At 39.4% G+C, this 57,671-nt stretch carries 44 protein-coding genes and 5 tRNA genes (1 of these 49 running past the window's edge); 43 read left to right on the top strand and 6 right to left on the bottom strand.

Features of this window, described 5'->3' with window-relative positions; translation table 11 throughout:
• Positions 1 to 860, top strand: the end of a protein-coding gene (locus QWZ01_RS15460; protein ID WP_290324737.1) for a TonB-dependent receptor. The gene continues 2,404 nt to the left of window position 1, outside the view; the window shows 860 of its 3,264 coding nt (coding positions 2,405-3,264); its start codon lies off the left edge, out of view; the stop codon is at positions 858 to 860.
• Positions 861 to 941: 81 nt separating this feature from the next.
• On the opposite strand, the gene QWZ01_RS15455 is transcribed toward QWZ01_RS15460, so the two are convergent.
• Entirely contained in the window at positions 942 to 2,375 is a 1,434-nt protein-coding gene (locus tag QWZ01_RS15455; RefSeq protein WP_290324735.1) for an APC family permease, read from the bottom strand.
• A 153-nt stretch (positions 2,376 to 2,528) separates the two neighbouring features.
• Here QWZ01_RS15455 and QWZ01_RS15450 point away from each other — a divergent pair, with 153 nt between their 5' ends.
• A complete protein-coding gene (locus QWZ01_RS15450; RefSeq protein WP_290325770.1) occupies positions 2,529 to 4,163 on the top strand; it encodes an ABC-F family ATP-binding cassette domain-containing protein in 1,635 nt (544 codons plus the stop codon).
• A 109-nt stretch (positions 4,164 to 4,272) separates the two neighbouring features.
• Here the strand turns inward: QWZ01_RS15450 and QWZ01_RS15445 are convergent, their stop codons facing one another.
• Positions 4,273 to 6,027: a bifunctional lysophospholipid acyltransferase family protein/GNAT family N-acetyltransferase gene (locus QWZ01_RS15445; protein WP_290324733.1), complete on the bottom strand. Its 1,755-nt coding sequence runs from the start codon at positions 6,025 to 6,027 to the stop codon at positions 4,273 to 4,275.
• Positions 6,028 to 6,104: 77 nt separating this feature from the next.
• On the opposite strand from QWZ01_RS15445, the gene QWZ01_RS15440 reads away from it, so the two are divergent.
• The 3 genes from QWZ01_RS15440 to QWZ01_RS15430 are packed head-to-tail and all read left to right on the top strand — an operon-like array spanning position 6,105 to position 7,969.
• Entirely contained in the window at positions 6,105 to 6,962 is an 858-nt protein-coding gene (locus tag QWZ01_RS15440) for a ComEA family DNA-binding protein (RefSeq protein ID WP_290324732.1), read from the top strand.
• Entirely contained in the window at positions 6,959 to 7,486 is a 528-nt protein-coding gene (locus QWZ01_RS15435) for an adenine phosphoribosyltransferase (RefSeq protein WP_290324731.1), read from the top strand. Before QWZ01_RS15440 ends, QWZ01_RS15435 begins: the two co-directional genes overlap by 4 nt.
• Positions 7,487 to 7,507: 21 nt before the next feature.
• Positions 7,508 to 7,969 (top strand): hypothetical protein, encoded by a 462-nt coding sequence (locus QWZ01_RS15430; RefSeq protein ID WP_290324730.1) that lies wholly within the window; start codon positions 7,508 to 7,510, stop codon positions 7,967 to 7,969.
• 140 nt (positions 7,970 to 8,109) lie between these two features.
• Here the strand turns inward: QWZ01_RS15430 and QWZ01_RS15425 are convergent, their stop codons facing one another.
• On the bottom strand, positions 8,110 to 9,210 hold the full coding sequence (locus QWZ01_RS15425) for a PAS domain-containing sensor histidine kinase (protein WP_290324728.1): 1,101 nt from the start codon (positions 9,208 to 9,210) through the stop codon (positions 8,110 to 8,112).
• Positions 9,211 to 9,457: 247 nt separating this feature from the next.
• Between QWZ01_RS15425 and QWZ01_RS15420 the strand changes: the two genes are divergently transcribed.
• The 22 genes from QWZ01_RS15420 (at position 9,458) to rpoC (ending at position 33,898) form a co-directional block, all read left to right on the top strand.
• Positions 9,458 to 10,894, top strand: coding sequence for an MBOAT family O-acyltransferase (locus tag QWZ01_RS15420; RefSeq protein ID WP_290324726.1), 1,437 nt, complete (start codon positions 9,458 to 9,460; stop codon positions 10,892 to 10,894).
• A gap of 2 nt (positions 10,895 to 10,896) precedes the next feature.
• Positions 10,897 to 11,859 (top strand): hypothetical protein, encoded by a 963-nt coding sequence (locus tag QWZ01_RS15415; protein ID WP_290324725.1) that lies wholly within the window; start codon positions 10,897 to 10,899, stop codon positions 11,857 to 11,859.
• A 173-nt stretch (positions 11,860 to 12,032) separates the two neighbouring features.
• Positions 12,033 to 13,208, top strand: a complete 1,176-nt coding sequence (locus tag QWZ01_RS15410) for an acyl-CoA dehydrogenase (protein ID WP_290324723.1) — start codon at positions 12,033 to 12,035, stop codon at positions 13,206 to 13,208.
• A 556-nt stretch (positions 13,209 to 13,764) separates the two neighbouring features.
• Positions 13,765 to 16,950, top strand: coding sequence for a SusC/RagA family TonB-linked outer membrane protein (locus tag QWZ01_RS15405; protein ID WP_290324721.1), 3,186 nt, complete (start codon positions 13,765 to 13,767; stop codon positions 16,948 to 16,950).
• 19 nt (positions 16,951 to 16,969) lie between these two features.
• A complete protein-coding gene (locus tag QWZ01_RS15400; RefSeq protein ID WP_290324720.1) occupies positions 16,970 to 18,466 on the top strand; it encodes a SusD/RagB family nutrient-binding outer membrane lipoprotein in 1,497 nt (498 codons plus the stop codon).
• 171 nt (positions 18,467 to 18,637) lie between these two features.
• A complete protein-coding gene (rpsU, locus tag QWZ01_RS15395; protein ID WP_183568293.1) occupies positions 18,638 to 18,829 on the top strand; it encodes a 30S ribosomal protein S21 in 192 nt (63 codons plus the stop codon).
• Positions 18,830 to 18,915: 86 nt separating this feature from the next.
• Positions 18,916 to 19,827 (top strand): tyrosine-type recombinase/integrase, encoded by a 912-nt coding sequence (locus QWZ01_RS15390; RefSeq protein ID WP_290324713.1) that lies wholly within the window; start codon positions 18,916 to 18,918, stop codon positions 19,825 to 19,827.
• Between the two features lie 14 nt (positions 19,828 to 19,841).
• The gene (hpf, locus tag QWZ01_RS15385; protein WP_290324711.1) at positions 19,842 to 20,189 is read left to right on the top strand and encodes a ribosome hibernation-promoting factor, HPF/YfiA family; all 348 of its coding nucleotides are present in this window, start codon (positions 19,842 to 19,844) and stop codon (positions 20,187 to 20,189) included.
• A 253-nt stretch (positions 20,190 to 20,442) separates the two neighbouring features.
• Positions 20,443 to 20,515 (top strand) — tRNA-Thr (locus QWZ01_RS15380).
• A gap of 65 nt (positions 20,516 to 20,580) precedes the next feature.
• Positions 20,581 to 20,661 (top strand) — tRNA-Tyr (locus tag QWZ01_RS15375).
• Between the two features lie 82 nt (positions 20,662 to 20,743).
• A tRNA-Gly gene (locus QWZ01_RS15370) sits at positions 20,744 to 20,816 on the top strand.
• Between the two features lie 81 nt (positions 20,817 to 20,897).
• A tRNA-Thr gene (locus QWZ01_RS15365) sits at positions 20,898 to 20,969 on the top strand.
• 61 nt (positions 20,970 to 21,030) lie between these two features.
• A complete protein-coding gene (gene tuf, locus QWZ01_RS15360) occupies positions 21,031 to 22,218 on the top strand; it encodes an elongation factor Tu (RefSeq protein ID WP_290324709.1) in 1,188 nt (395 codons plus the stop codon).
• Between the two features lie 70 nt (positions 22,219 to 22,288).
• A tRNA-Trp gene (locus tag QWZ01_RS15355) sits at positions 22,289 to 22,359 on the top strand.
• 19 nt (positions 22,360 to 22,378) lie between these two features.
• Positions 22,379 to 22,573, top strand: a complete 195-nt coding sequence (gene secE, locus QWZ01_RS15350; RefSeq protein ID WP_290324707.1) for a preprotein translocase subunit SecE — start codon at positions 22,379 to 22,381, stop codon at positions 22,571 to 22,573.
• A 15-nt stretch (positions 22,574 to 22,588) separates the two neighbouring features.
• Positions 22,589 to 23,131, top strand: coding sequence for a transcription termination/antitermination protein NusG (gene nusG, locus QWZ01_RS15345; RefSeq protein ID WP_290324705.1), 543 nt, complete (start codon positions 22,589 to 22,591; stop codon positions 23,129 to 23,131).
• Between the two features lie 202 nt (positions 23,132 to 23,333).
• Entirely contained in the window at positions 23,334 to 23,777 is a 444-nt protein-coding gene (gene rplK, locus QWZ01_RS15340; RefSeq protein ID WP_290324702.1) for a 50S ribosomal protein L11, read from the top strand.
• 25 nt (positions 23,778 to 23,802) lie between these two features.
• On the top strand, positions 23,803 to 24,501 hold the full coding sequence (gene rplA, locus QWZ01_RS15335; RefSeq protein ID WP_290324700.1) for a 50S ribosomal protein L1: 699 nt from the start codon (positions 23,803 to 23,805) through the stop codon (positions 24,499 to 24,501).
• Positions 24,502 to 24,503: 2 nt separating this feature from the next.
• Positions 24,504 to 25,022, top strand: coding sequence for a 50S ribosomal protein L10 (gene rplJ, locus QWZ01_RS15330; protein WP_290324698.1), 519 nt, complete (start codon positions 24,504 to 24,506; stop codon positions 25,020 to 25,022).
• Between the two features lie 63 nt (positions 25,023 to 25,085).
• Positions 25,086 to 25,469 (top strand): 50S ribosomal protein L7/L12, encoded by a 384-nt coding sequence (gene rplL / locus QWZ01_RS15325; RefSeq protein ID WP_076374902.1) that lies wholly within the window; start codon positions 25,086 to 25,088, stop codon positions 25,467 to 25,469.
• 232 nt (positions 25,470 to 25,701) lie between these two features.
• Positions 25,702 to 29,505, top strand: coding sequence for a DNA-directed RNA polymerase subunit beta (gene rpoB, locus QWZ01_RS15320; RefSeq protein ID WP_290324695.1), 3,804 nt, complete (start codon positions 25,702 to 25,704; stop codon positions 29,503 to 29,505).
• A 106-nt stretch (positions 29,506 to 29,611) separates the two neighbouring features.
• Positions 29,612 to 33,898: a DNA-directed RNA polymerase subunit beta' gene (gene rpoC, locus QWZ01_RS15315; RefSeq protein WP_290324693.1), complete on the top strand. Its 4,287-nt coding sequence runs from the start codon at positions 29,612 to 29,614 to the stop codon at positions 33,896 to 33,898.
• Positions 33,899 to 34,163: 265 nt separating this feature from the next.
• On the opposite strand, the gene QWZ01_RS15310 is transcribed toward rpoC, so the two are convergent.
• Positions 34,164 to 34,349 (bottom strand): SHOCT domain-containing protein, encoded by a 186-nt coding sequence (locus QWZ01_RS15310; RefSeq protein ID WP_290324691.1) that lies wholly within the window; start codon positions 34,347 to 34,349, stop codon positions 34,164 to 34,166.
• Between the two features lie 477 nt (positions 34,350 to 34,826).
• On the opposite strand from QWZ01_RS15310, the gene QWZ01_RS15305 reads away from it, so the two are divergent.
• The 16 genes from QWZ01_RS15305 (at position 34,827) to QWZ01_RS15230 (ending at position 54,806) form a co-directional block, all read left to right on the top strand.
• Positions 34,827 to 35,138, top strand: a complete 312-nt coding sequence (locus QWZ01_RS15305) for a DUF3467 domain-containing protein (RefSeq protein ID WP_290324689.1) — start codon at positions 34,827 to 34,829, stop codon at positions 35,136 to 35,138.
• A 161-nt stretch (positions 35,139 to 35,299) separates the two neighbouring features.
• Complete coding sequence (locus tag QWZ01_RS15300) at positions 35,300 to 36,118, top strand: polysaccharide biosynthesis/export family protein (protein ID WP_290324687.1); 819 nt, start codon at positions 35,300 to 35,302, stop codon at positions 36,116 to 36,118.
• A 114-nt stretch (positions 36,119 to 36,232) separates the two neighbouring features.
• A complete protein-coding gene (locus QWZ01_RS15295; RefSeq protein WP_290324685.1) occupies positions 36,233 to 38,641 on the top strand; it encodes a GumC family protein in 2,409 nt (802 codons plus the stop codon).
• Between the two features lie 26 nt (positions 38,642 to 38,667).
• A complete protein-coding gene (locus QWZ01_RS15290) occupies positions 38,668 to 39,666 on the top strand; it encodes a beta-galactosidase (protein WP_290324683.1) in 999 nt (332 codons plus the stop codon).
• Between the two features lie 2 nt (positions 39,667 to 39,668).
• On the top strand, positions 39,669 to 40,901 hold the full coding sequence (locus QWZ01_RS15285; RefSeq protein WP_290324680.1) for an O-antigen polymerase: 1,233 nt from the start codon (positions 39,669 to 39,671) through the stop codon (positions 40,899 to 40,901).
• Positions 40,902 to 40,922: 21 nt separating this feature from the next.
• On the top strand, positions 40,923 to 42,158 hold the full coding sequence (locus QWZ01_RS15280) for an oligosaccharide flippase family protein (RefSeq protein WP_290324678.1): 1,236 nt from the start codon (positions 40,923 to 40,925) through the stop codon (positions 42,156 to 42,158).
• Positions 42,155 to 43,198 (top strand): polysaccharide pyruvyl transferase family protein, encoded by a 1,044-nt coding sequence (locus QWZ01_RS15275; RefSeq protein WP_290324676.1) that lies wholly within the window; start codon positions 42,155 to 42,157, stop codon positions 43,196 to 43,198. Before QWZ01_RS15280 ends, QWZ01_RS15275 begins: the two co-directional genes overlap by 4 nt.
• Positions 43,199 to 43,208: 10 nt before the next feature.
• A complete protein-coding gene (locus QWZ01_RS15270) occupies positions 43,209 to 44,327 on the top strand; it encodes a glycosyltransferase family 4 protein (protein ID WP_290324674.1) in 1,119 nt (372 codons plus the stop codon).
• Positions 44,328 to 44,365: 38 nt separating this feature from the next.
• A complete protein-coding gene (locus QWZ01_RS15265; protein WP_290324672.1) occupies positions 44,366 to 46,018 on the top strand; it encodes an FAD-dependent oxidoreductase in 1,653 nt (550 codons plus the stop codon).
• 120 nt (positions 46,019 to 46,138) lie between these two features.
• On the top strand, positions 46,139 to 47,257 hold the full coding sequence (locus tag QWZ01_RS15260) for a DUF1972 domain-containing protein (protein WP_290324670.1): 1,119 nt from the start codon (positions 46,139 to 46,141) through the stop codon (positions 47,255 to 47,257).
• A gap of 159 nt (positions 47,258 to 47,416) precedes the next feature.
• Positions 47,417 to 48,472, top strand: a complete 1,056-nt coding sequence (gene rfbB / locus QWZ01_RS15255) for a dTDP-glucose 4,6-dehydratase (protein WP_290324668.1) — start codon at positions 47,417 to 47,419, stop codon at positions 48,470 to 48,472.
• A gap of 43 nt (positions 48,473 to 48,515) precedes the next feature.
• The gene (rfbC, locus tag QWZ01_RS15250) at positions 48,516 to 49,070 is read left to right on the top strand and encodes a dTDP-4-dehydrorhamnose 3,5-epimerase (RefSeq protein ID WP_290324667.1); all 555 of its coding nucleotides are present in this window, start codon (positions 48,516 to 48,518) and stop codon (positions 49,068 to 49,070) included.
• Between the two features lie 21 nt (positions 49,071 to 49,091).
• Complete coding sequence (gene rfbD / locus QWZ01_RS15245) at positions 49,092 to 49,973, top strand: dTDP-4-dehydrorhamnose reductase (protein WP_353959417.1); 882 nt, start codon at positions 49,092 to 49,094, stop codon at positions 49,971 to 49,973.
• Positions 49,974 to 49,981: 8 nt separating this feature from the next.
• On the top strand, positions 49,982 to 50,839 hold the full coding sequence (rfbA, locus tag QWZ01_RS15240; RefSeq protein WP_290324665.1) for a glucose-1-phosphate thymidylyltransferase RfbA: 858 nt from the start codon (positions 49,982 to 49,984) through the stop codon (positions 50,837 to 50,839).
• Between the two features lie 618 nt (positions 50,840 to 51,457).
• Complete coding sequence (locus QWZ01_RS15235; protein WP_290324663.1) at positions 51,458 to 52,861, top strand: UDP-glucose 6-dehydrogenase; 1,404 nt, start codon at positions 51,458 to 51,460, stop codon at positions 52,859 to 52,861.
• Between the two features lie 490 nt (positions 52,862 to 53,351).
• Complete coding sequence (locus QWZ01_RS15230; RefSeq protein WP_290324661.1) at positions 53,352 to 54,806, top strand: capsule assembly Wzi family protein; 1,455 nt, start codon at positions 53,352 to 53,354, stop codon at positions 54,804 to 54,806.
• Between the two features lie 56 nt (positions 54,807 to 54,862).
• Here the strand turns inward: QWZ01_RS15230 and fcl are convergent, their stop codons facing one another.
• Together fcl and gmd are read right to left on the bottom strand one after the other, a co-directional pair.
• Positions 54,863 to 55,813 carry a GDP-L-fucose synthase gene (gene fcl, locus QWZ01_RS15225; RefSeq protein ID WP_290324659.1) on the bottom strand — a complete coding sequence of 317 codons (951 nt, stop codon included), beginning with the start codon at positions 55,811 to 55,813 and terminating at the stop codon, positions 54,863 to 54,865.
• A gap of 8 nt (positions 55,814 to 55,821) precedes the next feature.
• On the bottom strand, positions 55,822 to 56,937 hold the full coding sequence (gene gmd / locus QWZ01_RS15220) for a GDP-mannose 4,6-dehydratase (protein WP_290324657.1): 1,116 nt from the start codon (positions 56,935 to 56,937) through the stop codon (positions 55,822 to 55,824).
• Between the last annotated feature and the right edge of the window lie 734 nt (positions 56,938 to 57,671).

Genomic DNA, 57,671 nt, shown 5'->3' with positions numbered 1-57,671 from the left:
CAAACACCAGCCAGGGTTACCGCTATAGCTTAACTGCTCAAATTGGTAAAGTATTTCAGTTCAGCGATCAAGGTGCATTAAATGCAAACGTTGCTTATACTTACGGTCATTCAAAAGATGTTACCAACGGTATCCGTAACTCAATGGAATCAAACTGGCAGTTAAACCAGGCTTTAAACCCGAACAACCCGGGCTTAGCTAACTCAAACTTTGATATCCGTCACCGCATCGTATCAAACGTTAACTTCCGTCAGGATTGGGACGCTGCTAAAAACTATACTGCTAACTTCTCTTTCTTCTTTAGCGCACAATCAGGTAACCCATACACTTATGGTTTTTACCCGAATGCAATTGACGGAACAGGCCAACAAGTTAGTTTAGCTTACATCCCTAAGCGTGGCGAAACTGTTAACTTCTTCAGCGACGTTGTTGGTGGTGCTACTGCTGTACAACAAGCTGCTGCTTTTGATGCTTTCATTGACAAGAGCAAATATTTGTCATCACGTCGTGGCGACTTTACTCAACGTAACGGTGCATTTACTCCGTGGAACAACCAACTTGATTTCCGTTTTACTCAGGACTTTAAATTTGGTGGTAAACACAAACAGATGATCACCTTTACTTATGACATCATTAACTTAACCAACCTGTTGAACAAAAAATGGGGTCAGTACTATTTCTCGGCCAATACATTTAACTCAACTTCAAGCATTGGTTTAACGCCAAAAACTACACCGGCATTTGGTGCGGCATCAACAACCTATCCAAAATATACCTTTGCTGATCCGGGAGTACCATACTCTGTTGATTTGTTTGCTTCACGCTGGCAAATGCAGTTTGGTATCCGTTACAGCTGGTAATCAATATCAAACAAAACTAAACTCAATAACAAAGCCCTGTCAGGATATCCTGCAGGGCTTTTGTGTTTTGTATGCGGTTGGTTATTCTTGTTGATCAGATACTTCTCCGTACTGCTTTTTAAAATACCAGTAAAACGGGGCGCCGCTTAAAATAAGCAGCAGGCCAATAAGTGATGCCTCTGTTTGGGTAATCAGGGTGTTGATAACCAAAGCCACACAAAAAAACAGGATAATAAAGGGAATTACAGGGTAACCTATAACCTTTGTGGTGATGCGCCCGTTTCGTTTCATTTTAACCAGTCCCCAGGTGGCCAGCGCGAAAAAGGCGTATGAAGCAAATATCACCAGGTTGGTGATCTGATCAAACGTTCCGCTGCAAACCAATATAATACTCCAGATGGCCGAATAAAATAATGCGATGTGCGGCGTGCTGAAAGCCGGATGAATTTTGGCCGCTTTTTTAAAGAATACGTTTTCCTGCGCCATACGGAAATACACCCGAGGGTAGGAGATGATGCAGCCATTAAGTGCCCCGAAGGTACAAACCATGATTAGCAAGGCGATAATTACCGAGCCTGTTTTACCCATGATAATGCCCGCCACTTCGGCCGCGGCTATTTTATTGCTGCCTAACAAGGCCAGCTGCGAAACTGGAAGCACTTTCATGTAAGCATAGTTAAGCAATACATATAGTGTCATGGCGATGCCCACGCCGCCAATAATAGCCAGCGGAATATTGCGTTTGGGGTTCCTGATCTCGCCGGTGATAAAGGTGATATTGGCCCAGCCGTCATACGCCCACAAGGCACTGAGCATGGCTCCAAACAAACCGCTGAACAAAGCAACACCTTCCGGATGATGGTTAGCGCTGGCTTTTAAGGTTGTGCTTGCTACTACTGGATGGCCTGTGAATAACAGGCCCGAAATGATCAATAATAGCATACCCAATATTTTGGCAGTGGTAACTATGTTATTTAAAATACCTGCCTTGTTTATTCCACGGTAGTTTACCCAGGTTAATATGATGATAGTGAATACGGCCAGTAACTTAATGCCCGAATCGGCAAAGGGAAAAATAGATTCACCTATGCTGATGTTTTCAAAGGCAGCCAAAGGGTTAGGCAAGGGAACAAGCGTATTTACCGATTGCGCAAACACGAATGATAAGGCGGCAATGGCTCCGCTGCCTACGATGGTGAAGATAGTCCATCCGAAAAGGAAGGATATGAAGTTTCCGTAAATGAGTCTCAGGTATTCATATACGCCACCAGTTTGGGTGGTGAGGGTAGCCAGGCCGGCATAAGTAAAAGCGCCAAACATGGTAATGATACCTGCAATAATCCATGCCAGCAAAATGTAAGTTTCGCTATTAAGCGTTTGCGACATGGGTACAATTTTTTTGAACACCCCCGAACCAATCATGATTCCTGCTACGAGCAGTATGGCAGTAGGCAAACCAAGTACCTGTTTCAGATGTGCAGTTGAGGAGCCGGTATCGGGCTTGTTTTGTTCCATACTTATAAGGTGGTTTAATTGTTTACCGCAATATAATTGAATTAAGGTCATATTTTTTGATAGCATTGATGATTTAAGTTGGTGATGTTCATACTCCTGCCGTAATTCTGTGTGTTTAATTTATCTTTGCGCAAAAATCAATATCCCGATACTGTGATCAATATCAATAACATCTCCGTTTCATTTGGTGGAACCACCTTATTCAGTGACGTGACCTTCTCTATCAACGAGAACGATAAAATAGCCCTCATGGGTAAGAATGGTGCAGGCAAGTCAACCATCCTCAAAATTATTGCTGGCGCGGGCAAGCCTACCACCGGTAATGTAAGCGGCCCAAAAGATGCGGTAATAGCATATTTGCCTCAGCATTTGCTCACCCATGATAATGTTACTGTTTTTGAAGAAACGATGAAGGCTTTTGATGAGGCCAATCAGATGCAAAAAGACTTGGAGGAACTGAATGAACAGCTTACTATACGTACAGATTATGATAGTGATGAGTACATGAAGCTGATTGAAAAAGTATCGGAACTGAGCGAAAAATTTTATTCGCAGGAAGAGGTTAATTATGATGCAGAGGTAGAAAAGGTGCTGAAAGGCTTAGGTTTTGAACGTAAAGATTTTACCCGCCAAACTTCCGAGTTTTCGGGCGGCTGGCGCATGCGTATAGAGCTGGCTAAAATTCTGTTAAAGAAACCAGATCTGATCTTACTTGATGAGCCTACCAACCACATGGATATCGAAAGTATCCAATGGCTGGAAGATTTCCTGGTAAATTCGGCAAAGGCAGTTATGGTTATCTCACACGACCGTACTTTTGTTGATAACATTACCAACCGTACCATTGAGGTTACCATGGGCAGGATTTATGATTATAAAGCTAAGTACACCCATTATCTCCAGCTGCGTGCCGACCGCCGTTTGCACCAGTTGAAGGCCTATGAGGAACAGCAGCGTTTTATTGCCGATAACCAGGAATTTATAGACAGGTTCAGAGGTACATACTCCAAAACCTTGCAGGTACAATCTCGCGTAAAGATGTTGGAGAAGTTGGAGGTTATCGAGATAGATGAAGTTGATACTTCGGCATTGCGATTAAAATTTCCGCCCTCACCGCGTTCCGGTCAATATCCGGTAATGGTTGAGGATCTGACTAAGACCTATGGCGATCATGTGGTGTTTGAGAAAGCGGCTATGGTAATAGAGCGGGGCGAAAAAGTAGCTTTTGTTGGTAAAAACGGTGAAGGTAAATCAACCATGATCAAAGCCATTATGGGTGAGATCGATTTTGAGGGAACCTTAAAAGTAGGCCATAATGCAAAAATCGGCTACTTTGCCCAAAACCAGGCAGCCTTGTTAGACGAGAATTTAACCGTATTTGAAACCATTGACCAGATCCCTTTAAGTGATGGCACCATCAAGATCAAAGATCTTTTGGGCGCATTTATGTTTAGTGGCGATGATACCACCAAAAAGGTAAAGGTACTTTCTGGCGGTGAAAAAACGCGTTTAGCCATGATCAAGCTGTTGTTGGAGCCCGTGAACGTGCTGATCCTGGATGAGCCAACAAACCATTTGGATATGAAGACTAAGGACATTATCAAGGATGCCTTAAGGGATTTTGATGGAACGCTGATCCTGGTATCTCACGACCGCGATTTCCTGGATGGGCTGGTGAAAAAAGTATTCGAGTTTGGTAATAAGCGTGTCCGTGAACATTTTGAGGATATTAAAGGATTTTTAGCCTACAAAAAAATGGACAGCTTAAAGGAGATTGAGCAAAGGTAGATAGCGAGGGGAGAACCGGAACGGTACTTCCTTTTGTTACCTGTATATATGATACCAAAAAGCCTGCAAATTTTTGATTTGCAGGCTTTTTATATTGTTTTTTGTACTGTTATAAATTTTTGCCCAGTTTTTCCAGTATATCCTGCGGCACTTTTTCCAGGTCAAGCACCAGGAAACCATCCAAACAATCAGCAAATTTAGGGTCGATGTTAAAGCTGATGATCTTGGCGTTAAGGGCAATGTATTGGCGCAGCAATACTGGCACTTTCATGTTGCGGGTTTCCACTTCCGATATCAGGTTGTCGAGCCCTTTAAATGAATCTTCGCCGGCCATCAGCAGGTCGGTATCTATCTTGGCAAAATCAACCTTGAATTTTTTGCGTGGCTTAACGTACTGCGCCATCTCATGATCAAAGTGGTTACGATTGATGTAATCAACAATAAGCGATTTAGAGAATTTAGAGAACGAATTGCTGATACTTACGGGGCCAATCAGGTAACGGTAACGTGGATTATCTATCAGGAATTTTAAAATACCTTTCCACAGTAAAAATAGTGGAAGCGGTTTGGTTTGGTATTCTTTACGGATCCATGAACGGCCAAGCTCTAAACTTTTGCGCAGTACAGGTGTAAACTGTGTTTTGAGTTTAAACAGCTCGGTGATATAGAAACCTTTTTTGCCTACGCTGTAAAATATCTCATCGCCCAAACCAATGCGGTAGGCGCCTACGATCATTTTAGCTTCAAAATCCCAAATGAACAAGTGGTTGTAGTAAATATCGTACTCATCAAGGTCGATACTTTTGTTGGTACCTTCGCCAACTTCCCGGAAAGTTACCTCGCGCAGGCGACCGATCTCCCTAATCACATTCGGAATAACCGAGGTAGGAACGATGAAGACTTCGTAATTCTTCTCTGTCCACACCTTATAGTTTTCACGAAGCGGCTCTATTTCTTTTTCCAATACGGCCTTGTCCATTTCAGTGGCTACAGCTTCGGGCAGGCGCTTTATCTTAAATAAATTCCTCGGGCTAAATAATTTCTTTTCTTCCTCCAATCCGGTACCCAGTGCATAGGTACGGGCACGTAAAAAGTTAAGCAGCTTGGCGCTGTTGTTATGATCAGGGATATCCTCAACATTTATAGCCTTGCCAATACGCAGTTTAATGGTATGGCCATGCTTGTTAAACAGTTCAGACGGGAGTTTGGCTGTACGCAGGGCCGGGTGTATAAGGCTCAGCAGGTTAAACAGCAAGCCATTATTACCATGGAAGTAGATAGGAACAACCGGTACTTTTGCCTTGGCTATTATTTTACCAACTACGGGGTGCCATAGGCGATCGGTTACTTGTTTTTGCTCAACCTTAAAGGTTGAAACCTCACCGGCAGGGAAAATGCCTATTGGTGTACCATTATTTAAAAGCTCAAGCGTGTTTTTTAAACCGCTGATGCTTGATGAATGCTCTACGTTTTCAAAAGGGTTAACCGCAATAAAAAAGTCGCTCAGGTTAGGGATCTTTTTTAGCAGGAAGTTGGCCATCAGCTTGGCATCGGGCCTTGCCATCAGCAGCATCTTTAAAAGTACCATGCCCTCAATACCACCATATGGGTGGTTGGCAATGGCCACAAAGGCGCCTGTTTTGGGTATGTTCCTTAGCTCGCGCTCATCAAATTCAATATCAATACCGCAACCTTCTAAAATAGCATCAATAAACTCAATACCCTGTTTGGGTTGCGCTTGTGCAAAAAGGTCATTAACCTGGTTAATTTTCATTAGCTCCATCAATAAAGCGGCCAGGCCCGGCATTTTCAACTTATCCAGTTTGGTGGCTTTGGCAAACTCTTCGGTGGTTATTACTTTCATTTTTTATAAAGGGCGTGTTTTAATTAACTTATAAATATCCTGAAAATTTCTTTATTTTAACAATTGATAAACCTGTAATGAAGGCCCGTATAAAAACCTACCTGTCACTAACTAAAAAAGAATGGAACGGAATAGTAGTGTTTATTATTTTAATTGCATTGGTTTTAGCAGCACCTTACGTTTATCAAATAAGCAGCAAAGATAATATAATAAATTTTAATGAGTTTGATAAAGCCGTTGCACTGTTAAACCAGGGTAAAAAAGCGAGCCTGGCCAACAGTTATACAAGCAATGGTAACAGACCTGCAAATACCACACTGTTTAGTTTTAATCCCAATAATTTACCTGAAACCGAATGGTACAAGCTGGGTTTGAGTGAAGGCCAGGTGAAGGTGATCAAAAACTATGAGGCCAAGGGCGGCAGGTTTTATTCCAAAGCCGATGTGAAAAAGATCTACTCCATTTCGCTTGATGATTACGCCCGGTTGGAACCCTACATTAACCTCCCGGCAAGCTACCAAAAAGCCGCCCCGGGCGAGATCATTGAAATAAACAGTGCCGATTCGGCCAGGTTAACCCGTATCAGGGGAATAGGCCCCGCGTTTGCCATGCGCATTATCAGGTACCGGGAACGCCTGGGTGGGTTTTACAGCAAAGAACAGCTTAAAGAGGTATTCGGGATTGATGATACCAAATACAATGAGATCAAAAATGGCATTGCCGTGAATAATAAAACCATCAGCAAAGTAAATGTTAATAATGTCACATTTAACCAGTTGAGACGTTACCCATATTTGAGTTTTAAGCAGATGAACGCCATATTGGAGTATCACAATGAGCACGGCGATTATGAGTCAATTGATGATATGAAGAATATTGCCATACTTGATGACGGAATTTTGCGTAAAATTGGGCCATATTTAGTTTTCAAATGATAACCCAGCAAATAAAGAACGCTATTCGCGATATTCCGGACTTCCCCAAACCCGGAATTGTTTTTAAAGATATTACTCCCATACTGAAAGATCCGGTTTTGTGCGATAACATTGTTAACGCTTTTGTTGAGCAGTTAAAAGGTACACGCATTGATGTAATTGCCGGTATCGAAAGCCGGGGATTTTTATTCGGCCTTTCGCTCGCTACCAAATTGGGTGTACCTTTTGTTCCTATACGCAAAGCAGGCAAGCTTCCTTATACTATTAAACAAAAATCATACGAGTTGGAGTATGGTACTGCTGTTATTGAGTGCCATACCGATGCTTTTGAACCAGGGCAACATGTACTGATCCATGACGACTTGCTGGCTACCGGTGGTACAGTTACTGCCGCAAGTGAACTGATCAAAGAAATGGGATGCGAAATAGCCGGTTTTTCGTTCGTAGTAGAGCTTGGTTTTTTAAAAGGCCGTGAGCGGATTGCACCTATAAGCGATACGTTGGTGGTATTGGCCAGTTATTAAAAAATTGCATAAAAGATAACAATGACAACTACCTCAAAAGCATCCCTTGATGATATGGCAGGAGGCCTTTTCATGATGACGATCTTTACCGCAGTGTGGATAGGTTTGGCAGAGTACAACCTTAGGGGAAGAGATTATTGGGTAATTGGCATTGTGTTTTTAGCAATACTTTTAGTATTTGTAAGCCACTATTTTAAATTCGTAGGTGTATCCAAAGCCTTACCGGGTGTTTTGCCCGAGATAAAATCGGCAGAAGAAAAGAAGAAGGATAAATGGTTTATGATCATTTTTGGATTAGAAGGACTGGCCATCTTTTTATCAGCCAATGCACTCATCAATAGTAATCATTTCAACTACTTTGTACCTGTTGTGGCGCTCATAGTGGGCCTTCACTTTTTCCCATTAGGATGTTTATACAAGCGTAAGTTTGATCACTACATGGGAGTGTGGACTTGCATCATTGCTTTACAGGCATACTATTAACTTACCGGCAACTCCCCGTATTTGCAGTTATTGGTATTGTAGGTACCGGCTGTGCCATAGCCACCGCCGCTCAAGGAATCAGGATGATTGCGCAAGGCAGAAAAGCCATGAGTCAGATAATTATTGGCTAATTAATTCATTCAATCCTTGAATGAGATCACAAATATGGTTCCCTCGTTCACTTTGCTTTCAATACTGATGTGGCCGCCCAAACTGGTTACGTGGCTATGTACCAGATAAAGACCAATACCCTTACTGTCGCTATGTTCGTGAAATTTTTGGTTAAGGCCGAAGATGCGGTCTTTTACTTTTTCTATATCGAAGCCCATCCCTTCATCGCGGAATATAAGCTGATTTACGCCGTTTAAGTTTTTTGAAGTAATAGTGATGGCCGGCGCATCACCAACCTTAACATATTTTATGGAATTGGTGATGAGGTTAAGCAGGATGCTTTCTAAATAGTTTCTGTTAAACTTAATCTCTTTCACTTCAGAAAAATCAGCCGTGATGATCGTTTTTGAATTTGATACCAGCGAACTTAACGATTGCTTTACGGATCGGAGGCAACCATGAAGATTAAGCGTTTCAATCTCCACGTTTGAGGCATCCTTACTGATCAGGTCGTCTACATACTTATTTAGGGTTTCCTTCAGATTTTCCGTAGCCGATTTCAGTATGTTGATAAATTCAAGCGTTTCGCCATCATCGATCTTTGATACATCCAGCAAATTAAAAACTGATATCAGGTTACTCACAGGTGTGCGCAGATCATGCGAGGTAGTATAAGTGAGCTGTTTAAGATCGCGGTTGATTTTGGTTAAGTTGGCCAATAAGGTATTTCTATCCTCTTCCAGCTTCTTTTTGTGGGTGATGTTCTTAGCTATGGCAAATACAACCTGCTCCTGTTCAACCGGCATGGAGGTCCATGATAACCAAACTATCTCACCGCTTTTAGTTACATAGCGGTTTTCAAAATTTAGCAGAGGCTCATTCTTTAGCAGGTTTTCGCGGTTTCGGGCGGTAATATTCCTATCATCAGGGTGGATGAACGAACTAACCAGGCTCGAATACAGTTCTTCATTCGTGTACCCTAAGGTTTTTGAAACAATGGGGTTGATCTTTTTAAAATAGCCATCGTACCCGGTTATACACAACAGGTCGGCAGAAAGATCAAAAAAAAGCTCGAGGTTAAAAGCATCACTTTTGGTTAAAGCGTTGGCTTCTTTTAAAAATCCATCCATTGCATCCGTTCGTTTTATTCATTCACTACCTGTAAACAATATAAGAATAATATTTAAACTACATAAACAAATTGTTTACAGTAATACACAGCGAAAGCGGGCTTATTTGCTGAGCAGTATGCAATAATTGTAAATGTGACGAGCATCATTTTTCAAGGCTTACCATAGCATTACATTTAACAGGCCCAATTTAAACCGGAATTATTACCACGCCTAAAAACCACATCGTTGTTTTTAATTGATCCGTATGTTGTTTAACTCCATCAATTTCGCACTTTTTTTGCCCGTAGTTTTTGTATTGTACTGGTTTGTTACCAACAGGAGTTTAAAGGCGCAAAATATATTACTGCTTGCAGCCAGCTATTTCTTTTATGCCTGCTGGGATTACCGTTTCCTGTTCCTGCTTATTTTTTCAACGCTACTTGATTATTATACCGGTATAAGAATAGCAGGCGCCCGCAATAATAATTATAAAAAACTATGGCTTTGGATAAGCATAACGGTAAACCTGGGCTTTTTGACTTTCTTTAAATACTATAACTTTTTCTCTTTATCCTTTGCACAGGCGGCCTCCCAGCTCGGTTTCCGGGTTGATCCTTTTACCATAAAGGTGATATTGCCCATAGGTATCTCATTTTATACCTTCCACGGCCTGTCATACGTGATTGATATTTATAAAGAGAGGATAAAACCCGAACTGAACTTTGTTGATTACTCCGTATTTGTAAGTTTTTTTCCATTGCTGGTGGCCGGGCCTATTGAACGTGCCACGCACCTTTTACCACAAATTAAAAAGGAACGTGTTTTCGACTACACAAAAGCGATTGATGGGCTGCGGCAAATTTTGTGGGGATTGTTTAAAAAGATAGTTATTGCCGATCAGTGCTCCAGTTATGTGAACCTGGTATTTAATCATTCGGCGCAATTTTCAGGCAGCGAGCATATCGCTGCAGCCGTATTATTCGCCTTTCAAATTTACTGTGATTTTTCGGGCTATTCAGATATTGCATTGGGTGTGGCCCGCCTGCTGGGTATTGAGCTGTTAAGAAACTTTGCCTACCCATATTTTTCAAGGGATATTGCCGAGTTTTGGCGCAGGTGGCATATTTCGCTTTCGTCCTGGTTTAAGGATTACTTGTATATACCTCTTGGGGGCAGCAAGGGAGGTTTATGGATCAGGGTCAGGAATACGTTTATCATTTTCCTGGTAAGCGGTTTTTGGCATGGCCCCAACTGGACCTATATTATATGGGGCTGCCTCAATGCCATCTATTTTTTACCGCTGCTACTACTTAACAGAAACCGGACTAACCTTGAAATTGTAGCCCAGGGACGGTTATTCCCAACCTTGCGGGAGTTTATCAGTATAGTTTTAACGTTTGGTCTTACTGTTTTTGCCTGGATATTTTTCCGGGCGGCAGGTGTAAGGACGGCGCTGAGGTACATTGCAGAAATATTTACGAATCCTTTTCTGAGCAACCCGGTTAAGTTTAATATCCCACTCACAGTACTTATATGTTTCTTTATAGTGATGGAATGGTTAGGACGGGAGTATCCTTATGCCTTAGGTAGCCCCAATATCGCGTTCCCGAAATTTGTACGATGGTCATTTTATTACGCCATGATATTTTGCATCTGGTATTATACCGGGGCCGAGCAGCAATTCATTTACTTTCAGTTTTAGCCATGAAAAAGTTTATCCTCAAAGTGATGCTGTTTATATCGCCAATAGTAATAATGGCTATTGTAATGGAAGAGCTGTTACGGAAGATCCCTAATGATTATCAATATAAATGCAGCTATCTTGATCATCACTCCAATGATATTAAGGTACTTATTCTGGGTTCGTCACATGCTTATTATGGCCTCAATCCCGGGCTTATGAAATACAATAGCTTTAATGCCGCCTATGTTGGCCAATCGTTATATTATGATTGGCAGATCATTCAAAAGTATGATCATAACTGGCATCACCTGAAATTTATAGTGCTACCTGTCGATTATTTTTCGTTATATGGCAAAATTGAGAACAGCGTAGAAAGCTGGAGGGTTAAGGATTACCAGATTTATTATGGCATTCATAGCAGCCATTATACTGATCACAGCGAGATGTTGAGCAACAAGCTTTTACTCAATATCAGCCGTATTAAATCTGCATATTTTAATCATGACCCGGCGGTGTTATGCTCAAAACTGGGTTGGGGCACCGAGTATACCCTGCAAAAAAGGAAAGATTTGCAAAGCACAGGTAAGCTGGCAGCGCAACGGCACCTGCTTATACAACAAGGTTGTTTCGGCGAAAATGCGGCTATTTTAGGTGCTATAATTAAATATGCCGTAAAAAATCACCTTAAGGTGCTGTTGTATACATCGCCGGCTTACAAAAGCTATATCCAAAACCTCAATGCCCGGCAACTGAATAGTACCATAAATATCCTTAACAGTGTGAGTAAGCAATACAGCAACGTATTTTACTATAATCTGCTTCGTGAGGATTCTTTTGCCCAAACTGATTTTTATGATGCCGACCACCTTGATAATGTGGGCGCTAATAAGCTTACCCATGAAATTGACAGCCTGCTTTTAAATATCGAAAAACGGCCAGATAATGCGATTACAACCGATTTGGTTACCGCGACTGTCAGGTAAGGCACGGTTATTGAAAATAAATTTTCGGCGAAGTAAGGATATGATTATCGGGTTTAAATTAACTAAACCTATAATTTGTACCGGATACCAATTTGTACTTCTTTTTGCAGCTAATGTGCATGAAACTAAGCTGATAATTAATCCGTTACTTTGTGATAACCAATTATTAAAATATGAGTTCATTACTGACTGATACCCCTGCCGGGTTCGATTTTTCTATTAATGATAACCAGCGAATGGTGGGCCAGATGGCCAGGGATTTTGCCGAAAAAAATATTAAACCGTATGTAATGGAGTGGGATGAGGCTCAGCATTTTCCGGCTGAGTTGTTTAAGCAACTGGGCGAGCTGGGTATGATGGGCGTAGTAGTACCTGAACAGTACGGCGGCTCGGGCTTTGGCTATGCCGAATATGTAACCGTAATTTCTGAAATAGCAAGAGTGTGCGGATCAATTGGCCTATCATTGGCGGCGCATAACTCTTTATGTACCGGGCATATACTGGCCTTTGGCAGCGAAGAGCAAAAACACAAGTGGCTTCCCAAACTGGCTACCGCCGAGTGGCTGGGTGCGTGGGGGCTTACAGAATCAAACACCGGGTCGGATGCGTTGGGGATGAGAACCACCGCGGTGCTGGATGGGGATCATTACGTGGTGAACGGTTCAAAAAATTTTATAACCCATGGCAAATCAGGCGATGTGGCCGTGGTAATGGTGCGCACCGGAGCTAAAGGCGATTCGCATGGTATCTCGGCGCTTGTTATTGAAAAAGGCACACCCGGTTTTACCCATGGCAAAAAGGAAAACAAAATGGGTATGCGCGCATCAGAAACTACAGAGTTGATATTTGATGATTGCCATGTGCCTAAAGAAAACCTGTTAGGTAAAGAGGGTGAAGGCTTTAAACAGGCCATGACTGTATTGGATGGTGGGCGTATCTCTATCGCCGCGTTATCATTAGGGATAGCGAAGGGGGCTTTTGATGCCGCGGTAGCCTATTCAAAAGAACGTAAACAATTTGGGCAGCCCATCAGTAATTTTCAGGGAATATCCTTCAAATTGGCCGATATGGCTACCGAAATTGAAGCTGCAGAGCTACTGGTAATGCAAGCCGCCGATTTGAAAACAAGACATTTGCCTGTAACCAAGCAGGCAGCTATGGCTAAATATTACGCATCAGAAGTTGCGGTTAAGGTTGCCAATGAGGCTGTACAGATCTTTGGCGGCTACGGTTACACCAAAGATTTTCCGGTTGAAAAATACTACCGTGATGCCAAATTATGCACCATAGGAGAAGGTACAAGCGAAATTCAAAAAATAGTGATCAGCAGGGAAGTGCTGAAAGGCTGATATTTTAATTTATTCAGTTTAAATAAAAGGGATGATCAAAAGATCATCCCTTTTATGTTTCATTTGAAGTGTCATTTAATTGTCAGCTTTTTTTGGACTATTTTTTTGAAAATGTAAATTTTATGGAAATAATGAAATTTTGAATCTTTTGAACGATGCTTAAAAATCCTGACCGTGGAAATATTTTTTGTTGATTTGTATCATAAAAGATACTATTTATATGATATAATCATACTTGACAAAAAGGTGATTTTGGCACATATTTGCACCCCTTTAAATGATTGATAATTAAAAAGGTTAAATCAAAAAAAACGGGGAAGATACCTCGCGTATTTTCCCCGTTATAATTAACTGAATTAACTGTCTTATTATTAACTGACCGAAGTCTAAGACTGTCTTCAAACAGAATAAAATTCGGTTTGAGGGTGCGAAGTAAAAGAAAAAATTCTTAATAGTTAACAAAAAGTTTTGTCAGAGAAATATTACAAAACTTTATTTGTTTTAATGAACTCTGCGTTTAGTTTTGCCCGCTTAACTAATAACTAAGTTCTTTTAAATGAAAAAAAGTTTACTACTTATTTTGTGCACTTTCTTTATGGCTATTTCTCAGCTATATGCGCAAAATCATACCGTAGGTGGTGCGGTAACTGCGAAAGAGGATGGGTTGCCGCTTCCCGGCGTAACCGTTAAATTAAAAGGTACAACTACTGGTACCCAAACCAATGCCGATGGTAAATACTCGTTAAGTATTCCGGCCAATGGCACATTGGTATTCAGCTTCATAGGCTATAATGCACAGGAAGTTCAAATTGCCGGTAAAACCGCAATTAATGTGGTGATGCAGCCCGCCGCTCATGGCTTAAATGAGGTGGTTGTTACTGCATTAGGTATTTCCCGTCAGCAAAAATCATTGGGTTATGCTGCCCAGGCGGTAAAAGGCGATGACCTTACCGTAACCAAACAATCTGACCTGAATACAGCTTTGGCTGGTAAAATTGCAGGTGTACAGGTATTGGGTGGTTCGGGTGCAAAATTCGGTACATCAACCATTCGTATTCGTGGTGTTAACTCACTATCAGGCGGTAACCCAATTTACGTGGTTAATGGTGTTATTACCGATCCTAATGCTGTGAATAATGATGATATTGAGTCATTAACCGTTTTGAAAGGCCCAGCTGCAACAGCGCTTTACGGTCAGCGTGCTTCTGAAGGCGCGGTAGTTATCACGCTTAAAAAAGGTGTTGATAAAGGTGTTGGCGTTTCTATAAACCAATCAACAACTTTTGAAAAAGTTTATCAATTGCCAGATTATCAGAATGAATACGGCGGCGGTACAAGCCTTGACTGGAATACCTACACATACAAAGCAGGCTCATCTCCTGAAACCAATGCAAATTTCAATGGCGTAAAATATTATGACTACGGTGTTGACGAAAGCTGGGGTCCTAAAATGGATGGTACGCTGTATGCACCATGGTATTTCTGGGATCCAACAAACCCAGGTTATGGTAAATTGAAACCGTTTGTGGCCCAGCCTAACAACGTTCGTGATTTTTACAACACAGGTGTAACCTTCAATACCAATGCGGCGTTTTCAAAAGCTGCGGATAACTACAATTTGAGGGTATCTTACACCAATATCGATCGTACCGGTATTACTCCAAACAGCGATCAGAAACGTAACAACATTGGTGTAAACGGTGAGCTTAAGTTAACCAAGAAGTTAACAGTAAGCACTAACATCAACTTCTCTCAGATCAATTCAAACAACATTCCTCAGGAAGATTACGGAAAGCAAACTGCAGGTTCATTCAACCAATGGTTTCACAGGGATGTTGAAATGGATCAGTTGAAAAACTACCGCAGAGCTGATGGTACATTCACTTCATGGAACATTACCGGTCCGGATGATGTAACTCCTCACTACTGGGATAACCCGTATACTGAGGCTTACGTAAACACCAGCAAATCAAACAGCAACCGTGTATTTGGTAACATCACTGCAGCTTACAGCTTTACTAAGGATCTGACCCTGGCATTTATTGCCCGTGAGGATCTTTTGAACAGGGATGATAATTCACAAGTTGGTTCAGGAACCTTAAACCCGGATTCATACTTGCAAAGCCAGTACACCTACAAAGAGAATGATTATGTAGGAAGCTTATCATACAACCACGCATTCAATAATTTGTCTGTAAAAGCAGGTTTATATGCAGAAACACTTCAGGATAGGTACCGTTACACCAAAGGTAACACTAACGGTGGTTTAGCTATACCAGACCTGTATACCCTGAGCAACTCTGTTGACCCTGCAACTGCATTCAGCTACAATGGTATCAAAAGAGTAAACAGCTACTACGGATATACTTCATTAGGCTATAAGGATTTCTTATATCTTGATTTCAACGTACGTAATGATAAATCATCTACATTACCGGTAAACAATAACTCATACTGGTATGGTGGTTTATCAGGCTCATTCGTTTTTTCAGAACTGATGCCTAAGAACGACATCTTTACCTTTGGTAAATTAAGGGTTTCGGCCGCTAAAACGGGTTCAGATGCGCCTATCTATCAAATTTACAGCACTTATGCTACAAGCACTACACCTTATGGTGGTTCGCCTGTGCAAAACGTACCGAATACCTTATATAACCCTAACTTGAAGCCTTCGCTTTCAACTGCTTATGAAATAGGTACGGAGTTGCATTTTATAAAAGACAGGATCAAATTTGATTTTAACTACTACACCCGTAATACTAAAGATCAGATCCTTTCATTACCTGTTAACGGAACCTCAGGTTATTCAACCGCTGTAGTTAACGCCGGCGCCATTAAAAATCATGGTATTGAGTTAAGCCTTGGCGGAACACCTGTAAAATCAAAAGATTTTACCTGGAATGCTGATTTCAACATCTCCTTTAACCGCAACAAGGTTATATCAATTTATCCGGGTATAAACAGCCTGCAGGTAGCTCCTGACGGCCTGGGTGGTTATGGCTTATCAGGTGGAGACCAGGCAGCCGGTGCAAAAAGCTTTGGCTTTGTGGGTTCACCAAGCTTCAGTGTTAACGGTGTGCTAAACCAGTCATATGGTCAAATTGTGGGTTCTGGTTTTACACGTGATAAGAGCGGTAATATTGTAGTTGATGCTTCAGGTATGCCTATTGTAAACAACACTGTGAATTTAGGAAGCATGCTGCCTGATTACACCGGTGGTTTTACCAACTCATTTAACTATAAAGGATTCATTTTAGCTTTCTCCCTTGATTTTCAAAAAGGAGGCCGTTTTGTATCTATAACCCAACAAAATTTAAATGGCTCTGGTTTAGCCCTGGAAACAGTAGGCAACAATGCTAAAGGAAATCCTAAACGTAATGCTGTTGCCGATGGTGGCGGTACTTTAGTTGCCGGTGTGCATCAGGATGGCACCCCGAACACTACTTATGTAGAAACTCAGCAATTGTATGAGCAGGTTTACAGCCAAATTTGGGAGAAATACACTTTTGACGCTACTTATATAAAATTAAGAGAGGTGAGCATTGGTTATTCGTTCCCTAAAAAAATGTTAGGCAGGCTGCCTTTCCAAACAGCTTATTTTGGTATAACAACCCAAAACCCATGGATGATTTATTCAAAGGTTAAAGGTGTAGACCCATCACAACTGCAAAGCTCATTTTATGAAGGCGGTCAGTTGCCAAATACCAGAAACTTAGGATTCAACATTAAGCTAACATTCTAATTTGTTCAAAAGAAAAATCATGAAAAAATCATATATAAATAAATATATTGTAGGGGCTGGTATGATCATACTGTCTTCCTGCAAAGTGGGGGGAGATGTGAATGTGAGCCCTAATCAATCGCCTAATGCTGTTTCGGGTTTTATGCTTACCAGTGCTATCCAGGCAGTAGGTGGTATTAATGGTAGCGGCGCTGGAACAAACATCAACTCGTTTACTGGTGAGTTATATTCTCAATACATTGCCGAAACGCAATATACCAACGAGTCATTATTCTCATTAAAGCAATATGATTACCAGTCATATTACACAGGGCCGTTAACCGACCTAAAAACCGTAATTGCTGTAAATACAGATCCTGTTAAAAAAAATCAATCTATTGTTACCAGGTTTGGATCAAATAACAATCAGATAGCTGCAGCACGTATCCTTACCGCTTTCGTGTATTTAACTATAACCGATAGGTGGGGCGATATTCCTTACAGCCAGGCATTAAGCGGTGCTGCAAATTTTTCACCTGCATTTGACGCCCAAAAGGATGTATATGCGGGTTTAATAAAAGAGCTTGACCAGGCTCAGCAGCAGTTTGACAGCAAAGGCGACCTGGATGCTGGTGCCGATATTTTGTTTAATGGTGATAGCGGTAAATGGAAACGCTGGGCCAACTCATTACATGCTATCATGGCGTTAAGGCTTTCTAAAGTTGACCCAACTACCGGCCGTGCAGAGTTTGCAAAAGCCGTAGCTGCAGGTTTAATGACCTCTAACGATGATAATGCAACTTATAAATACCTGGCAGCACAAACTAATGAAAACCCTTACTTCAATAACTACCGTAACCGTTATGATTACGCGGTGAGCAGTTTAATGGTTAACACACTGCAAGGATTAAAAGATCCGCGCTTAACCGCTTATGTTGCGCCAACTGTTGATGGTACTTATGTAGGCTTACCTTACGGAACTTACGGTGGTGCGTTAAAATCATACAAAATTGGTACAAGAGATAAACCGGGTACGGTATCTCAAATTGGTGAGGCTTACTCAAGCCAAAACTCACCATCTGTATGGACTTCATACGCGCAGATATTATTTGCACAGGCAGAAGCCGCTCACCTTGGCTGGATCTCTGGTGGCGATAATGCAGCTGCCGATTTCTATAATAAAGGTATCACTGCATCTTTGGCTCAAAACAGCATCAACGGTACCGATGCCGCTGCTTATATAGCACAGGATGCGGTTAAGTTCTCTGCAAGTACTGCCATGGATCAGATCATGTTACAGAAGTGGATTGCAGGCTTCCTGAGCGATGGATGGGAAACATGGGCAGAATACCGCAGAACAGGCTTACCTAAGCTGCTTGACCCGGTTCCGGGATCATTGAGCCCTAACCAGTTCATTCCGCGCAGACAGCAGTATCCTCAAACAGAGATCGATCAAAACAAAGCTAATTACCAAACAGTAATTGGCCGTCAGGGTCCGGACGCTTTGGATACCAGGATGTACTGGGATAAAAAATAATATATCTATATATTATAGTATAAAACAAAGGCCACCCCGCAAAGGTGGCCTTTGTTTTATGAATGATTTTAGGATAGGGGAGGTTTAATAACTAAAATTGTGAATTTGTATTTGATATTCAAATAATTCTGCGTAGTTTTGCCCTCCCTTGAAAGGAGGTATTTAGGAATCATGATCATTATCAACGTTAAAGAAGGCGAATCATTAGACAAAGCATTGAAACGCTTCAAAAAGAAATTTGAGAAAACAGGTGTATTAAGAGAACTTCGCAGCCGTCAGGCATTCGAAAAAAAATCTGTAACTCGTCGTCATGTTGTTAAACATGCCATCTACAAGCAAAATATGAACTTAGAAACCGTTTAATTCTTTTTAAAAGAATTTTTCAGATTTCTTAACACTATATTAAAACTATTTGTACATTCATATTCTTGGATGTTCAAATAGTTTTTATGTTTTCAGAGCGTTTTATCCGGTACATTAAGTTTGAAAAGCGATACTCGCCCCATACAGTATTAGCCTATCAATCAGATCTGGATCAGTTCATGCTCTTCCTTAGCGATGCTGCAAGCCCGGAAACAAGCCAGGAGCCAGCTACTACCCACCCCAGTCAAATAAGCCATCATGACATCCGTAACTGGATGGTTGAGCTCATGGGCAATAAGCTTACTGCCCGTTCTGTAAATCGTAAAATGGCTACCCTGCGTAAATACTTTAAATTTTTGTTGCAGGAGGGAGTTATTTCCGAAAACCCAACATCAAAAATACGATCACAAAAAACACCCAAAAACCTGCCGGTAGTGGTAGAAAGTACCGAGCTTACTCAAATGCTTGATAACCGCGAAATATTTTCAGATGATTTCTCGGGCCAGCGCGATAAACTGGTAATTGAAATACTGTTTGGCACTGGTATGCGTCTGGCCGAACTGCTGGGCCTTAAAGATCAGGATATTAACGATTATGAAGGTACCCTGAAGGTATTGGGTAAACGAAATAAGGAACGGATAATTCCTATGAATACCGAGCTTAGGATATTGCTGAGTGATTACCTGGAGTTAAAGAAAAATCAACAATTTCATAACAATTCCGGTGCTTTAATCGTTACAACTAAAGGAGCTGATGCTTATCCGAAACTAATATATTTAATAGTGCAAAAATACCTCTCCAACATATCAACCCAAAATAAGAAAAGCCCGCACGTACTGCGGCACACTTTTGCAACAACCTTGTTGAATGAAGGTGCCGATTTAAACTCAATCAAAGAACTTTTGGGCCATGCCAATCTGAGCGCAACCCAAATTTATACACACAATTCAGTTGAAAGATTAAAGTCTATTTACAAACAAGCCCATCCAAAGGCGTAATCAAAGGAGGAAACATGAAAATTACAGTGCAATCAATTCATTTTACCGCAGACAGGAAATTGTTGGATTTTATTCAGAAAAAAGTTGATAAACTTGATACTTTCTATGATCAGATAGTTAGTGGTGAAGTTTACTTAAAGCTTGAGAATGTGGAAGATGAGGCCAATAAGATAACGGAAATTAAATTGTTACTTCCCGGAAACCAGATTTTTGCAAAAGAGCAATGTAAAAGTTTTGAAGAAGCAACTGATTTGGCAGTTGAATGCCTGCGCAAGCAGATAGAAAAACATAAACAGAAGAAAACAATCGCTGATGCTGCAGCCAAAAAGGCTATCCTGATGACGGCAGAAGACGATTTTTAATATAAAAACGGCGTTTTTAAGCCAAAAATCGGCAGGTTTGAAGCCTGTCGATTTTTTTTGATAAAAAATTTTGCACGGGACAAAATTTTCGTAGATTTGCAATCCCTTTCAGAGAGGTGCCAGCGTAGTAAAATACCCCGGAAAACTTTTATAAAAATAGTTCTTTAAAATATAAAAAAGGTTATTAGTTTTGCCGCTCGAATTTGATAAGCCACTTGAGGTTTTGAAAAGAAGAAAAGGTAAATAAACATAAGCCTCCTTAGCTCAGCTGGTAGAGCGACTGACTTGTAATCAGTAGGTCATTGGTTCGATCCCGATAGGAGGCTCAGTTTTTTTCGGATAGAAGTGTTTAGCTTCAATCTTGGACATTTCCAATCCGAAATCAACTAATGGGGGGATACCAGAGCGGTCAAATGGGACGGACTGTAAATCCGTTGCTTCGGCTACGAAGGTTCGAATCCTTCTCCCCCCACTGGAAAATTCCAGCATAAAACTAAATTCTGAATTCTGAGTCACATTAGAGTTTAGAGTTTAGTTTTTGGAATTTAAAATAAGCGGAAGTAGCTCAGTTGGTAGAGCGATAGCCTTCCAAGCTATAGGTCGCGAGTTCGAACCTCGTCTTCCGCTCGGTTACAGTAGGCAGTTGGCCGTAAGCAGTAAATAACTGCAAACTAAAAACTGACAACTGCAAACTAAAGCAAAACATAAGCCGACGTAGCTCAGGGGTAGAGCACTTCCTTGGTAAGGAAGAGGTCATGGGTTCAAATCCCATTGTTGGCTCAATAGAATAAAAGAGAATACATTTTTAAGTATAAAATTAACCTACAAATAATAATAAATCATGGCAAAAGAAAAGTTTGACCGCAGTAAACCGCACTTAAACATCGGTACAATCGGTCACGTTGACCACGGCAAAACAACCCTTACTGCAGCTATCACTAAAGTATTAGCTGATGCAGGTTTATCAGAAGCTCGTTCATTTGATTCAATTGACTCAGCTCCTGAAGAAAAAGAACGTGGTATCACTATCAATACAGCACACGTTGAGTATTCAACAGCTAACCGTCACTATGCACACGTTGACTGTCCTGGTCACGCGGATTATGTGAAAAACATGGTTACTGGTGCTGCTCAGATGGATGGTGCAATCATTGTTGTTGCTGCTACTGACGGTCCGATGCCACAAACCCGCGAACACATCCTGTTAGCACGTCAGGTAGGTGTACCTGCACTTGTTGTATTTATGAACAAGGTTGACATGGTTGATGATCCGGAATTATTAGAATTAGTTGAAATGGAAATTCGTGAATTATTATCATTCTACGAATATCCAGGTGATGATATCCCTGTAATCCAAGGTTCAGCATTGGGTGGTCTTAATGGCGATCCTACCTGGGTTGGTAAAATCATGGAGCTTATGGACGCTGTAGATAGCTACATCCCTATTCCTCCACGTTTAACTGATCTTCCTTTCTTAATGCCGGTTGAAGACGTATTCTCAATCACTGGTCGTGGTACTGTTGCTACCGGTCGTATTGAGCGTGGTGTAATCAACTCTGGTGAGCAAGTTGACATCTTAGGTATGGGTGCTGAGAACTTAAAATCAACCGTAACAGGTGTTGAGATGTTCCGCAAGATCCTTGACCGTGGTGAAGCAGGTGACAACGTAGGTTTATTGTTACGTGGTATTGAAAAAACTGATATCCGTCGTGGTATGGTTATTTGCAAACCAGGTTCAGTAACTCCTCACACAGACTTCAAAGCAGAAGTTTACGTATTATCAAAAGCAGAAGGTGGCCGTCACACTCCATTCTTCAATAAATACCGTCCGCAATTCTATTTCCGTACAACTGACGTAACTGGTGAGATTTCATTAGCCGAAGGTGTAGAAATGGTTATGCCAGGTGACAACGTTACCATCACTGTAAAATTGATCAACGCTATCGCTATGGAAAAAGGCTTACGTTTCGCTATCCGTGAAGGTGGCAGAACAGTAGGTGCTGGCCAGGTAACTGAAATTTTAAAATAAGAATTTCAAAAAAGGTTAATTGGAAACATAAGCTTGTCTGTAAAAAGCAGGCTTGTGTTTTCTTACATACACGGGAATAGTTCAACGGTAGAATAGAGGTCTCCAAAACCTTTGATCAGGGTTCGAATCCTTGTTCCCGTGCACAAAGCAAACAACAAATATGGCAGGCGTAGCTGAATATATTAAAGAATCATACATCGAGTTAACCCAAAAGGTAACTTGGCCAACATGGCGCGAGTTGCAAAGCAGTGCTGTTTTGGTACTGGTTGCTGCAATTATTATAGCTTTGGTTATTGTAGGTATGGACCAGATCATTCATTATTTGCTTGACATATTTTATCATTCACTAACATAATATCAGGAGACAGAGATGAGTGATCAATTGAAATGGTATGTAGTGAGGGCCATAAGTGGTAAAGAAAAGAAGGTAAAACAATATATAGATGCCGAAATTAGTCGTTTGGGCATCACGCATTTAGTACCACAGGTACTTATACCTACCGAAAAGTACTACCAGATGCGCGATGGGAAAAAGATAGCTAAAGAGCGTAACTATTTCCCGGGTTATGTGTTAATGGAAGCTGTACTTGACGGCGAAACCGAACACATTATAAAAAACATTAACAGTGTAATAGGATTTTTAGGCGATAAAGCCGGTAATGCTATTCCATTGCGCCAGGCCGAAGTTAACCGTATTTTAGGTAAGGTTGATGAAATGAGTGCCCAGGGCGAAACCATGAACGTGCCTTATTACATTGGCGAAAGCGTGAAAGTGATGGATGGTCCTTTTAACGGCTTCAGCGGTGTAATTGAAGAGGTTAACGAAGAGAAAAAGAAACTGAAAGTAATGGTAAAGATATTTGGGCGCCGTACGCCGCTTGAATTGAATTACATGCAGGTAGAGAAAGAATAGTTAGTTTTATCATGACTCCTGAACTGGAAGGCAGGATTCGGTATGATAAACTTACTCAAAGCATATTAAAAGAAAGCAATTGAAGTATTAAGTTAGGGTTAAAAAACTCAGAACTCATCACTCAAACCTTTCAAGTATAAAGATCTTAAATGTTACTTAGCTTCCACTTACTAACATTGAGTTATAATTAAAGTAAATTAAAATGGCAAAAGAAATCGGTGCGATGGTAAAGCTGCAGGTAAAAGGCGGCGCTGCAAACCCATCACCTCCAATAGGCCCTGCATTGGGTGCAAAAGGGGTGAACATCATGGAGTTTTGCAAGCAGTTCAATGCACGTACCCAGGACAAACCTGGTAAGGTGTTGCCTGTTTTGATTACTGTTTACGTTGATAAATCTTTCGATTTTATCATTAAAACCCCGCCGGTTGCAATCCAGTTATTGGAAGCAACAGGTTTAAAAAGTGGTTCAGCAGAGCCCAACCGTAAAAAAGTTGCCAATGTAAATTGGGAACAGGTTGAAACTATTGCTAAAGATAAAATGGTAGATCTTAACGCATTTACAGTTGAATCAGCCATGAAAATGGTGGCAGGTACTGCCCGTAGTATGGGAATCACCGTATCAGGTACGGCTCCCTGGAATAATTAATTTATATTAAAATCAGTTTAAGACAGTGGCTAGATTAACAAAAAATCAAAAAGTGGCACTCTCCAAAATTGAGGCAAACAAATCGTATTCATTAGAAGCTGCGTCGGCTTTAGTAAAGGAATTAACCCTTACCAAGTTTGACTCATCTGTTGATATAGACGTTCGTTTAGGTGTTGACCCGCGTAAAGCCAATCAAATGGTACGTGGTATTGCAACATTACCTCATGGAACCGGTAAAACTGTACGTGTACTGGTGCTTTGTACTCCTGATAAGGAACAAGAAGCAAAAGACGCAGGTGCAGATTACGTAGGTTTGGATGATTATATTGCCAAGATTGAAGGCGGATGGACTGATGTTGATATTATCATCACTATGCCAAGTGTAATGGCTAAGGTAGGTCGTTTAGGTCGTATATTAGGCCCACGTAACCTTATGCCTAACCCTAAATCAGGAACAGTAACTCCAGAAGTTGGAAAGGCTGTAACTGAGGTAAAAGGTGGTAAAATTGACTTCAAGGTTGATAAAACAGGTATCATCCACACTTCAATAGGAAAAGCATCTTTCTCTGCAGATAAGATTTATGAGAATGCATTAGAAGTATTGCAAACTATCTCTAAATTGAAACCTTCAGCAGCAAAAGGAACATATTTCAAGAGTATTCATTTATCTTCAACTATGTCACCTGGAATTGAAATTGAAACCAAAACAGTAGCGGGGATTTAATCATGAATAAAGAAGAAAAACACGATCTTGTTCTTGCCCTTACTGAGCAGATGAATGAATTTGGTAATTTTTATATTACCGATACTTCTGATCTGACGGTTGCAAAGATCAATGACATCCGTCGTAAATGCTTCGAAAGCGACATTACGATGAAGGTAGCTAAAAACAGCTTGATTAAAAAAGCTATGGAAGCTGCAGGCGGTGATTATACTCCGATATTTGATGTATTAAAAGGTTCTTCATCAATCCTTTTCTCTAAATCAGCAACTGCTCCGGCAAAGCTGATCAAACAACTGAGAAAAGGCGGCGATAAACCAGTTTTAAAAGCAGCTTATATTGATTCAGCGATATTTATCGGTGATAACCAAATTGATACTTTGATCAAACTAAAATCAAAGGAACAATTAATTGGCGAGATAGTTGGATTACTGCAATCTCCTGCGAAAAACGTTATTTCAGCCCTACAATCAGGCGGAACTATCATTGCAGGTGTTGTAAAAACATTACAGGAAATAGGTTAACGAACACCTTATTAAAGTTCGATATTAACAAACAAAAAGCATTAAAAGTAAAATTTAAATAAAATGGCGGATTTAAAAGCGTTTGCTGAACAGTTGGTAAACTTAACAGTAAAAGAAGTAAACGAATTAGCTCAAATCTTAAAAGATGAGTATGGTATTGAGCCTGCTGCTGCAGCTGTAGCTGTTGCTGCTGCTCCTGCTGGTGGCGATGATGCCCCTGCTGCTGCTGCAGAACAAACTGCATTTGACGTTATCCTGAAAGAAGCAGGTGGCTCTAAATTAGCAGTTGTTAAATTAGTAAAAGACTTAACCGGCCTTGGTTTGAAAGAAGCTAAAGATTTAGTTGATGGTGCACCTAAAGAATTAAAAACTGGTGTAACTAAAGAAGAAGCTCAATCTTTAAAAGCTCAATTAGAAGAAGCTGGAGCAGTAGTTGAGGTTAAATAATTTAACCCAATAACATATAGCATGAGACTCCGACCAGTTTGGTCGGGGTCTATTGCTGTTTATAAAGGTTTGGATTGTGGAATTAGATATGAGTATTGAGATATTAGATTTGACATTTTTTAGCAGCTTAACATTAACTGCCAATAATTCAAAGATAAATCCGGTCTCAAGTCTCACATCACAGATCTCACACATCTACATAAGTTTATTAATAAACTAAAATTATAATACCTTGGCAAACGAAAATAATCAAAGAGTAAACTTTGCAACCAGTAGAAAGGTACTTGATTACCCTGATTTTCTGGATGTGCAGTTGCAATCTTTCCAGGAATTTTTTCAATTGGAAACCACCTCAGACAACCGTTATAAAGAAGGGTTGTTTAAAGTGTTTGCCGAAAACTTTCCGATATCTGATTCAAGAAACATCTTTGTTTTAGAGTTTCTTGATTACTTTATTGATCCGCCACGTTATGATATACAAGAGTGTATTGAGCGCGGATTAACTTACAGTGTGCCTTTAAAAGCCAAACTTCGCCTGTCATGTAATGATGAGGAGCACGAAGATTTTGAAACAATTGTACAGGATGTGTACCTGGGAACTATCCCTTACATGACCCCTAAAGGTACTTTTGTTATTAACGGTGCCGAGCGTGTAATTGTATCGCAGTTACACCGTTCACCAGGTGTGTTCTTTGGCCAGAGCCGCCACACCAACGGTACAAAATTGTACTCTGCCCGTGTTATCCCTTTTAAAGGTTCATGGATTGAGTTTGCTACAGACGTTAACAACGTGATGTATGCTTACATTGACCGTAAAAAGAAATTCCCGGTTACTACATTGCTTCGTGCTATCGGTTATGACTCTGATAAAGATATATTAGAGCTGTTTGAACTGGCCGACGAAGTAAAGGTAAGCAAATCAGGCCTGAAGAAATTCATCGGCCGTAAGCTTGCTGCAAGGGTGCTCAAAAAATGGGTTGAAGATTTTGTGGATGAAGATACAGGTGAAGTTGTTTCTATCGACCGTAATGAGATCATTCTTGAGCGTGAAACCGTATTGGAAGATGACCATATTGATATGATCATTGATGCCGGTGTTAAAACCATCATCCTGAACAAGGAAGATGCATCCACCAGCGGTGATTATACTATTATATACAATACCTTACAGAAAGATACTTCCAACTCGGAGAAAGAAGCGGTTGAGCACATCTACCGTCAGTTACGTAACGCTGAACCACCTGATGAAGAAACAGCTCGTGGTATCATTGATCGTTTATTCTTCTCTGATAAAAGATATGACCTGGGCGATGTAGGTCGTTACCGCATCAACCGTAAACTGAAGTTAACCACCTCTGAAGAAACAAAGGTGTTAACCAAACAGGATATTATTGCCATAGTTAAGTACCTGATCAAACTGATCAACTCTAAAGCTGAGGTGGATGATATCGATCACTTGTCAAACCGTCGTGTTCGTACAGTGGGTGAGCAGTTATATGCTCAGTTTGGTGTTGGTTTGGCCCGTATGGCCCGTACTATACGTGAGCGTATGAACATCCGTGACAACGAGGTGTTTACCCCAACCGACCTGATCAACGCACGTACATTATCATCGGTGATCAACTCGTTCTTCGGAACAAACCAGTTATCACAGTTCATGGACCAAACCAATCCACTGGCAGAGATCACGCACAAGCGTCGTCTGTCAGCCCTTGGGCCCGGTGGTCTGTCACGTGAGCGTGCCGGTTTCGAAGTTCGTGACGTACACTACACCCACTACGGTAGGTTGTGTACCATTGAAACTCCCGAAGGTCCGAACATTGGTTTGATCTCGTCACTTTGTGTACACGCCAAGATCAACAACTTAGGCTTTATCGAAACTCCGTACAAACGTGTGGTTGAAGGTAAGGTACAGGTTGATGAGCCGGTTATTTACCTGTCTGCAGAAGATGAAGACGGTAAAACTATAGGCCAGGCAAATGCTGTATATGATGATAAAGGTGAATTTGCTACTCCGCGTGTAAAAGCACGTTTCGAGGGCGACTTCCCGATCATTGAGCCAGAAAGACTGGATCTGATGGATATTGCTCCAAACCAGATTACTTCAATAGCGGCTTCATTAATTCCGTTTCTGGAACATGATGATGCTAACCGTGCATTGATGGGATCAAACATGCAACGCCAGGCTGTACCTTTGTTACGCCCTGAAGCGCCAATTGTTGGTACCGGTTTGGAAGGCCGTGTGGCTAAAGATTCACGTACACTTATCAATGCTGAAGGCGATGGTGTGGTTGAATATGTAGACGCAAACGAAATCCGTATTAAATATGACCGTGATGAGCTTGATCGTTTGGTTTCATTTGATGGCGATTCAAAAAGCTATCGTTTAACCAAGTTCAAGAAAACCAACCAAAGTACTACCATGAACCTGAAGCCTATTGTTAAAAAAGGCCAGAGGGTATCAAAAGGAGAGGTGCTTTGCGAAGGTTATGCTACACAAGCAGGTGAACTGGCTTTAGGCCGTAACCTGAAAGTGGCATTCATGCCTTGGCAAGGTTATAACTTTGAGGATGCGATTGTAATATCTGAGCGTGTTGTATCACAGGATATTTTCACTTCACTTCACGTTGAAGAGTTTGAATTGGAAGTACGTGATACCAAACGTGGTGAAGAGGAATTAACACCAGATATCCCTAACGTATCGGAAGAAGCTACTAAAGACCTTGACGAAGACGGTATTATCCGTGTTGGTGCTGAGGTTAAAGAAGGCGATATCCTGATTGGTAAGATCACTCCAAAAGGTGAATCAGATCCATCACCGGAAGAAAAACTGTTACGTGCCATATTTGGTGATAAAGCAGGCGACGTTAAAGATGCGTCACTGAAAACTCCACCATCTATTGCAGGTGTGGTTATTGATACTAAATTATTCAGCCGTGCTAAAAAGACCTCAAAGGCCGAAGAAAAAGCACAGTTGGAGAAATTAGATACCCGTCATGAAAGAGCTGTAAAAGAGCTTAAAAATACTTTGATTGAAAAGTTATTTGAGATCGTAAACGGTAAAACATCACAAGGTGTTTACAACGTTTATAAAGAGCTTCATGTACCAAAAGGTGTTAAATTCACTCAGAAAATTTTAGTTGAGCTTAATTACGAAAACATTAACCCAACTAAATGGACAACTGATGATGATAAAAACGATCAGATCAAGTTACTGCTTCACAACTATAACATCAAAGTTAATGAGGAGTTAGGTGCTTACCGTCGTGATAAATTCGCTATCAGCGTGGGTGATGAGCTGCCATCAGGTATAGTTCAAATGGCTAAAGTTTACATCGCTAAAAAGCGTAAGCTTAAAGTAGGTGATAAAATGGCCGGTCGTCACGGTAACAAAGGTATTGTTGCACGTATTGTACGTGATGAAGATATGCCTTTCCTTGAAGACGGAACACCGGTTGATATTGTGTTGAACCCACTGGGTGTACCTTCACGTATGAACTTAGGGCAGATATATGAAACCGTATTAGGCTGGGCCGGTAAAGAGCTTGGTATTAAATTCGCTACCCCGATTTTTGATGGTGCAAGCCATGAAGAAGTGGAAGAGTGGGTTAAAAAGGCAAACTTACCAGAATCAGGCCGTACCTATTTATACAACGGCTTAACAGGCGATCGTTTTGACCAGCAAACTACAGTAGGTATCATCTACATGCTGAAACTTGGTCACATGGTTGACGATAAGATGCACGCACGTTCTATCGGGCCATACTCATTAATTACACAACAGCCATTGGGTGGTAAAGCCCAGTTTGGTGGTCAGCGTTTTGGTGAGATGGAGGTTTGGGCATTGGAAGCATTCGGTGCATCAAACATACTGCAGGAAATATTGACCGTTAAATCGGATGATGTTATCGGCCGTGCTAAAACTTACGAGGCTATTGTTAAAGGTGAAAACCTGCCTACACCATCTGTACCTGAATCATTCAACGTATTGGTTCATGAGTTAAGAGGTTTAGGTTTAGATATCACATTAGAATAAGGTTAAAGCTTAAAGGCTAAAGGTGAAAGGTTAGGGCGTAAGTCAAAAACCTTTTACCTTTCACCTTTTACCTTTCACCTTCTAACTTTAAAAAACAAAGGAGACTATGTCTTACAAAAAGGATAATAAAATCAAAAGTAATTTCACCACAATTACCATCAGTTTAGCCTCTCCGGAGTCTATCCTTGAGCGTTCAAGCGGTGAAGTTTTAAAACCAGAAACCATCAACTACAGGACTTATAAACCTGAGCGCGATGGTTTATTCTGCGAACGTATTTTTGGTCCGGTTAAAGATTATGAGTGCCATTGCGGTAAATACAAACGTATCCGTTATAAAGGTATTGTTTGCGACCGTTGCGGTGTTGAAGTAACCGAAAAGAAAGTACGTCGTGAGCGTATGGGCCACATTAACCTTGTAGTTCCTGTTGCACATATCTGGTACTTCCGTTCATTACCAAACAAAATTGGTTATTTATTAGGCTTGCCAACAAAAAGGCTTGACCTGATCATATACTACGAGCGCTATGTAGTTATCCAGCCTGGTATTAAAGAAGCTGACGGTATCAACAAAATGGATTTCCTTACAGAAGAGGAATATCTTGATGTTTTAGATACCCTTCCAAAAGAAAACCAGTACCTTGATGATAAAGATCCACAGAAATTTGTGGCTAAAATGGGTGCCGAGGCTTTAGAGGAGTTATTAAAACGCCTTAACCTTGATGAGTTGTCATACAACTTGCGTCACCAGGCTGCAAACGAAACTTCGCAACAACGTAAAAACGAAGCTTTAAAACGTTTACAGGTTGTTGAGGCTTTCCGTGATGCAAAAACCAGGATCGAAAATAACCCTGAGTGGATGATCGTTAAGATCGTTCCGGTTATCCCACCTGAGCTGCGTCCGTTAGTACCTCTGGAAGGTGGCCGTTTCGCTACTTCAGATTTGAACGATTTATACCGCCGTGTAATTATCCGTAACAACCGTTTAAAACGTTTGATCGAGATCAAAGCACCAGAGGTAATTTTACGTAACGAAAAACGTATGTTACAGGAAGCTGTGGATTCGTTGTTCGATAACTCACGTAAAGTAAACGCCGTTAAAACTGAAGGTAACCGTGCTTTGAAATCACTTTCAGACATCCTGAAAGGTAAACAAGGCCGTTTCCGTCAAAACTTATTAGGTAAACGTGTGGATTACTCTGCCCGTTCGGTAATTGTTGTAGGTCCTAACCTTAAATTACACGAGTGCGGTTTACCAAAAGATATGGCTGCCGAGCTGTTTAAACCATTTATCATCCGCAAAATGATTGAGCGTGGTGTGGTTAAAACTGTAAAATCTGCCAAAAAGATCGTTGACCGTAAAGACCCATTAGTTTGGGACATTCTGGAAAATGTATTAAAAGGACACCCGGTATTACTTAACCGTGCGCCTACGCTGCACAGGTTGGGTATCCAGTCGTTCCAGCCAAAATTGGTTGAAGGTAAAGCTATCCAGTTGCACCCGTTAACCTGTACCGCCTTCAACGCGGATTTTGACGGTGACCAGATGGCCGTTCACGTACCACTTGGTAACGCGGCAATTTTGGAAGCCCAGATTTTGATGCTTGCATCGCACAACATTTTGAACCCTGCCAACGGAACGCCTATCACGGTTCCATCTCAGGACATGGTGCTTGGTTTGTACTACATAACCAAAGGCCGTAAAACTGATGAAACCCGCGTTGTTAAAGGACAAGGTTTAACTTTCTACTCTGCAGAAGAAGTAATTATCGCCTATAACGAGAAGAAACTTGACCTGCACGCCTTTATCAAAGTGAAAGCTTTTGCTAAAGAAAAAGATGGTAGCATTGTAAGCAAAATTATTGATACTACTGTAGGCCGCGTGTTGTTTAACCAGCATGTACCGGTTGAAGTAGGTTATATTAACGAATTGCTGACCAAGAAATCACTTCGTGATATTATTGGTGAGGTGGTGAAAATTACCGGTATGGCACGTGCGGCCCAGTTCCTTGATGATATTAAGGAATTAGGTTTCAGAATGGCATTCCAGGGTGGTTTATCATTTAACCTGAAAGATATCAATATCCCAGCTGAAAAAGTTACGCTGATTGAAACAGCCTCTAAACAGGTTGAAGAAGTAATGAACAACTATAACATGGGTTTCATTACCAACAACGAGCGTTACAATCAGATCATCGATATCTGGACACGTATCAACAACCGCTTAACCGCGAATGTGATGGACATCCTGAGTAACGATAATCAAGGCTTTAACTCGGTGTACATGATGCTTGATTCAGGTGCCCGTGGTTCTAAAGAGCAGATCCGTCAGCTTGCAGGTATGCGTGGTTTGATGGCTAAACCTCAAAAATCAGGTTCAGGTGGTGAGATCATCGAAAACCCGATCCTTTCAAACTTTAAAGAAGGTTTGTCAGTATTGGAATACTTTATCTCTACTCACGGTGCCCGTAAAGGTTTGGCGGATACGGCGTTGAAAACAGCTGATGCTGGTTACTTAACCCGTAGGTTGCATGACGTTGCCCAGGATATGATTGTTGGAATGGTTGATTGCGGTACTTTAAGAGGTATCTATACAACAGCATTAAAAGATAATGAGGATATTGTTGAGCCATTATATGATCGTATTTTAGGTCGTACTTCTTTACATGATGTGCATGACCCTATTACCAACGAATTGTTGGCAGGAGCCGGTCAGGACATTACTGAAGAAGTGGCCAAGAAAATTGAGAATTCTCCGCTTGAAGGAGTTGAAATACGTTCGGTATTAACATGCGAAAGCAAACGTGGCGTGTGCGCATTGTGCTACGGCCGTAACCTTGCAAGCGGTAAACGCGTGCAAAAAGGCGAGGCTGTAGGTGTAATTGCTGCACAGTCAATCGGTGAGCCGGGTACACAGTTAACATTACGTACGTTCCACGTGGGTGGTACCGCATCAAACATTGCTGCTGAATCACAGATCAATGCAAGGTTTGATGGTATCATTGAATTTGAAAACGTTCGTACTGTTCAATACAAAACCGAAGAAGGTGAAGTTGATGTAGTATTGGGCCGTTCAGGTGAGTTCCGTATTGTAGAAGAAGGAAGCAACAAAGTAATTGTTACCAACAACATTCCATACGGCTCATACCTTTATATCAAAGATGGCAGCAAAATTACCAAAGGCGACCGTATCTGTTCATGGGATCCGTACAACGCGGTTATCATATCTGAGTTTGCAGGTTTAACACAATTTGATGCCGTATTAGAAGGTATCACTTTCCGTGAAGAATCTGACGAGCAAACAGGTCACCGCGAAAAGGTAATTATTGATACCAGGGATAAAACTAAAAACCCTGCCATTCAAATTACTGATACAAAAGGTAATGTAATCAAAGGATATAACATTCCGGTAGGTGCTCACATTGCTGTTGAAGAAGGTGAAAAACTACAAACAGGGCAGGTTATTGCTAAAATTCCTCGTTCAACTGGTAAAACCCGGGATATTACGGGTGGTTTACCACGTGTAACTGAGTTGTTTGAAGCTCGTAACCCATCTAACCCAGCCGTAGTTACTGAAATTGACGGTGTGGTAACCTTAGGTGGTGTTAAACGTGGTAACCGTGAAATCACTATCGAATCAAAAGATGGTCAGGTTAAAAAATACCTGGTTCCATTGTCAAAACACATCCTTGTACAGGATAATGACTTTGTGAAAGCTGGTATGCCGTTGTCTGATGGTTCTATTTCACCTGCTGATATTCTGGCTATTAAAGGCCCGGCTGCAGTACAGGAATACCTGGTGAATGGTATACAGGAAGTTTACCGTTTACAGGGTGTGAAGATCAATGATAAACACTTTGAGGTGATTGTTCACCAGATGATGCAGAAAGTATCGATTGAGGATGCAGGTGATACCCGTTTCCTTGAGCGTGAAGCTGTTGACAGCTGGGATTTCATGACCGAAAATGATGAGATATTTGACAAAAAAGTTGTAGTTGAGCCAGGTGATTCAACCTCACTAAAAGCAGGTCAGATTGTTTCATTAAGAAGGTTACGTGATGAGAACTCTATCCTGAAACGTAGGGACTTAAGGTTAGTTGAAGTACGTGATGCTATTGCGGCCACTTCAAGCCCGATATTGCAAGGTATCACCAGGGCTTCATTAGGCACCAAATCGTTTATCTCTGCTGCATCGTTCCAGGAAACAACCAAAGTACTGAACGAAGCTGCGATTGCAGGTAAGAAAGACTTAATGCTTGGCTTGAAAGAAAACGTTATTGTTGGTCACCTGATTCCTTCAGGTACAGGTTTACGCGAATACGAAAATATCCGTGTAGGCTCACAAGAGGAATTTGATCGCTTAATGGCTTCAAAAGCTGAAGAAGTAGAAGCTTAATTCTGTAAAGTTTTAAATAAAAAAAGGCCGCTGTTTACAGCGGCCTTTTTTTATGCGCCCCGGTTTGGGGAAATACATTCGCGAAAAATGATAGCATATGTGAAAACGCGACAGTTCCTAATAATCGTTTACAGCGCTTTAGAGCCTATGGTTGTACCTTAATAGGTAAAGGGTGGTATTAAGACTATTAATGTCGCCATAGAGCAGCTAAGGCCGTCATATGGCAAATAATTTAAACAGTCAGTAAGTAAGGAGTGGGAACGAACTAAAGATCTAAAAACTCTCTTTTCTTTTGATCATACTCCTGCTGTGTAATAGCACCAGAATCAAGCAGGTTTTTATAAAGTTGAATTTGATGAGGAGCATCTAACAAATCATACACTTGCGACATGGGGTGTACTTGTTGATCGTTTACAGTAAAAGTACTGCCGGGTTTATTGGAATTTAACATTTTATTCTTTGAAAATGATACAACTATCCACCCAACAAGGGGCGAACAGATTAAACTGATCAGCAAGGATTTCCCAAAACCGATCTTTTTCTTTTTACCTGAAAAACCTATAATTAAACTGAGGATTAACCAGGCGATGATGCAAACCGAATAGCTGTAAATAGTCACGGATTGCAATTAATCAATTAACATTTGTGTTTTCATTCTCTATAAAACCGGCTGCAATATACTGCAATTAACGCGATGCAATATTAATATAACTTTTAATTAAAATAACCTTATTAATATTATTTGAGCCCCGATATTTTAGCAAAACAAAATTTAATGCGCTTACGTTAAACAATTTCTGTGCCAACCGAAAAATAGTTAAAACCTTATCACTGCTTTATTGTTTCAGATGCTACCTTGATAAAAAGGTAAGAAAAAATTAATTTTTAAAACGCCATACTATATAGTTGGCTTTGTAATTTTGGCCCCATGGAAGAACAAAACGAAAATCAATTGAATATTGAATTATCAGAAGAAATAGCCGAAGGTGTTTATTCAAACCTGGCAGTAATTACCCACTCAAGTTCAGAGTTTGTGCTTGATTTTATCAGGGTTATGCCGGGGGTACCCAAAGCAAAAGTAAAATCGCGTATTATTCTTACTCCCGAACATGCTAAACGCCTGTTAACAGCATTGGAAGAGAATCTGGAAAAATTTGAAAACGCACACGGCCGCATTAAAATTCAACAAGATCCATCTGGCTTTCCCATGAACTTTGGTGGAACAATGGGACAAGCCTAAAATTTGAAATATTATACTAAAAAGCATGTTTTAGTTAACATATGATTATTTTATTTCCATTTCGTTAAAAAAATTATAATTTTGTATTGGTTATGTAAAAAAGTGTGCATATATTGCAACGTTTTACAACATCTGTATCAATACTATGAAATCCAATATTTATGCGTAAAAAATATTTATTTAATGCATGTTTCATTGCGTTAATAGCTCTGCTTTCTTGTAACCTTATTTCTTGTTCTTCCTCAAAAAAAATTAAATATTTTCAGGACATACCAGATTCCGGTCAACTTAAGGCAATAACTAAATCTGAGTACGTTGAGCCGGTTATTCGCGTTGATGATATCTTGACAATTCTGATTCAAACAATTGACCCTCAGGCTACTTCAATGATAAACATCGCTAACGCGCCGCTTTCTGGTGGTGCCTCTCCGATTGGTGCATCTGCTGCTCTTAGCACTCCTCCTGTTAGCGGATATCTTGTAAATAAAGAAGGTATTGTTCAGCTACCTGTACTTGGTGATATTAAGGTTATCGGTTACACTACTTCACAATTGGCCGATACGATCCGGACACTTGCCCGTAAATACTTTAAAGATCCTAATGTGATTGTGAGATATGCCAATTTTAAAATAAGCGTAACGGGAGAGGTTTTAAAGCCAGGGCAATATATAGTGGCAAATGAGAAGGTAAGTATTCTTGATGCAATTGCGATGGCAGGTGATCTTACGATTTTCGGAAAAAGAGAAAACGTTCTTTTGATAAGGGAAAATCCTGATGGTACTAAAACACCATATAGGTTTAATTTAAAGAAAAGTGATGTGATGTCATCTCCCTACTACTATCTGCGACAAAATGATATAGTTTATGTAGAACCTCGTAAGGCGAAGTCGGATGCTACAGATGCCTCACAAAACAGATATATCAGTTTAGCTGGAGCACTTCTGTCAATTATACTTGTGTTAGCTTACAGAGTTAAATAATTTATTGAAAAACAAAAACCTTGAAATTCAGCAAAGGATAAGCTTGTAACATTAGATTTTTAAATGAGATTGTTATAATAGTTTATTTGTTGCCTAACGTATGCTTATTAAATTATGAGTGAATCACTAAAAAAAGAGCCCCAGCAAAATCAATTCGTTGACGGAGTGGAAAAAATAGACATTAAAGGAATAATAGGAAGGGTGTTTTCTCATTGGAAGTTATTTACTCTGAGTTTCATTGTGTTCTTTGTATTGGGTGTTTTATATATTAGATACACAACAACTGATTACACTATCAGTTCAATGATGCTCGTTCAACAAAATCAGCAGACGCCAAGCGGAGGGCAAGCTGGTCTTGGAGATTTAACTGATGTTGCTTCTTTATTTGGTATGAGTAACAACGCAGTGAATGAGGTTCAAATATTAAAATCACGTTCTGTGATATCCCAGGTTGTTGATACGTTAAAACTTAATATAACATTGTCCAGAAGGGGGTTATTCAAATCCACCGAATTATATGATGAAGCGCCATTTGATGTAAAGATAAAGTACTTAAAAGACTCTGTTTCCACACAGAAATTTGCACTTGATGTAGTAAACGGTAAAGTACATATTCAAAACCTTGATGATATTGATGAAGTAAATAAGACAATTAATTTTGGCGACAGTGTCAAGTTGAGCCAATACACGCTGGTTTTCATTCCGAAGAGAAATGCTACGGTAGATCCTAAAGGATATCAAATGGAAATCACTTCACCAGAAACTGCTGTAGAAAAAATAACAAAAGCCTATGTAGCCGATTTGACTGATAAAACGGCTACTACTATTAGCCTATCGTTAAAATATTCTAATTCAAAAAAGGGTGAGGCGATTTTGAATGGCTTAATGACTCAATACCTAAAGGAAAATCTTGAAGATAAAGTTAGGATAGCTGACAGCACACTGGCATTTATAACTACAAGGCTTAGTTTGGTGGGAGCAGAGTTGAATGGCGTTGAGAATCAGTTTGAGCAATATAAAAAGCAAAATAATATCGCTGATATAGATGAGCAATCAAAGGCATTAATAGGAAGTGCGGTAGATTACGACAAGCAACTCAGTACCATTAATTTGCAATTAAGTGTATTGAACGATTTAGAGAAGTATTTAAATAATCCATCTAATAAGAAAACATTACCAGGCTCAATAACTTTACAGGACGCAGGTTTTGCTACAGCAGTGGAAAAATATAATGAACTTTTGCTTGAAAGAGATAAACAGTCATTATCATTTACGGATGCAAACCCCGTTTTAACTAACATGGATTCCCAGTTAGAGAAATATAGAGCAGCATTGTTGACAAATCTGGTTACTTACAGAAGCGGGCTTGTAATTGCCAGGGAACAACTGGAAAGCAAAAACAAAGACTTTTCTAAGCAAATTAAGACTGTTCCATCCAAGAGCCGTATCTATTTAGATTACGCCCGCCAACAAACAGTGAAGGAGCAATTGTATTTGTTTTTGCTTCAGAAACGTGAAGAAACAGCAATATCAAAAACATCAACAATTTCTACAGCGAGAATCATAGATTCAGCAAAGAGTGAGTATAAGCCGCCTTTGTCAAAAAAGGTGATAGGTTTTATTGTTTGTTTGTTTGCAGGAATATTATTGCCGCTCTTCTATATATATCTGAGGGATATCTTACGTACACGAATTAGTTCAAAAAGAGATATTGAAGCCTTGGTAAGCGTTCCTATTATAGGCGAAATTGGCCATAATGCAGAATCAAATAATATTGTGTCCGTTGGCAATTCAAGAAGTGTGATTTCTGAACAATTCAGGGCATTAAGAACTAATCTTCAGTATGTGATTAGTTCAGAAAAGAGCCAGGTAATACTACTAACATCCAGTATGAGTGGTGAGGGTAAATCTTTCATTACGCTAAATTTGGGCAGTACATTGTCGTTGAGTGGGAAGAAAGTAGTTTTGCTGGAACTTGACCTTCGCAAGCCTAAACTTACTGCAAGTGCGGGGATGGATACAAAGATCGGTTTTACGAATTACGTTATTTCCAATAATGTAACAGTTGACAGCATTGTACAAAATACATTTTTTGGAGTTGATTGTTTTATGATATCTGCCGGCCCGGTTCCTCCAAATCCGGCTGAATTACTTCTTAGCGATCGTTTAGGAACGCTGATCGAGCAATTGAAAAAAGAATATGATTATATCGTTATCGATAGTCCTCCAATAGGCCTTGTGTCTGATTCATTGCTGATTGAAAAATATGCTGATGTTTCATTGTATATTTTAAGGCAGAATTATACATACAAATCTCAGCTTTCTATTGTAAAGGATCTGGTTCAAACTGGAAAAATGAAGAAAGTTTACCTTGTTGTAAACGACATTAATTTAGCTGAAAATAATTACGGATACGGTTACGGATATGGTTACGGGTATGGTTCTGGCTACGGCTATGGGGAGTATATGGATGAACAAGTGGTAAAACTGCCGTGGTGGAAGTCTTTGTTTAAAAGAAGTTAATTACACACTTTTAATTTTTAAATAAAATGGCTAAGATAAGATCTTTATTGGTTCTGGTTTTTTGTTTGGCGCAATTAAACGCTATTAGTAAACCAAATGTTCGTATTGAACATCAAACTTCTTTAGTGAAAGTCTACGCTATTGTAAGAAGCTATTATACTTTAGACCAGATTAATGATATCCTTGATAACCCTAAAGTTGACGGTATAACGTATTATATCGGATGGTCAAAATTAAACCCATCTTTAAATACTTATAATTTCAGTTTGCTTAATTCTGTTTTGGATGCTGTTGCAAAAAAAGGGAAGAAAGTAAATTTCGCGGTTCTTCCAGGGCGATGGTCACCAAAATGGTTGTTAGGTAATCAACAATCTGTAATGAGTTGGAAACAGAGTGACAACTATGTTGAAGATGGAAGGCAAACTCCAGCAACGGCACCTATCCCGTGGAATGCGAATTATATAGATAAATATTTTACCTTTTTATCTGCACTTTACAATGATATCAAACCATATAGCTCTGTTTTAAACTCAATTGCCATAACCGGAGGAAGTAATACTAACGGAATTGAGGCTGACTTGATTGGTACAGATGATGAATTAAAAAGGATAGGCTTCACCAATGACAGATATACAGCTAACTGGCAAAAGATCATATCAGAGTATGTGACAGTATTTAAAGGTTTCACATTTACTTTTGCAATTCACAATCTCTACGGTTCTAAACATACAGGTGCAATATCCGAAACTTTAACTACTTGGGTAAACCAACAGTATCCTGGCAAAATTAAGTTTGCAGCTTATGCTTTCACAGATGATAGCTGGTTTAACAAAGGCAATCAATATGCAGATTTGGTTTTGAGTCAGTCACCCTCAAATATTGTTTTACAATCCATCAAAATATATTCAAAGCCAGGCCGTCAATCTGGGAGTTTTAAGGCTATGATGAACAAAGCCAACCAAATAAAGCCTGCCTGGCTGGAAATCTGGGCTGAAGATGTTAAAGCCGGATTGTTAAATTTTTAAACATGGTCTTTGTAATCCTTTCTGTAATTGCATTTATAATTACGCTCTTTTCAAAGAGAAATGTCGATTTTTTTCAACCCGAGGTCTTTTTGAATATCTATTTCATAGTTTTAATTGGTGCCGGTCCGATAGCTCTCTATTTTTTTTCTATTGAACTATTTAGTTCGGAGGAGTACCAAAATGTTATAAAGATAGTTTTATTGGGCTATTTGAGTATTAACCTGGGCTATTACTTAGCCGCAAGACGTGTTAATGTAAAATTTTCGCCCATTACTCCCTCATCAATAGCAGAAATTCCAAAACCAAGTAGCATAATAAAAAATGCTGGTATAATTTTCATTTTTATTGGACTTTTATCTGCCCTAATCTTTTTTGCCAGGGCAGGTGGGGTTCCTCTTTTAGCTAAGAATAAAGAAGTTGCCCGTGTTGCTGCATTGTCGGTTGGTGGTAATGGTTACTTTCTATACCTCATGACTATTGGAATGTACGGGGTAGCTTTGCTGGCTATTTACACATTTTTTTTCAGGAAAGAAAAGAAAACGCTGTTGATTTTTTTTTTAGCGATTGGTTTGGCAATGACTGGTACAGGATCACGCAGGTACTTACTTTGGCTTGCTTTGTACGTTTTTATATCCCGCCACTATCTGTATTCATCCATTTCAAACAAGACTATGGCCGTTTTTTCTTCCATAGGGCTGCTGTTTGTCAATTTGTTTGAGATGTTTAGAAACCCGGACAGCTTAACTACAACTGACCTTTCTACAACATTTCTTTTCAGGTTTGTGCTTTATATATCTAACCTGGAAAAAGTTTTTACTGCCTTTATAAAGTCGGATAATTTTGAATACGGCTCTACATTCTTTATGGATATATTAACCATTTTGCCAGGTAAGCAAGTTGATTATCAATCATGGTTAAAAAATATTACCCACCTGGAGTTTGAAGGGTTTGGTATTCCTCCTACTATTATGGGGGATATGTATATCAATTTTGGCTACGTTGGAATTGTTGTTGGTTGTGTGCTTTTTGGATTCATCATAAGGAGTATTTACAACCAATATATCCTGAAAACGAAGAATCTTAATAACGTGTTTTTATATATGTTATCGCTTGAAATCGCCTCAAAGGTTATAACCTCCGGAATATCTGCTCAATCTGTGAGTTTGATGTGGTTGGGTATTTTTCTTGTATTGCACCGGTTTATAAATACATTACTTGAACCCAGTATCGGATAGTTTTTTGTATAAAGTATGATAATGAAATATAAAAAGGTTATAAATGTTATAGTATCCGGTTTTGGGGCAGCGGGCGCCACTTTTTTGCTACAGGTTTTTTTAAGTCACAAACTTTCAATAGACCAATTTGGTATTTATTCGGCCGCAACATCTATTTTAACGATTTTGGGGCCGTTTGCGAGTGTTGGGATATCGGGGTTATTTTTAAGAGAGGCTTGCGTTCATATTGACAAAGAAACTAAGTATTGGAGTATTGCACTGAAGTGCTTGGGTATTACAGTTCTTTTATCTTTCATAGTAAGCCAATTTCTGTTTGCAAAATATAACCTCAATCTTATAGAATCGTTGGCGTTGGCGAGTTACTACTTCCCGCTTTCGCTTCAGTATCTCGGTGTTGCATTGGCGCAATCAAGAAATGATTTTTTGAAAGTGTCTTTAACTCAGGTGTTATTACCTTCCCTGCGATTAATACTTGTTTTGGTTAGTTTCTTTTATCCGGCTGATTTAAAAACTATTTTGTTACTGTTGGTTTTGTCACATGCCATCTCCTTTGTGTTTTTGTTCGCGTCTATCAACAAGGTATTATCTTTTGGCTATATAAGAGTTAAACAGGACTTTTCAGAAGTGCTTAAATTTTTTAAGCAATCTTGTTATTACTCCTTAAACGGAAGTATTAACGTTGCTCAGATACAATTATCTACCATTGTAGCTATTTTTTATTTTGGAACAATAGGGGCTGGTTTGTATTCGTCTGCCACAACTTTGTTAACCGCATGTTATATACTCCCGAATATGATTTTCGGTACCTATTTTTTACCAAAATATCACAAGCTTAGCAACGATCCTTCGTCTAAGACTTTATTAATTAAACATAGTTTTGTGGCTTTTTTGTCAGGCATTGTTTTTGCAATTGCAGTTGTGATCTGTACGAAATATCTGATAGGCATAATTTATCCAAAAGCCTTTATGAAGTCGTCAGATATTCTTAATATTTTATCATTCAGTTTACCGTTCCGGTTCTTTTCAACAGCTCTGGGAGCTTCGCTTTTGTCGGCACATAGCATAAGGCAAAAGGTATTTGCTTCGTTTACTGCTATCGCTTTGCAAGTCCTATTCATTGTTGTTATACCAAAAAACGGGATAGTTTCCCTTGCTTATAGCTTTTTGTTCAGCGAAATAATGACATCTGTTTTTTACTACTTCATCTTTATGGGGCACATCAGGAAGCTATCTTTAAAAACAACGGTAAGTATATGAAAATTTCAATAATTGGATATTATGGAGGTAATTTCGGCGATTTGTTAATGCTGGATACGTTAATAAATCTTTTTAAACAGAAATATGATGAAATAAACATACTCACCTATGGTGATCACGTTTTGCTTCGCGAATCTATTACTGATTATCCTGAAACACGTTTGAATATTGTTAGTGTAAAAAAAGACCTGGATATGAAAGCCGTAAAGAAAGCTTTGGATGGCTCAATGGCGCTTTTATGGGGCGGCGGAACTTGTTTCATGGATCAGGGCGGCACTGGTGGTATCAAATTTATGCTTCTGGGCTTTCTTAAAGGAGTTAAAATTTATTATCTCGGCGTCGGTATAGATTCAGTGAAAAAAAGTACTACTAAGTTGTGCGTTAGGCTGGCTGTTTTGTTATCAAAAGGCGTTTACCTGAGAGATAATAAATCAGTATCGATAGCAAAGAAGCTAACATTAGGGCTAAAACGTAATATACATTACATCCCGGATTTGGCTTATGCAAACGAAGGGGCTTATGAAGGGAAAAAGAAAGGCGGATACGTGGTGTACTCCTGCCGTAACCTGTCAGATTATCAAGGCCTTGATAATAATTTCGTGAATTCATCTCTGGTTGATCTTGTGATTGAAGCAGCGCGGAAGCTAAATGTGTCAAAGGTGGTGAATCTGGTTTGCGACTATGAAGTTGATATAGCGGATGCCGAGCAGGCTAACTTGATTTTTGCTTCTAAAGGGCTTGAAGTAGAAACTGTGTATGGAAACCTCATTCAAAAATCGATGAAATGCTTGCATGAAGCCGATTTTATAGTGACTGCGAGGTTACATCCGGCGGTTGTTGCCCAAACATTGGCGGTACCTTATGCCGTATACGACTATTCTGATAAGATAAACAAGTTTGTGGAAGAAACAGGAGAGAAGGGACGTTTGATATTGAGGCACGATATTCCGGCTTATAAACCTTTATTTACTGAGCCGGTTAACCAATTTCAACGGGAAAACGGTGCAATGATAAAGAATGTGATTAATGAGCTTTTTTAAACAGGTATATATGGACAGCAAGATTGCCACAATAAGCATAATTGAACCAGTAGGAGGACATGGCGGCATGGACTACTATTGCTACGGATTGGCTTATGGTTTAGGTAAAAATAATGTTAAAGTAGATTATTATACCTCGGATGTGACCAATATCCGCGATTTTGAAAATGTAGAAACTATTTTCACATTTTTTAATCTTTGGAAGAGGGGAACTATAGGTAAAGTTTTTGAATATGTTAAAGGACACCTCCGGGCATTTAAACAAATAAAGAAAAAAGGGAATAAGATCATTCACCTTCATTTTTTCTCTTTTAGATTGATAGACCTGTTGATATTAACGTTAGCTAAGCGTTCTAAATTCAAAATAGTTGTAACCGTACATGATGTAAATTCGTTTCATAGAAACTCTAACAATATAATTGAACGTGTAAGTTATTCGCTTATTGATCATGTAATTGTTCATAACGAATCGTCAAACAAGAGTTTGGAAGAGAAAGGGCATATTTCATCACCGGTGTCTATAATTCCGCATGGTAATTATTTGCCCTTTATAAATAAGATTGATTATAGTGGTTATTCAGGTGGAGTTTTTAATCTGTTATTTTTTGGGCAAATAAAAAAGGTTAAGGCTTTAGATTTGCTGATCAGGGCGGTATCCATAGTTAAAAGCCGGGGATATGCAGTTAACCTGACAATTGCCGGTAAAGCATGGAAAAGCGATTTGGAGGAGTATACTAATCTGATTTCAGAATTAAAGATAGAAGATGTTGTATCAACAAATTTTAGTTTCATACCTGATGATGAGATCGAAAATTATTACTCGGCGGCTCACTTATGCGTTTTGCCCTACAAGGAGATATATCAAAGCGGTGTTGTTTTGCTGACAATGAGTTATGGTGTGCCTTTGCTTTGCTCGGATCTGCCTGCTTTTGCCGATATAATATCTGACAGTGAAAACGGATTTCTGTTTGAAAGCCAGAACGTTGATAGCTTGGCAGAACGAATTATCTGGATAATTGATAATAATGAATACTTAGGGAGTACTGTAAAAAATGCCAATGAATTAATTTTTGGAAAATTTAATTGGGTTGAGATTGGCAAGAAAACACTGTTAGCGTTCCAGAACTAATACAATATATTATATTTTTTAATACCTAAACCTTTAAAATGTTCAAGTTTATAATTAGCCGTAATATTTTACGGCTAAAAACGAAAGCGAGCAAAGACGCAATATTGCTTCTTTTCTGCATGATTGTTATTGCTTTGACCGGTTGTAGCAAACAGAAAATAACTGGTGGTGAAACAATACATCAGGACACAACAGGTGGTGAACAACCGAATTCATCGCTATCTAATTTTTCGGATATTGTTGTTTATGGAGCAACATCAAGCGGCGTAATTGCAGCGGTGCAGGCAAAAAAGATGGGTAAGTCGGTAATACTAATCAGTAATTCTGACAATGTAGGGGGCATCACAGCTTCTGGATTGAGTTATACAGATATTGGGGATATAAGGGCATTAGGAGGAATGTCCCTTGACTTTTACAAAGGCATTCAAAGTCACTATCAAGAGAAAGGTTTTGCATTGGAGCCGAAAGTGGCTTTGGAAACTTTTAAAAACTATATATCAACAAATAATATAAAATGTTTTTATAAAGAGAGATTGTTGTTAAACGGAGGTGTTTCAAAAGAAGGAAAAGTGATAAAAAGCATCAAAATGGAGAGCGGAAAAGTATTTTATGCTAAAGAATTCATTGATGCAAGTTATGAAGGCGATCTCATGGCTAAAAGTGGCGTTTCTTATACCGTAGGCCGTGAGGATAAATCGAAATACAATGAAAAATTTGCCGGATGGGGAGGCGTTATGGCTTTGTCTATTGACCCTTATGTTATTAAAGGCGATCCATCAAGCGGTTTGTTTCCCCATGTTAATGATAAGTATAACCCTACGGGGCAGGGTGATGATTTGGTACAATCATATTGTTTCAGGCTTTGCGTTAGCAATCAAAAAGATAATATGGTGAGCATAACCAAGCCAGAGGGCTATGATTCGTTGCAGTATCAAATGCTTTTTCGTATCCTTGATAAAAATAAAAACGCGACTGAGCTTTTAAGTATCGCTCCGCTGCCCCACAATAAGTTTGATATTAACAATACTTATCACTTATCTATTGATTATGTTGGGGGTAATAAAGGCTACGCTGATGGTGACTATACGGAAAGAGCAAATATTTTAGCACAGCACAGGGTTTATGAACAAGGGCTTCTTTGGACTCTTCAGAACGATCCGCGTATTTCGGCAACTATCAGGAATAAGTACAGTAAATATGGTTTAGCTAAGGACGAGTTTGTGAATAATGGGAACTGGCCTACTGAATTATATGTTAGGGAAGGGCGCAGAATGGTTAGCGACTACGTTATTACTGAAGACGTATTGTTTGGGAGAACTGAAGTTGTAGATCCGGTTGGGATGGCTTCTTATAACATTGATTCGCACGCTGTACAGTATTTTATAGGTTCAAACCGAACAGTTTACGTTGAAGGCGAATTATTTGAGCCGTTACCGCGCCCTTACGGGATAAGTTACCGTGCTATCATTCCAAAGAGATCGGAGTGTCAAAACTTACTTGTTCCAGTTTGTTTATCTGCATCAAGGGTTGCTCAATGTTCAATTAGAATGGAACCGCAATATATGGTTCTTGGTCAATCTGCTGCTATTGCTGCATCTATGTCAATAGATCAGAACATAGCTTTACAAGATCTCAGTTATAGTAAATTAAAAGACATTTTACTGCAAAACAATCAGGTAGTCAAGATATAGCTATTTTTTAATGCTGAAATAGCATTTGTTTAGCAACGTTTGCAGTTTAATTAATGGTACTTGTTTTCGCTGTCATAGTTGCCGGCATTTAATTGATAACTACATAAATATACATCTATTATGAAAATTGCCATTATAGGTACAAGAGGTATTCCCAACCACTACGGAGGGTTTGAACAATGTGCAGAATATCTTGCTCTCGGCTTGGTTAAGAAAGGAGTGGAAGTGATTGTATATAATTCCCATAATCATCCGTATAAGGAAGATACATGGAATGGTGTTAAAATTATCCATTGCTACGACCCGGAATACAAATGGGGTACTGCGGGTCAGTTTATATATGACCTGAATTGTATTAGAGATGTTAGAAAAAGAAATTGCGATATTATTTTGCAATTGGGATATACCAGTAGTTCTGTTTGGGGAAGTTTACTACCTTCAAAAAGATCGGTAATTACAACCAATATGGATGGTCTGGAATGGAAGCGGACAAAATATTCAAAAGGAGTTAAAAGATTTTTACTTTACGCAGAAAAACTCGGGGTAAAATATAGTCATCACCTGATTGCTGATTCGATTGGTATCAAAGAGTATTTGTTGGAGAAATACAATAAGGATTCGGTTTTTATACCTTATGGAGCCCACGTATTTGAAGATAACGATCCTACGGTACTCAAGGAGTTTAATTTAAGTCCATGGAATTATAATATACTTGTTGCCCGTTTAGAGCCTGAAAATAGCATTGAAGTTATTTTAGATGGTGTTGCTCAATCGGGAATGGATAACGACTTTTTAGTAGTGGGTAAACATGAAACAACTTACGGAGAGTATTTAAAAACGAAGTTTGCATCATATCCAAACATCAAATTTATTGGGGGGATATATGATATTGAAAAATTAAATAATTTGCGTTATTACTCCAATATTTATTTTCATGGGCATACCGTGGGCGGCACCAACCCATCGTTACTTGAGGCTATGGCTTCTAAAAGCTTAATTTGCGCTAATAATAATCCTTTTAATGAATACATTCTGGGAACAGATGCTTATTATTTTACAGATAAGGATGATGTTTCAAAAATATTGCAATCGGGCCGTAAAGAAAGCGCCGAGAGTCAGGTTAAGCTAAACAACAATATAGAGAAAATAGAGAAATTATATCGCTGGGATTTAATTATTGATCAATATTATAATCATATGCTCGAGATAACAGCGAATCCGGTTCTTACATCTGTTTAATTAAATAGGAAAATAATTATTTAAAACTTCAATAGCCTAATAACTAAGAATATTTGGATTTTTAAAGTTAATATCGTATAATCAAAAAAAGGAATAGCTCAAGCAATAGAAGAAATATAAGGTATTGCTTAACCTATTTTAAAGAAAAATAAAATACTTATGAAAAAAGTCATCTTAATTACTGGTGGTGCGGGCTTTATTGGCTCACACGTAGTTCGTCGGTTTGTTAATCAATATCCTGAATACCTCATTGTAAATCTCGATGCTTTAACTTATGCTGGTAATTTAGAAAACCTTAAAGATATTGAGGATGCTCCTAACTACAAGTTTGAAAAAGCTGATATTCTGAATGTTGACCAGCTAACCCAGTTGTTTGATGTTTATAACGTAACCGATGTTATTCACCTGGCGGCAGAATCACACGTTGACCGTTCAATCCTTAGCCCTTTAGATTTTGTTTACACCAACGTAATTGGAACTGTAAATTTATTACAAGCAGCCAAAACCAAGTGGAAAGACGATTTCAGCGGTCACATTTTTTACCACGTATCTACCGATGAGGTGTATGGCGCTTTAGGTGAAACCGGTTTATTTACCGAAGAAACCAAATATGATCCGCATTCTCCGTACAGCGCAAGCAAAGCATCTTCAGATCATTTTGTAAGGGCTTATTATGATACTTATGGTTTACCGGTAAAAATTTCAAATTGCTCAAACAACTACGGCCCAAATCATTTTCCTGAAAAACTGATCCCGTTAATGATCAACAATATCATCAATAACAAACCGCTTCCGGTTTATGGTGATGGTAAATACACCCGCGATTGGTTATATGTAATTGACCATGCCCGCGCAATCGACCTTATCTTCCACGAAGGTAAAATTGGCGATACCTATAACATTGGCGGCTTTAACGAGTGGCAAAACATTAACCTTGTACACTTGCTGTGCAAGCAAATGGACGAAAAGCTTAACCGCGAAGCAGGTACCAGTGAAAAACTGATTACCTATGTAAAAGATCGTCCGGGTCATGATTTGCGTTACGCCATTGATGCAAGCAAACTGAATAAAGAATTAGGCTGGAGCCCTTCTGTAACTTTTGAAGAAGGTTTATCTGCAACCATTGATTGGTTCCTGGATAATAAAGAATGGCTTGATAATATCACCAGTGGTGCTTACGCAAGCTATTATGAGCACCAGTATGATAACCGTTAATTAACGGTTATCATAGTTTAATTTTACAAATACCTATCAAAAAATGAATATATCCAAGACCCCTCTTGAGGGTTGTATAATTTTAAATCCGCGCGTTTTTAACGATGAAAGAGGGTACTTCTTTGAATCTTTTAACGCAGCTTCGTTTAACCAGGCGGTAGGTTACACGGTTGATTTTGTACAGGACAACCAATCATTTTCTACCAAAGGCGTATTTCGTGGCCTTCACCTGCAAAAAGGCGAAAATGCCCAGGCTAAATTGGTAAGGGTTACACAAGGCAAAGTATTGGATGTTGCTGTTGACCTGCGTACAGGATCAGCAACTTACGGACAATATTACGGAGTTGAACTTTCGGACGAAAACAATACCCAGTTTTTTATTCCCCGTGGTTTTGCCCATGGTTTTGTTGTGTTGAGTGATACTGCGGTATTCCAATATAAATGCGATAATTACTACAACAAACAATCAGAAGGTGGTTTGCATTATGCCGATCCTGATCTGGCAATTGATTGGAAACTGCCTAACGATGAGTTACTTGTTTCTGAAAAAGATGCCGAACTGCCGTTCTTAAAAGATGCTCCTGATTTTGGTTTTTAATCAGGCCTAAAAACTTATCAAATTATATACATTACCATGAAAAATATAGTAGTATTCGGAGCTTCAGGACAACTGGGCCAATGCCTTAAAAAGGTAGCAGCCGATAAAGGGATAGATTATATTCATTTTTTACCCGAAGCCGAATCTAATATTCTTGACCTGCAGGCACTTCAAGACGTTTTTGAAACATACAAGCCAACTCATGCCATCAATTGCGCTGCTTATACAGCTGTAGATAAGGCGGAAGATGAAGTAGAGCTTGCCGGTAAAGTGAACAAAACCGGTGCCCATAACATAGCGATTAAATGCCAGGAGTTTGGTACAACCTTAATTCATATCTCAACAGATTTTGTTTTTAAAGGCGATAACCCAAATCTGCTAACCGAAACTGACGTTGCCGAACCTATAAGTGTTTACGGTTTAACCAAATTGCAGGGCGAGCAGGCTATAGCCGATGTTTTGCCTCAGCATTTTACACTCAGAACAAGCTGGCTGTATTCAGAGTATGGAAATAACTTTGTTAAAACCATGCTTAAACTGGGTGCCGAACGCGATGAACTGAAGATCATTGCCGATCAGGTGGGTACGCCTACCTATGCCATTGATCTGGCTGCTTGTATCCTCGAGATCATTAATTCAGGTTCTGAAGCATACGGTATTTATCATTACAGTAATGAAGGTGTTACTTCATGGTATGATTTTGCCAAAGGTATATTTGATATATCCGAAACACAGGTTAAAACCTTACCTATCCGTACGTCTGAATATCCTACAAAAGCCACAAGGCCAACTTTTTCAGTAATGGATAAAGCTAAGGTTAAAACCACCTTCAATATTACCATTCCGTACTGGCGCGATAGCCTGGTGGAGTGTATCAAAAACTTAAACATTAACCTACAATAACTAAAAGTATGAAAGGGATCATTCTCGCCGGCGGTTCTGGTACCCGTCTGTATCCAATAACCAAAGCGATAAGCAAACAGCTAATGCCTATTTATGATAAGCCGATGATTTATTATCCCTTATCAGTATTGATGCTTGCTGGTATAAAAGAAATATTGATTATAACCACTGCCGAAGATAGCGATGGCTTTAAACGCCTTTTAGGCGATGGTGCCGAACTGGGATGCCGCTTTGAGTACGCTATCCAGGAAGTACCTAATGGCCTTGCACAAGCTTTTGTAATAGGCGAAAAATTCATAGGCGAAGATAAAGTTGCCCTGGTATTAGGTGATAATATTTTTTACGGTTCGGGCTTTAGCAAACTGATCCAAAGCTTTAATGATTTAACTGGTGCGGCTATTTTTGCTTACCCGGTTGCCGATCCTGAGCGTTACGGTGTCGTTGAGTTTGATAAGGACTTCAAAGCACTTTCTATTGAAGAAAAACCTGTAAGCCCTAAATCGCACTACGCGGTACCGGGTTTGTATTTTTACGACAACAGCGTTGTTGAAATAGCGAAAAACATTGCTCCATCGCCAAGGGGTGAGTACGAAATTACAGACGTAAATAAAGTTTACCTGGAAAACGGTACTTTGATGGTTGGTTTGATGGACCGCGGTACGGCATGGCTGGATACCGGTACCTTTGATTCACTGAGCGATGCTACTGAATTTGTTCGTGTAATTGAAAAACGCCAGGATACCAAAATAGGCTGTATTGAAGAAGTGGCCTACAGAATGGGTTACATCACCCGTGATGAACTGATGGTTTTGGCCACAAAATATATCAAAAGTGGTTACGGTAAATACTTGCAAGGTTTAGTATAGATCACAAAGCTCTTAATTAAGTAAAAAAGCCTTCATTTTATAATGAAGGCTTTTTTTATGCAACTTGGTGATGAGGTTATACAAGCCAGATAGGTTAGCGTTTGGTTGTTGTTAATTTGTAAGGACTAAAAATGACACATCCAATGCGATGTCGGGTAATTAGAAGAATGACCCGATAGTTTGTAAGGCTGCCATAACCCCGGATGAGGTTGTTCCGTATACAATAATATTGTAATTGTTTGCATTTGGATCTGGCGTGTAAATAAAATTGTACGGGAGGATACCATGAATTTAAGTAAACACGTTGTGAACGCCAATTTTTTAACCGTTAATATCAAAGATGCATTGTTGTGCAGTGAATCATATGGTGTCAAATAATCCCCGGCATTGTAAAATAATCCCCAATTATTTTGAAGCCTTTCTCAAAAAAGAAGTAGAAATAAGACCGTTATTAAATTTTGATTGAATTTTTAATATTTTAACCTTTGTGCGGGTTAATTATCATAAATTGGGTCATTATTTGATAATATTAGCAAGTAAAACATTGTAACAATAAAATATCATCAGTAAAATTTATAAAATTTAAAAAGTCAAAACACACTAAACATCAATTTATACATGGAAAATATTACAAAGATTTGCTGTATTGGAGCAGGCTACGTAGGCGGCCCAACTATGGCCGTGATTGCTAAAAAATGTCCGCATATACAGGTTACCGTGGTTGATCTTAACGAAGCCCGGATTGCAGCCTGGAATGATGAGGATACTAATAATATACCTATTTATGAACCTGGTTTAAGTGAAGTAGTTGCCGAAGCCCGTGGTCGTAATTTGTTTTTTTCTACTGATGTAGATAAAGCTATTCATGAAGCTCAGATGATATTTATATCTGTTAACACACCAACCAAAACTTATGGTGCAGGTAAAGGTCAGGCGGCTGATTTAAAATGGATAGAGCTTTGCGCCAGGCAAATTGCAAGTGTAGCAAAAGATAGCAAGATCATTGTAGAAAAATCAACACTGCCCGTAAGAACGGCAAGTGCAATTAAAGACATTCTTACACACACCGGTGGTGGTGTGCAATTCCAGATATTATCAAACCCTGAGTTTTTGGCAGAAGGAACAGCCATGGAGGATTTGGATAGCCCGGACAGGGTGTTGATAGGTGGTGATAATACCCCGGAAGGTAAAGTTGCTGTTCAGGCCCTGGTTGATGTTTATGCCAACTGGATTCCTAATGAACGCATTTTAACTACAAACGTTTGGTCATCAGAATTATCAAAACTTACCGCGAATGCGTTTTTGGCGCAGCGTGTATCTTCAATAAACTCACTTACCGAAATTTGTGAACAAACCGAAGCTGATATTAACGAAGTAGCAAGGGCTATAGGAACTGATAGCAGAATTGGACCTAAATTTTTAAAGGCATCTGTGGGTTTTGGTGGTTCATGCTTTCAAAAAGATATTTTAAACCTGGTTTATATAGCCAGAAGCTACGGTTTACAGGAAGTGGCTGATTACTGGGAGCAGGTAATTATCATGAATGATCACCAAAAACGTCGCTTTGCTAACCAGATCATCAAAAATCTGTATAATACCGTAAATGGTAAAAAAATCACCTTCCTGGGTTGGGCATTCAAGAAAGATACGAATGATACCCGTGAATCGGCAGCTATTTACGTGGCTGATCATCTGTTAAACGAGCAGGCAGATATTGTAGTTTATGATCCTAAGGTTCCGGAAAATCAAATCTATGGCGATCTGGATTACCTGCATACAAGAACTGCCGAGGAGAATAAGAAAGGTGTAAGCGTTGTTACCGATCCTTACGAAGCTTGTAAAAACTCGCACGCTATAGCAATTTTAACAGAGTGGGACGAATTTAAAGGCTACGACTGGCAAAGAATTTATGACAGCATGCTGAAACCAGCTAAAATATTTGACGGACGTAACCTTCTTGACGCCGATAAATTAAGGGCTATCGGTTTCCAGGTACGTTCAATAGGTACACACATTAGCTAAATATACTGGGTTTAATACACCTGTAATTTTTAGAAGCCACAACGGGGTTAACCTGTTGTGGCTTTTTTGTGTTCCTGGTTTTGTTCAAATGCTCAACTTATGGGGTTGTTACTAATAGCTTGATCTTACATGCGATTGTGATTCATCATATATAGCGCTTAGTTTCCATAGCTTTTATTCTCTTGGCTTACTTATACCCAAAAGAAGCTGTGTTTATCATGTCTCTTCTTTAGTAATTTCAGTAAAAAAAAGTGCTTTACGGTTAATGTTTATTTCTCTGACTTATTTATAAAATAAACACTATAGTTGTATTTTCATTTATTTTATTGAAATATTTTTAATAGAATTTAATTTTACTATCATTGTAAACAATGTATATGTGTATTATGTTATAAAATTTAAATTAAATAAATATTAACTAATGTGAAACATTGATTGAATCATGTTGTTGATAAGCTTTATCTTTTATTAGCCCCTAAATAAAATTTATATGAAGAAACTCATAGTTTTTGCAGTAGCATCATTTTTTTATACGATAGTATCAGCCCAGGAAAAAGACGTTCATGTTAGTTTAGAAGCACAAGGTATAGGAACAACATCAGGTGCCGTACCATTCTGGCTCCGGTCAAATCAATTTGGCAGTACACCATTATCAGGCGGTTCCGGAAGTTTTATAGGGCGCATTCGTAAGGATTACGATACAACAAAAACATTTGGTTGGGCAGCTTCATTTGAGGGCAGGGCTAACATAGGTAATAACTCTCGTTTTAATGTAATTGAGGGCTATGTTAAAGCACACGCAGGCGTTTTTGAATTAAAAGCCGGCAGATCAAAAGATATCGTAGGTATGGTGGATTCTTCATTGTCGTCCGGGGCTTTTTCTATTTCCGGGAATGCCCTTGGTATTCCTAAGGTGGGAATAAGTATTCCTAATTATTACAGCATTCCTGTTTTAGGAAGATTATTTGCAGTTAAAGGAGGATTTGCAAACGGCTACGCGGGTAACGTGGATGTTCAATATGGTAATAAGCCTGCCAAGTTTAAAAGCTATTATCTGGAAAATTCACTATATGTGCAATTAGGTAAGCCCTCATGGCGACTTAAGCTTAGGGCAGGGTATAATCATGAGGTTTTATGGGGGGATGAAAAACGTGTTTTCGGGCCACGATTTACACTGACTGGTTCAGAAACTTATTGGTACGTGCTTACCGGTAAGGTTTTTAACTTTTCAAAAGTGGGGAATCATTTGGGTTCACTTGATGTTGGTGGCGAATACCGATTTGACGATCTGACTTTAACGGCGTATCGACAAAATTTTTATGATAAAGGCGGACTTGGCTCTCTTGCAAACATCAAGGATGGATTGAACGGCGTAAGCGTGCTCAATAACTCACCTGGTTCTGGTAATGTACGATGGAAAAAGATATTGTTTGAATTTTTGTATACAGCCAATCAAGCTGGCAAGAGAGATTCGAAGAGAACTGAATCCGGAGCAGAGGATTATTACAACAATTATGAGTATGTGGAGGGCTGGTCGTACAGAAATATGGGCTTAGGTAGTCCTTTTATGACCACTCGTATTGATGGGAGAGATAATTTAGGATCGTATTTTAGACAGTTTTTTGTTAATAACCGTGTAAGTGCCTGGCATTTGGCTGCCCAAATCGAAGCATATGATTGGTTTTATACAGCAAAGATATCATATTCTAAAAATTTAGGCACTTATGAAACAGGAAATGAATCGTTTCGCGGAATAAGCGGTATTTTAACAAAGCCCAACCGTCCTGGTGCATTTAAAGAAGTTCGCGAATTATCAACCTATCTGGAAGGTATACGGCCTTTGAAAAATGGTTATACCGTTGGTTATGATATAGGATATGATAACGGCGGCTTATTATACAACTCATTTGGTGTTATATTAAAGGTATCAAAAGCATTTATGTAAAAAAAGCGGGCCCGGTTTAACCGGGCCCGCTTTTTTTACATGTTAAAAGTTGGTAATTATCTTGACGCGATTGCGCCTTCCTTTAGCTTGGAAAGAAAATCGTTGTAAGCCAGTTTTATTCCTTCCTCCAGCTCAATTTTGTGTTTCCAGCCTTTACTGTGCAATTTTGAAACATCCATTAGCTTTCTTGGCGTTCCATCGGGTTTGGTGGTATCAAAAGCTATTTCACCTTCGTAACCAATAATTTTTCCAATTAATAAGGCCAGATCTTTAATCGAAATATCTTCACCTGTACCAATATTAATTAAGCCCTCTTCGTCGTAATTTTGCATCAGGTAGTAGCAAGCCTCGGCCAAATCATCGGCAAACAAAAACTCCCTTTTAGGTGATCCCGTACCCCAGATGGTTACTGTTGGAGTGTTTTGCTCCTTAGCTTCATGAAATCTGCGGATCAATGCGGGTAGCACATGTGAGTTTTGAGGATGGTAATTATCATTGCAGCCGTACAGGTTGGTTGGCATAACGGAAATATAATTACATCCGTATTGGCTGCGATAAGCATCACACATTTTAATACCGGCTATTTTCGCTATGGCGTACGGTTCGTTGGTTGGTTCAAGCAGGCCCGTTAACAAATACTCTTCCTTTAAGGGTTGAGGAGCCAGTTTAGGGTATATGCAGCTTGAGCCCAGGAACATTAGTTTTTTTACCCCGTTTACATAAGAGGAATGAATAACGTTATTCTGTATCTGCAGGTTTTCGTATAAGAAATCGGCGCGGTAGGTATCATTAGCGATAATACCGCCTACTTTGGCTGCTGCTAAAAAAACATATTCAGGTTTTTCCTGCTCAAAAAAATCGGCAACTGCTTTTTGATCACGCAGGTCAAGTTCATGAGAGTTGCGGGTTATAATGTTGGTAAATCCTTCCCGCTTTAATTTGCGGTATATGGATGATCCAACCATTCCATTATGGCCGGCTATATAAACAATTGAATTTTTATCCATTATATATATTACTCAAACTGGTTTTTAATTTCATACCCTGATGCTTTTAACAATTTCTCTCTTCTAAAAAGATCAACATCAGCTGCTACCATTTCTTGAACTAATTTTGGGAGGTCATATTTAGGTTCCCATTTTAATTTTGTTTTTGATTTAGTAGGATCACCGATCAGGAGGTCAACCTCCGTAGGGCGGAAATATTTTTCATCTACCGCAACTACTTCGGTACCTGTCTCAACCTGAAAGTCAGGATTTGAGCAACTAACTACATATCCTTTTTCATTTACCCCTTCACCTTTAAATTCAATTTCAATACCCACCTCTGCAAAGGCAAGTCTTACAAATTCACGTACACGTGTAGTAACACCTGTAGCAATAACGTAGTCCTCAGGAGTTTCCTGCTGAAGTATCAGGTACATGGCTTCAACATAATCTTTAGCATGTCCCCAATCTCTTTGAGCATCAAGGTTTCCTAAAAATAGTTTGTCTTGCAGGCCCATAGCTATTTTGGCTGTTGCTCTTGTAATTTTCCTGGTTACAAAGGTTTCACCGCGCAGAGGGCTTTCATGGTTAAACAATATGCCGTTACAAGCATAAATGCCATAAGCCTCACGATAGTTAACAGTTATCCAGTAGGCGTACATTTTAGCAACCGCATAAGGCGATCGGGGGTAAAACGGAGTTGTTTCAGATTGAGGAACCGCTTGTACCAAACCATATAGTTCAGAAGTAGAAGCCTGGTATATTTTGGTTTTCTTTTCAAGGCTTAAAATACGGATAGCCTCCAATAACCTTAAAGTACCAATACCGTCAGCGTTTGCTGTATATTCTGGAGTATCAAAACTTACCTTAACATGCGACATAGCACCAAGGTTATATATTTCATCAGGCTGTACCTGCTGAATAATTCGGATCAGGTTTGTACTGTCGCTTAAATCGCCATAATGCAAAATAAGCCTTTGATGTTCTTCATGAGGGTCTTGGTATAAGTGATCAATCCTGTCTGTGTTAAATAACGAACTTCTCCTTTTAATACCATGAACTACATATCCTTTTGACAATAATAATTCGGTTAAATACGCACCGTCCTGGCCAGTTATACCTGTAATAAGAGCAACTTTTTTCATGTAATTTATAAGTATTGATGTAAGCGAGATTGTCCTAACTGAAAATGCAATAAAATATTTTGGAGAATCCCCGTTAATTGCTCAAAAATAGCAATATTATAAAGAATTTGTGCAAGTTTCTAATAAGTACTATTAATGATCTTTACCTGTAAAATAGATTTATGTATGCGGAGAACTGAAAAATCTCTCGATCGGGCACAGCTTCAATATATATGAATATATATCCTGTAATATATTACACCTGGCTTTACGGTACACTATATTATATATAGTATAGGATTGGCAGGCTTTGTCATATAATGTAACGTTTAAAGCAGCAAAGTAATGCCCTATTATATAGTATAGGTAGTATGATGCAAAAAACAATGATCAGCATGCTGTTTTGGAGATTGAGCAGCTACTTTATATATAAGGATGACGATTTTGAGCATACAAGTACCCTTTACATAATTTTCCCGCCTGATAACCAGGTTCTTGAAAATAATCGTTGAAATAAGGATAAAAAAGTTTGGATGAGGGGTAAAAGTATCTATCTTTGCACCCCGCAAACGAGGAAGCGGGATTGTTCTTAGAAGGTTAGTTGAAGTGGGGCTTATGAAGGGGAGTGAGAAAGAAGAAGCGGAAATAGGGCGCCAAATAAAACTTCAAATAAATTTTCGGATATGAAAAACAATTTGCACTTTTGCAGCCCGCTACGGAGGACGAAAGTCTGAGAGGAAAGGGTTCTGAAACTT

This window comes from Mucilaginibacter aquaedulcis (assembly GCF_030409325.1).
Classification (GTDB): domain Bacteria; phylum Bacteroidota; class Bacteroidia; order Sphingobacteriales; family Sphingobacteriaceae; genus Mucilaginibacter; species Mucilaginibacter aquaedulcis.
Note: the sequence above shows the minus strand (reverse complement) of the source record. Positions and strands in the feature narration are given on the sequence as shown.

Bases quoted from the DNA above. Each gene is read 5' to 3' on its own strand.
- QWZ01_RS15455 (WP_290324735.1), bottom strand. From the start codon at position 2,375: ATGGAACAAAACAAGCCCGATACCGGCTCCTCAACTGCACATCTGAAA.
- QWZ01_RS15445 (WP_290324733.1), bottom strand. From the start codon at position 6,027: ATGAAAGTAATAACCACCGAAGAGTTTGCCAAAGCCACCAAACTGGAT.
- QWZ01_RS15440 (WP_290324732.1), top strand. From the start codon at position 6,105: ATGAAGGCCCGTATAAAAACCTACCTGTCACTAACTAAAAAAGAATGG.
- QWZ01_RS15435 (WP_290324731.1), top strand. From the start codon at position 6,959: ATGATAACCCAGCAAATAAAGAACGCTATTCGCGATATTCCGGACTTC.
- QWZ01_RS15430 (WP_290324730.1), top strand. From the start codon at position 7,508: ATGACAACTACCTCAAAAGCATCCCTTGATGATATGGCAGGAGGCCTT.
- QWZ01_RS15425 (WP_290324728.1), bottom strand. From the start codon at position 9,210: ATGGATGGATTTTTAAAAGAAGCCAACGCTTTAACCAAAAGTGATGCT.
- QWZ01_RS15420 (WP_290324726.1), top strand. From the start codon at position 9,458: ATGTTGTTTAACTCCATCAATTTCGCACTTTTTTTGCCCGTAGTTTTT.
- QWZ01_RS15415 (WP_290324725.1), top strand. From the start codon at position 10,897: ATGAAAAAGTTTATCCTCAAAGTGATGCTGTTTATATCGCCAATAGTA.
- QWZ01_RS15410 (WP_290324723.1), top strand. From the start codon at position 12,033: ATGAGTTCATTACTGACTGATACCCCTGCCGGGTTCGATTTTTCTATT.
- QWZ01_RS15405 (WP_290324721.1), top strand. From the start codon at position 13,765: ATGAAAAAAAGTTTACTACTTATTTTGTGCACTTTCTTTATGGCTATT.
- QWZ01_RS15400 (WP_290324720.1), top strand. From the start codon at position 16,970: ATGAAAAAATCATATATAAATAAATATATTGTAGGGGCTGGTATGATC.
- rpsU (WP_183568293.1), top strand. From the start codon at position 18,638: ATGATCATTATCAACGTTAAAGAAGGCGAATCATTAGACAAAGCATTG.
- QWZ01_RS15390 (WP_290324713.1), top strand. From the start codon at position 18,916: ATGTTTTCAGAGCGTTTTATCCGGTACATTAAGTTTGAAAAGCGATAC.
- hpf (WP_290324711.1), top strand. From the start codon at position 19,842: ATGAAAATTACAGTGCAATCAATTCATTTTACCGCAGACAGGAAATTG.
- tuf (WP_290324709.1), top strand. From the start codon at position 21,031: ATGGCAAAAGAAAAGTTTGACCGCAGTAAACCGCACTTAAACATCGGT.
- secE (WP_290324707.1), top strand. From the start codon at position 22,379: ATGGCAGGCGTAGCTGAATATATTAAAGAATCATACATCGAGTTAACC.
- nusG (WP_290324705.1), top strand. From the start codon at position 22,589: ATGAGTGATCAATTGAAATGGTATGTAGTGAGGGCCATAAGTGGTAAA.
- rplK (WP_290324702.1), top strand. From the start codon at position 23,334: ATGGCAAAAGAAATCGGTGCGATGGTAAAGCTGCAGGTAAAAGGCGGC.
- rplJ (WP_290324698.1), top strand. From the start codon at position 24,504: ATGAATAAAGAAGAAAAACACGATCTTGTTCTTGCCCTTACTGAGCAG.
- rplL (WP_076374902.1), top strand. From the start codon at position 25,086: ATGGCGGATTTAAAAGCGTTTGCTGAACAGTTGGTAAACTTAACAGTA.
- rpoC (WP_290324693.1), top strand. From the start codon at position 29,612: ATGTCTTACAAAAAGGATAATAAAATCAAAAGTAATTTCACCACAATT.
- QWZ01_RS15310 (WP_290324691.1), bottom strand. From the start codon at position 34,349: ATGTTAAATTCCAATAAACCCGGCAGTACTTTTACTGTAAACGATCAA.
- QWZ01_RS15305 (WP_290324689.1), top strand. From the start codon at position 34,827: ATGGAAGAACAAAACGAAAATCAATTGAATATTGAATTATCAGAAGAA.
- QWZ01_RS15300 (WP_290324687.1), top strand. From the start codon at position 35,300: ATGCGTAAAAAATATTTATTTAATGCATGTTTCATTGCGTTAATAGCT.
- QWZ01_RS15295 (WP_290324685.1), top strand. From the start codon at position 36,233: ATGAGTGAATCACTAAAAAAAGAGCCCCAGCAAAATCAATTCGTTGAC.
- QWZ01_RS15290 (WP_290324683.1), top strand. From the start codon at position 38,668: ATGGCTAAGATAAGATCTTTATTGGTTCTGGTTTTTTGTTTGGCGCAA.
- QWZ01_RS15285 (WP_290324680.1), top strand. From the start codon at position 39,669: ATGGTCTTTGTAATCCTTTCTGTAATTGCATTTATAATTACGCTCTTT.
- QWZ01_RS15280 (WP_290324678.1), top strand. From the start codon at position 40,923: ATGAAATATAAAAAGGTTATAAATGTTATAGTATCCGGTTTTGGGGCA.
- QWZ01_RS15275 (WP_290324676.1), top strand. From the start codon at position 42,155: ATGAAAATTTCAATAATTGGATATTATGGAGGTAATTTCGGCGATTTG.
- QWZ01_RS15270 (WP_290324674.1), top strand. From the start codon at position 43,209: ATGGACAGCAAGATTGCCACAATAAGCATAATTGAACCAGTAGGAGGA.
- QWZ01_RS15265 (WP_290324672.1), top strand. From the start codon at position 44,366: ATGTTCAAGTTTATAATTAGCCGTAATATTTTACGGCTAAAAACGAAA.
- QWZ01_RS15260 (WP_290324670.1), top strand. From the start codon at position 46,139: ATGAAAATTGCCATTATAGGTACAAGAGGTATTCCCAACCACTACGGA.
- rfbB (WP_290324668.1), top strand. From the start codon at position 47,417: ATGAAAAAAGTCATCTTAATTACTGGTGGTGCGGGCTTTATTGGCTCA.
- rfbC (WP_290324667.1), top strand. From the start codon at position 48,516: ATGAATATATCCAAGACCCCTCTTGAGGGTTGTATAATTTTAAATCCG.
- rfbA (WP_290324665.1), top strand. From the start codon at position 49,982: ATGAAAGGGATCATTCTCGCCGGCGGTTCTGGTACCCGTCTGTATCCA.
- QWZ01_RS15235 (WP_290324663.1), top strand. From the start codon at position 51,458: ATGGAAAATATTACAAAGATTTGCTGTATTGGAGCAGGCTACGTAGGC.
- QWZ01_RS15230 (WP_290324661.1), top strand. From the start codon at position 53,352: ATGAAGAAACTCATAGTTTTTGCAGTAGCATCATTTTTTTATACGATA.
- fcl (WP_290324659.1), bottom strand. From the start codon at position 55,813: ATGGATAAAAATTCAATTGTTTATATAGCCGGCCATAATGGAATGGTT.
- gmd (WP_290324657.1), bottom strand. From the start codon at position 56,937: ATGAAAAAAGTTGCTCTTATTACAGGTATAACTGGCCAGGACGGTGCG.